We start from the raw sequence: 57,671 nt of genomic DNA, 5'->3' as shown, positions 1-57,671 counted from the left end.
AAAACGACCACCTGCCACTACGCATTTTCTCGGAAGATACTGACGACAATGAATATGCTACCAACATTCAGATTGCGGAATTGAATGCACTGAATGCTATTTTAGCTATCCTGAAATGGAAGAAGATTTCTGGGATTTACGTTGATTTGGAAAATGAGCATCACAGCTCATATTCAATAGGTGTATCTAAAATTTTCAATGAAGATGTTAAGGCATAAATTTATTGAGTTCATTCCAGAAAAAACAGAAGATGGTATTTTGTACATCTCAATGGAATATTGTACAGCCATACACAAATGCGTGTGTGGCTGTGGTAATAAAGTTGTGACACCTTTATCACCAACAGGTTGGAAACTAACTTTTAATGGTAAGACAGTTACCCTTGATCCTTCTATTGGCAACTGGAATTTTGAATGTCAGTCACATTATTGGATCAGAGATAACGAAGTTGAGTTTGCGAGCAGATGGACAGAAAAGGAAATCCGCTTAGGTAGAGAAAATGACTTAGAACGTAGAAAGAAATATTTTGGAGAACCGGATATTTCAAAAGAAGAATCTGCCATTCCGAAAAGTTCAAAGCCGACAATCTGGCAAAGAATATTTAGATTCTTTCTATTTTAATAAGAAAGCCGAAGTTAAACCTTCGGCTTTTTATTTATTGTATCAAGTTGTTGAGAGCTCGCTTCAGGGAGTTAAGTGGAAATAACAGGTTCAGGAACTCCGAAGGTCAAATCCAGATTTACTCAACAACATTTTCCCATCAGTTCTCTTGTTTAATTCTGCAAACCTTGTATTATTACCACTTGTAATGAAACCCGCTTGTTTTTATGAACATACGACCGGCTTTAGTGCTTTTGAAAGAAGGAAAAATCCTGACGATGCGTTATCGTTATGGCGAAAGAGACGTGTATAACCTGCCCGGAGGAAATGTTGATTTCGGGGAGGGGCTGAAAGATACTTTGATCAGAGAACTGGTGGAAGAGCTGAACCTCGAGGTGAGCGTCGGCGATTTGCTTTTTGTGGCCGAAGTGCATCTGAAAGAAAAGCAAACCCTGCATTGCGTTTTCAAAGGAGAGGTGCTTTCAGGAGAGCCGGTCCTTAACCCTGAACAGACGACGGCCCATGAAGTCTGTTGGCTGGAGCCTGAAAATCTCGTAGAAACCAACTTGTATCCCAGTGTTGGCGAGGCCCTCAAAAATGCCCTGGAAGGTGAGCAGATCAACTGGTTTCTGGGTAAGATAGATCAGAAGTGGTTTTGATATAAGAAAGGAAAAAGGAGGACGGAAAAAGGAGATCGGGAGGGCCTGACGAAAAATATAACTTAAAATAAAAACTGATGTCTGCGGAGAACTGGCAAATTGTTGTTTTCTTTTTTTTGATTGCGTCTCTTTACTCTTCGGTAGGTTTTGGGGGTGGATCGTCTTATATTTCTATCCTGGCGTTTTATGGCTTGCCTTTTACTTTTGTGAGGTCGGTGGCTTTGATTTGTAATATTGTGGTGGTTTCCAACTCCACAGTTCAATACTGGAGAAACGGTTTGCTGAACCTTAAGAAAATCATTCCGCTGGTGTTGCTGAGCGTTCCGCTGGCGTTTATCGGAGGGAAAATTCCGCTCAAGGAAAAGAGCTTTTTTATCTTATTGGGTGTTACACTCCTGATCGCGTCTTTACTGATGTGGTTTCAGCCGAAAACATCTTCAAACGGCGAGAAACGCAAGCTGTCAGATCAGAAACAATTTATATTTGATCTTCTCGTTGGAGGTTTTATAGGCTTTGTTTCAGGCATGGTGGGCATTGGTGGCGGCATCTTTCTTTCGCCATTGCTCTATATTCTGAAATGGGATGAGGCCAAGAAGATATCGGCAGTGTCGACAGTCTTTATTCTTGTAAATTCCGTTTCCGGGTTGATCGGGCAAAACAATTTGTCTATTTTTGAGACGAATAAGTACTTTGTACTGGCTTTGGTGCTGGCGGTTTTTGTGGGTGGGTTTTTAGGAAATTACCTGACGATCCTTAAGTTGAAACAGGATACCGTAAGAAAAGCCACGGCCTTGCTGATTGCCTATGTGAGCGTGAACCTGCTGATGAAGTACCTGGGTTAAAACAAAATGAGCATATGAATTTAAGACTGATATGTTACGGGATTACGAAAGATATCCTGGGTGGATTTGAGAAGCAAATAGAAGTAGAAGACGGGATGACCGTAGGGGACTTGAAAAAGGAACTAACCGGAAGATTTCCGGATTTTGAGAAGCTAAAGTCTCTCAGAATTGCCATCAATACCGAATATGCGGATGATCAGAGTATTTTAAGTACAAACGATGAAGTGGTTTTGATTCCACCGGTTTCCGGTGGATGAGATATTCAGAAGTAAAAATGGAAAATATAGAGATAGTATTGAGGGCAGAAACACTTCTGGAGCAAGAGGCCCTGGATTTTGTAAAGTCGGATGGTTCGGGAGGAGTGGTTTTGTTTACCGGAACTGTCAGAAACATGACGAAGGGGAAGAAGGTGATGCGTCTTGATTTTGAAGCGTATGAACCCATGGCGGTTTCAGAGATGAAAAAAATCGCCGTAGAAGCTGTTAGCAGGTTTGAACTAGACAAAATGGCTATTCATCACAGGGTTGGGATATTGGAAGTTGGAGAAATTCCGGTCTTGATCGCCTGTTCTTCTGCTCACCGGAAAGCGGCTTTTGAAGCCTGCGAATTTGCCATCGATACTTTGAAAGAGACAGTACCCATCTGGAAAAGGGAGATTTTTGAAGACGGAGAGGTCTGGGTTTCTGCCACACCTTGAACCGGCCAACACATTAGATTTTAATACATTCTGAAAACATGGAGAATAACAGAAGAGATTTTATAAAGAAAGGGTTCGGGATCATGGCTGCGGCAAGTATTCCGACATCATTCGTTTTTGCTGAAAAGCGACCTGAAGGCATCAAATCGCTTAGTTTTCCGGAGGACCTGCCTGCAGGAAAGCATAAGGAGCTGACGGTTCTGAGTGAAAAGCCATGGAATATTGAAACACCTGTCCATTTGCTTGACGATGAAGTTACCCCGGCCGACAAAATATTTATCCGTAACAACGGCCTGGCCCCTGAAAATATTGATGTAAATAACTGGACGCTCACGATAGAGGGTGAGTCTGTAAAAACGGCCAGGACTTTTTCGCTGAAGGATCTTAAGACCAAATACAAAGTTCATACCTACCAGCTGCAGCTGGAATGCGGCGGAAACAGCCGGAGCGGGTTTTCTCCCCAGACCTCAGGCAATCCATGGGGTGACGGGGCCATTTCCTGTGCTGAATGGACAGGAGTGAGGCTAAAGGATCTGCTTCAGGAGACAGGAATAAAAGACGATGCTGTCTACATAGGATATTACGGAAAGGATCTGCATCTGAGCGGAGACCCGAAGAAATCGTCGATTTCAAGAGGAGTGCCGATGAAAAAGGCCCTGGAAGATGAAACCCTGATAGCCTGGGCCATGAACGGACAGGATATTCCTTTGATGAACGGATACCCGCTGAGACTGGTGGTGGGTGGCTGGCCCGGGTCAACGTCCGGCAAATGGCTGGACAGGATCGTGGTCCGTAACAAGGTGCACGATGGTGAAAAAATGCAGGGGGATGACTACAAAGTGCCTGTATTCCCGATAGAACCGGGAGCGAAGGTAAAGCCGGAAGACATGAAGATCATTGAATCCATGCCGGTGAAGTCGCTGATTACTTATCCGAAGACCGGGGCGATGATCAGCTTTGGAAAGAAGCTTTCGTTGAGGGGCCATGCCTGGGCAGGAGACCACGAGGTGAAGGAGATGTTTGTTTCCATTGACTTTGGAACTACCTGGCAAAAATGTGAACTGGCTAAACCTAAAAACAGATTGGCCTGGCAGCATTGGAAAACTGAGATTGATTTTCCGCAGAAGGGATATTACGAGGTGTGGGCCAAAGCCACAGACGACCAGGGGAGGTCTCAGCCTATGGTGATGCCCGCCTGGAATCCGAAAGGGTATCTGAACAATTCCTGCCACAGAATCGCCGTCAAAATTGTTTAATGAAGGGTTATGAATAAAATTGTTTCGCTTTTGATATTTGTCTCTTTGGGTATTTTTGTTCTGAGTTTCTGGAAATCCATGGAGTCGCCGGGGCCGTCTCAAACGATGATGACAACGGATACTTTAAAGAAAGACCCCAATACAGGGTTTATCCTGGACCAGCATTATGAATTGCTGATCGCTCACTGCACGGCTTGTCATGAAGCCAAGGTGGTGACTAATTTCAAGGCTAGCCGTGAAGGATGGCTCGAGAAGATCAGGTGGATGCAGAAGACCCAGAAACTATGGGACCTGGGAGAAGCCGAGCCCAAAATATTGGATTACCTGGCCAAGAACTATGCTCCGAAACAAAGCTATGTCAGAAGAAGCCCGTTGAAAGATATCAAATGGTATCCTTTGGAAAATTAAGTCATTCCAACCAAACACCTGATTTTTAAGTCCATATAAAAAATAAATGCTGATACTATGAAAAAATTATTGCTCCTCACATTTTTGGCGGCGGCTGTTTTTATGAATGCCTGTCATGAAGAGATTCAGGCAGATACTGCCTTGTCCGGCGAATGGGCCTATGTGGGCAATTTTGATCACCGTACAGATGTGATCTGTATGGTTTGTCCCGGATTTAAATATGACTCAAGTTTATATAAGCTGACTTTCCATGCCGATAGAACCATAACCGGGAAAGTAAACCTGCTGAACATGGGAGGATACTATGTGACGTCTGAAATGGAGAAGGCAGGAAAGGAGTCAAAAGGAACCATTAAAATCTCGAAATTCAATGCGACAAACAAGCCTTATGAAACGGAAAAAGATATAAAATTTCAACAGGATTTCCGCTGGGCCATGAGCTATCATGTCTCTGTCGAGGCAACGGGACTGTATGATTTCCTGAGTGTTCAGTACAATGAAAACGAGTACCTGTTTTTTGTAAGGAAGAAGAAATAGCAAAGATTTATCACAATAAAAGCCCTCTGAAACACATGATTTCAGAGGGCTTTTTATTTTAAAACGTCAGATCATTCAAGCCAGATCAAAACGATCAAGGTTCATGACCTTATTCCAGGCGGCGATAAAGTCATTTACGAACTTCACTTCAGCATCAGAACTTCCGTAAACTTCGGCAACGGCTCTCAGTTCGGAGTTAGAACCAAAAACAAGATCGTTGCGGGTAGCTGTCCATTTCAGTTCTCCGGTTGCACGATTACGGCCCTCATACAATTCTTTGGTTTCAGAAGCGGCTTTCCATGCGGTGCTCATATCCAACAGGTTAACAAAGAAATCATTGGTAAGCACTCCCGGACGATGGGTGAAAACACCATGTTTGGAGCCATCATAGTTGGTATCCAATACACGCAGACCGCCAATCAGAACGGTCAGTTCAGGAGCGGTAAGAGTAAGTAACTGGGCTTTATCTACCAGCAACTCTTCTGTGGAGACCGTGAATTTGGTTTTCAGATAGTTACGGAAACCGTCAGCCACTGGTTCAAGGACAGAGAAAGACTCTACGTCGGTTTGCATTTGTGATGCGTCCATTCGGCCCGGAGTGAAAGGAACGGTCACGTGGTGACCGGCATTTTCTGCAGCTTTCTCAACGCCCGCGGCACCTGCCAGAACGATAAGGTCGGCTATAGACACCTTTTTGCCATCAGATTGGGCACTGTTAAATTCTTTCTGAATACTTTCAAGGGTATCCAGGACTTTGCTCAGTTGAGCAGGATTGTTAACAGCCCAGTATTTCTGAGGAGCTAAGCGGATACGTGATCCATTGGCACCGCCGCGTTTGTCGGAGCCACGGAAAGTGGAAGCCGAAGCCCATGCTGTGGATACCAGCTGAGATACTGACAATCCTGAATCCAATATTTTAGTTTTTAAGGCAGCGATGTCCTGCTCATTGATCAATGTATGGTCAACTGCCGGGATCGGATCCTGCCAGATCAGTTCTTCTTCCGGAACGTCTGGCCCCAGGTAACGCGGACGCGGGCCCATGTCACGGTGAGTTAACTTGAACCATGCCCTGGCGAAGGCATCAGCAAACTCGTCAGGGTTTTCAAAGAAACGTCTTGAGATTTTTTCGTAAGCAGGATCAAATCTCAAAGCAAGGTCAGTGGTAAGCATGGTCGGAGCATGGCTTTTGGACGGATCATGAGCGTCCGGAATAGTACCGGCTCCGCCTCCGTTCTTAGCGATCCACTGGTGTGCTCCTGCCGGACTCTTGGTTAGTTCCCATTCAAAGTTGAACAGGTTTGAGAAGAAACCATTGCTCCATTGCGTCGGGGTGGTGGTCCAGGTAACTTCCAGACCGCTGGTGATGGCATCACCACCAACACCTGAACCGAACTTGCTTGTCCAGCCCAAACCTTGTTCCTCAATACCTGCGGCTTCAGGTTCAGCACCTACCAATGCGGCGTCTCCGGCTCCGTGGGTTTTACCAAAAGTGTGCCCTCCTGCAATCAATGCCACCGTTTCCTCATCGTTCATGGCCATACGCTTAAAAGTCTCGCGGATGTCACGGGCAGAGGCAATCGGATCAGGGTTACCATCAGGGCCTTCCGGATTTACGTAGATAAGACCCATCTGTACTGCGGCAAGAGGGTTTTCCAGGTTACGGGAGTGAATGCCTCCGCCCGCACTGTCGTCAGCAGAGAGAACGCCGCCCGCTTTATTAACGCCATCGGAACCATGGGCATACCGGATATCTCCTCCCAGCCACTTGGTTTCCGAACCCCAGTAAACATCCTGCTCTGGTTCCCAAACATCCTCACGTCCTCCGGCAAAACCGAATGTTTTGAATCCCATGGATTCCAGGGCTATATTACCGGTCAGAATCATAAGATCTGCCCACGATATTTTTTTGCCATATTTTTGTTTGACAGGCCAAAGTAACCTGCGTGCCTTGTCAAGACTGGCGTTGTCAGGCCAGCTGTTGAGCGGGGCAAAACGCTGCTGCCCGGCCCCGGCCCCACCCCGGCCGTCGCCTGTACGGTATGTGCCGGCACTGTGCCAGGCCATACGGATAAACAATGGTCCGTAATGACCGAAATCTGCCGGCCACCAATCCTGCGAATCCGTCATTAAGTCATGAAGGTCTTTTTTCACAGCTTCTAGATCAAGACTCCTGAACGCGGAAGCGTAGTCAAAATCTTCTCCCATAGGATTTGACAAAGAAGAGTTTTGACGCAGGATGTTCAATTTTAACTGATTAGGCCACCAGTCGCGGTTGCTGGTTCCGCTGCCGCCAACATTGTGTTTTTGAGCTCCTCCATGAACTGGACATTTGCTGATATCACCAGAATAGTTCTCCATCGTCGATACGTTGTTGTTATATTAAAAAAAAGAATAATTTATAAGCTGGAACAGAGCCTCACGACCGGGGCTGTCATCTTCATCCATTACAGGTCGTTTCTGGTTACTGTTGTTTTCATTTTATCCAAAATTAAGCACTTAGGCCAAATAAGTCAAACTGATAGTTTTTATGATTCAATAGATTTTGTCTATATCTTTGTGCTGAGATAACACTTTGTCAAAACCAAGTACCGGAATATCTTAAAATAATACTAAAAGAGGATGAATATTCAACAACTGGAATATGTGATGGCCGTAAATACCCACAGGCATTTTGCCCGTGCGGCAGAGTCTTGCCATGTGACTCAACCGACCCTCAGTATGATGATTCACAAGCTGGAAGAAGAATGTGGGGTTAAAATATTCGACAGGAGCAAGCAGCCGGTGATCCCCACCCAGGCGGGTGAAAAACTGATAGAGCAGGCCAAGACAATCCTCAGGGAAATAAGCCGCTTTTCTGAGATTGTGAATTCTTCAAAAAATACCATTTCAGGAGAATTGAAAGTGGGGATCATTCCTACCATTGCTCCATATCTGCTGCCCTTATTTTTAATGAGTTTTAAAGAAAAATATCCTGACGTCAAATTAAGAATCTCAGAAACGATTACGGAAAATATTTTAGAGAAGCTTCAGAACGGAGAGCTGGATGCCGGGATACTGGTCAGCCCGGAAGACAACAGTAACTTTAATGAATATCCTTTATTGTTTGAGCCCTTTGTGGTGTACACCCCCCGGAAATTTGAAAAGGAGTACCTGCTGGCCGAAGACATAGATGTAAGTGATTTATTATTGCTGGAAGAGGGGCATTGTTTCAGATCACAGATCATGCGGTTCTGTGAGTTGAGAAAGCAACAGGAGAATTCGATAGAATACACCTCGGGGAGCCTGGAGACGTTAAAAAACCTGGCGGACCGTCAGCTGGGCATTACGATTTTGCCGGAACTGGCGACATTAAATTTTTCAGAGGAGGAGCATCTGCGTGTCAAGCGTTTTGCGGATCCGCAGCCCAACAGAAGGATCAGTATCCTGACCCACCGTAATTTTGTAAAACAAAGGCTGGTGGAGTTACTGAAAAGTGAGATCATTGAACACGTGCCTGAGGTGTATAAATCAGCCAGGGGTAATACGGTTGAATTTAAAAAATAACCGGACGCCTTCTTATTTGTCAATAGGGACATCCGGTTAGGGTTGATTACTTTTGCCCGGATTTTGCCGGACTCAGTGTCCGCATATATTTCACCAGGTCAAGAACTTCCTGCTCATGTAAATTATCAAAAAGCCCGACAGGCATCAGTGAACTCGGCATAACCTCCCGTGATTGTATCGAAGATTTATTGATCACCTGGTCGCTTTGCCCGACCACCCTTAAAGTAAGCTGGCGTTCATTTTCTGAAATGACATTGCCTGAATAAATACGGCCGTCGCGGGTCGTGACCACCACGAGTTTGTAATCATCCTGAATCTCTCCGCTTGGATTGAGCACATTGAACAACAGGTAATCCAGGTTGGCCCGGTTGGATCCGGTAAGGTCGGGTCCTATATTCCCTCCTTTCCCGAACATCTTATGACAACTTCCGCAGACACTCTGAAACACAGCCTCTCCTTTGGCCGGATTGGCAGTTTCCAGAGCTTTTTCAGTGATAAGTCTCTGGTATTTCGAATATGATTTTTCGAGAGAGGGTTCCTGTTCAATCGGCCCCCAGACTTCGATAAAGCCGCTACCCACTACCCTCAGCAACTGACGGGCAGAATAAGGAGGGACGTCTCTTTTCGGGACGACCTGGTTTTTGAGAGCCTGGGTCAGCAACCAGCCGTATTTCGGCCGGGATGATAAGGTTTGAATGGCCTGCTGTTTTTCCGCAGGACTGAAATCCTTGTACCTGGCAATGAGCAATTTACCCAAAGGCTCTCTGTCATATTCTGAAATGGCCCTGATGGCGTGGATTCTGAGTTGGGCGTCATTGAGCAATTCCGGCAACTCATCCGCCAGCTCTGCCCGTTTCCTGCTGGCCATCGATTCAAGGGCCTGCTGTTTCTGAATGGCGGTAGCCGTTTTACTTTTCAGGGTGAGCATTGATTTTTGTGTGGCCTCGGTGTCTCCGAACCTTTGTGATACCTGCAGGGCCAGCTGGGCAGCCTGACCTTTGGTTTGGGTAAGTTTGGTATAGACAGGTTTCCAGTTGGCTGGGGCCTTAAGGTCAAATCTTCCTTCCAGTCCGTCCCTTAGGCCTTCCAGCATGCTTACCTTATTTTTGGTGGTTTTCCCTATAGCGGCGATCAGTTTTTCAGTTTCGCTGGCGTCCACATTTCGGCGGGCTACGTAACGGGCCAGCATCGGGATGTTGGTTTGCGAAACCAAGGCCAGAGCCCTTGCCGGATTTTTGCTCACCAGGGGTTCCAGGCCAAACCAGATCATTTTGGGCAGGTTGTGGTCGTCTTTATCTTCTCCGTGGAGGGCCAGGTTTTCTGCTATTTTCCAGGCAGATTCCTGGTCAATCCTTTGCATGGCCGCAGCCAGGTAAAGCCTGACAACAGGAGATGGGTCGGATTTAGCCAGCCGGACAAACTCAGCCAGGGCTTCTGTAGACGGGGCCTTGTCTTCACATAATAACTGAATGGCCCATGACCGGACATAAGGATCGGAGTCACTGAGAAACGTCAGCAACTGAGCGGGAGTCAGTCCACCGGTTACATGTAATGTCCATAATGCTTTCAAACGCCAGTCGGGATTGCCGTTTTCTGCGATAATGGCCCGGATGTTTTCGTGGGTGCTCTGGGCAATTTGTCCTTTGGCGGCCCTGTTCTGTAAAATAACCCTTGCCCTTCTGCTGTGCCAGTCGCTCGGACTTTTTTGCAGGTCAACCAGTTGTTTGTCCGAAAGCAGGTTAAGATCTTCGTAACGTCCTTTCCAGTCTTTGGCGAGTGTTTCTTTGGGCATGATCCGGAAAACCCTCCCTGTTTCTCCGTTCAGCACTTCCTTTCCGCAGATGTCGGCATCGTGCCAGTCGAGTACATATAAACCACCATCGGGTCCGACTTCAGTGCTGAAGCCTACCCACTGGGCGTTGTTGGCCAGCATGAGTTCTTCGCCATGCCTGGCAGAAAAACCCGAGCCTTTTTTATCAAGGATATCCGAGAGGATGCCATGCTCATGGATATTGGCCATAAAAATCCGGCCTTTTTGTTCTTCTGGAAAAGCATCTGACTGATAGACCCGGGCCCCGCCATGAGCTGAGCGGTGGGAGTGGTCGGCAATGGTCCTGATGTCACTGTAGACATAAGGATTAAAATGTTGTCCGCCCTGGCGATGGTAAATGCCGCCGGGAATTACATGCCACATGTGAGGAATGACGCAGGCACTGATAAACAGCTGGCCTTTGGCATCATAGTCAATGCCCCATGGATTGGAAAACCCGTGGGCGACTACCTCAAAGATATCTTTGGTGGGATGATACCGCCAGACGCCTCCGTTGATGTCAACGCCTTCGCCTTTAAGTATATCATCCGGAAACGCGTCCTTGTGTTTATAGATTTTGCCTTTGCCTTCCGGCTTCCTTACTTTAGAAGGTGTGGCAAACCCCTGGCATCCATACAACCATCCGTCTGGCCCCCAGTGAAAACTGTTGAGGGTTTCGTGGCGGTCCCTGATGCCCCAGCCTGTCAACCGTACTTCAATATTTTCGGTATCGGCCACATCGTCATGGTTACGGTCGGGCACAAAGAGGAGGTTAGGCGGAGCTCCTAAAAACAAGCCGTCAAAACCCACTGCCATGGCTGACGGAAATGCGATGCCTTCAAGAAAGACCTTTTTGCTGTCTGCAATGCCGTCGTGGTCCGTGTCTTCCAGGATCAGAATACGGCTGTTTCCTGCATTGGAAAACCCATGCCCCCGTGATTCATAATCCCGGTTTTCAGCAATCCACAGACGACCTTTGTCATCCCAGCAAAACGCCATGGGCTGGGTCATCATGGGTTCTGAGGCCCAGGTATTTACTTTGAATCCCTCTTTCACGGTCATGGCTGCAATAGCCTCGTCCGGTGTCAGGAACTTGGCATCGAGACCCTCTTTCTGGGCAATTCCCCAGAGGGCGTAAGTCATGTCCTGTCCGCTGAATTTACTCCATGTATTGGTAAGTTGGACGTCATTAAGTATCCCTGTATAAACCACAAGTTGATGCCTGATAACTTCCACTTTCCCTTTTTTGATATACCAGTCCCCTGTCCGGGCAGGAGCGGGGCCTAAGCCAAACTGACCGTCGACTCTCCAGTATTGCGGGAAGCCGCGGTTTTCAGGGTGATCGAAAATGGCGATATGGGCCGGGTCGCTGCGGCCTTCAAGCTGGATACCGACATCTGCCCACATGGCACGCTGCCCTTCTGCTTTTCCGTTTTTCTGTCTGGCGGCATTGATGATTTCTGCTTTGTCGCCTTCTTTCCAGGGCATCCGGACAAACAGCCCGCCATAGTCATATTTTCCCATAGTGACATCGGTTTTGGCTTCTCCTGCCCACTCGAGATCGAGTAAGTAGGTGTTGTCCTGCTCCCGCATGGTCCAGGTCTGGGTTTCAGTCAGTACGGTCTCTCCTTTTTCATCGAGGAGGTCGTAGACGGTTTCCCATTTGACTTCCAGGCCCTTGCTTTTTATGATCCTGGAGGATACTTTTCGCCAGTAGTCGCCTTCCGGATGATGAAAATAATCGCGGCCGTTGACCCTCGTAAATCCCAAGTAAATTCCGGTCTGGTGTTTATGATGCCCCGGGCTGTATTGTGTCAGGATACCCTTGCCGTCCGGAGCCACCAAAGGGTGAATGTAAGGTCTGAAATCCGGTTTGACGGTTTGAGTCAGAATAGGTGTCTTTCCATTAAGTCTGAATACTGAAATGGTGGAGGCTTTTTCATTCTGAACAATGTAAAGGCTGGTTTTCTTTTCAGCTGGTGGAGGATCGGCGGGTTTTAATGCCAGCCATCCGAAACTAAAGACAAAGAGGGACAAATAAATGAAGAAACGTTTCATGAAGGTTAAGTCGGTATAAATGGTTGAATAATTGTCCCATGAAAATAGTCAAATTTCATGAAAGAATATAACATGATAAATAATATTGGATTAAATGTGATCGGAAGGTATCTTTTGCCGGGAGACCAGGCTGTCCGGACTCATATAAATGAGGGTTTAAAAACAGACTCCCGGGGATCTCTGTACCCGGGAGTCTGAAAAGAGGCTTAGTTTCCTATATTCGGATTAACGGTGATGTCTTTGTTCGGAACGGGCAGATAATAGATTTTCTTGCTCAGCACCGGAGCCGGTTTAAGGTCTCCCGGGTTTTTGCCGGTGTTGACCTGTTCGATCATTTCAAGACGCTGCAGGTCAAACCACCGGGTGTATTCTCCGGCAAATTCCCACGACTTTTCGTTGATCACCGCCTTGATAAATTCTTCGTTTGACAATCCGCTTAAGGCCGGTAGGCCTGCCCTTTTCCTGATGAGGTTCAGTCCTTCATAGGCCTGGGCATCGGGAGTGCCTGCTCTTGCTTTGGCTTCGGCATAAATGAGCAACAGGTGAGGGTAGCGAAGCAGGTTCAGGCTGGAGTTGGTCGACGAAGTATTCAGCCCGCCGGTATATCTGAACTTGGCGTAATAAGGGTGTTTGGTCTGCCCTTCCTGCCAGGAGATTTTTACGCCGCCGGCTTTGGTAAAAGTCGTATGGAAAGTAAGGTCTTTTCTGAGGCCTTCGGGAAAGCTGTTGTAAAAGTTAAGTTCCGGGAAATAATCATCCCACCCACCTTCGTCAGAGGGCATGGCCGAACTTCCATAAAGGGCATTGGCGGTAAACCACTGACAAGACCCGCAGAAGTGAAGGGTAAAGACTTCTTCAGAAGTAGCTACTCCGGCGACGGTGTTGTTATAGAAGGTTGCCAGGTCCGGAACGAGGTCAAATCCGAAAGTACTTTTCTGGTCGATCACCTCTTTGGCCAGTTTTGCAGCTTCTGCATATTTTGCGGTTTCTTTCAGAGGCCACCCCGCCATGGTAAGATAGACATCGGCCAGGAGGACCTTGGCTGCTCCCTTGTTGCTTCTTCCCACGTCCCTTTTCTTATCAGCCAGCATGGTGATGGCATTATTAAGGTCGCTTTCTATCTGGGTATAGATTTCCTTCACTTCTGCATTTTTGACACTCAGGAGTTCGGATGAAAAGTCGGCTGTCGTAATCAGCGGAACTTTGCCCCAAAGCCTGGTAAGCCAGTAATAATCGAAAGCCCTCAGGAAATAAGCCTCTCCCGCAATCTGTTTGATTTTGGAAGCGTCACCTGCAGTGTTTTTATAATTATTGATGATGTTGTTGGCTCCCTGGATCGACTTATAGCAACCACTCCAGATGGGAGTTATCCGGCCGTTAAGCCCTGTAACCTGCAGCTGGTCAAATTCTCTGAAATCCTGTTTATTGCTTCCGGAATGGGTGGTCAGATCATCGGAACCCATTAAAACGGCGACCGTGGCTGCGGTAGCAAAGCCGGTTCCCCAGGTAATGGTCAATGGTTTGTAAGCCCCTGTCAGAGCGGCTTCGAGTCCCTCTACGCTATTGAGGGCGGTGGTTCCGGTCAATGCTCCCCTTGGGTCTTCGGAAAGGATATCCTCACAGCCTGTGGCCAGGAGAAGGAAAGATAATGCGATAATTTTATGTATATTTTTCATTTCAAAAGATCGTTTCGGTTTAAAATTTAAAGGTTACGCCAGCGGTATAAATTTTGGCATTGGGATAGGTTCCCAGGTCTATGCTCTGGTTAACATCCGTGCTGGAAGTGATGTTGGTGGCCTCCGGGTCAATGCCCCTGTATCTCGTGAAAGTCAGGAGGTTGGTTCCGCTCACGAAAATCTTGATGTCAGCAAATTTGCTCTTTGTTTTAGGCAGGGCGTAGCTCAGGCTGATGTTTTTCAGTCTTATAAAATCTCCTTTTTCAAGGAACCGGGTAGACTGCACAAAGTTCTTGTTGCTTTTGCTGAAACCCGGCACGTCGGTGTTCTCATTGCCCGGCCGGTAGTAATTCCGGATGTCTGCCAAGGTGGCTTCACGGGCATTGGCATTGGCACTGATCGAAACGGCATAGGTGTAATTGAGCTTATCGAAGCCGAGGAGTCCCTGGGTAAACAAATTCAATGATAAGCTTTTGTACGTAAAAGTGTTGTTCCATCCGAGGGAAACTTTCGGAAGACCGGTACCTATAATGTGGTAGTCTTTTGGGTTGATGATACCGTTGTTATCCAGGTCAAGATACCGGGCGTCGCCGGGAACCGAGCCGTATCTGGCGGCTTCATCTGCCTGGTTAGCCTGCCATACGCCCAGGTAGGTCAATCCCCAGTAAGAGCCCATGGGTTGTCCTTTTACCAGTACAAATTCGGATTGGGTAGCTAGTCCTCCACCGACATTTGACCCGGTGAATAAAGTATCAATTTTACCCAGGTCAACTACTTTGTTGCTCAGGAATGAGATGTTGAACCCCGAGTCCCAGTGAAAATCGTTTCTTTGTACTGGCGTAGCATTGATGTACAATTCAACGCCTTTGTTTTGGACCTGACCTACGTTACGGGTGATCACCCCGCCGCCGACGTAGTCAGGGAGTTTATCGTTCAGCAACAGGTCTTTGGTGTTTTTGATGTAATAATCAAATCCGATTTCTATGTTTCCTTTGTTGAGAGACAGATCGGCACCGAGATCCAGCTGGCTGGTGGTTTCCCATTTGAGGGCCAGGTTGGCGGGGTTTCCGAGTATAATGCCGGGCGTCAGGGTGCTGTTGCTGAAAGGAGCTGTGGCATTGTAGGCATCAGAAAGATAGGTGGAAAGCGTGGCATATGAACCAATGGCCTGACTACCCGTCACACCATAGCTTCCTCTTATTTTGAAAGACTGCATCCAGGTCAGGTCTTTCATGAATGACTCCTCAGAAATCTTCCAGCCAAAACCCAGGGAAGGGAAAACGCTGTATTTGTTATCCCCCTGGAACTTGGAAGAACCATCTCTTCTCAATGAGGCGGTCAGCAGGTATTTTTCTTTGAAAGCATAATTTACCCTTCCCAGGAATGAAATGAGCCCGTTATTGGAGTAACCGGCACTTGTCGACACGGTATTGGCGAGAGAGAGGTTGTCATACCCCAGGCCGGGAAAAATCAGGCCGGAAGCTCCTGCATAAAAACCGGTGCTTTTGTAAGCGATGGTCTCGTAAACCGCCGTGGCTGTCAGGGAATGAAGCCCTCCGAAAACCTTCCGGTAGGTCAGGTTATTGGTGTTCTGAAGACTGAATCCTTCAGAAAAATTCCGCTCTGCACTGGCTGAAGTGCCGTTGATCGTCACACCTCTGAGACCCCTGAATTGTGAACTTGTATAATTGGCAGCAACCCCGACATCAAAAGTAAGCCCCTCCAGGATTTTGAAATTGATGCCACCTGTTGCATTACCGATCGTATTAAAATAATGTTCTTTCAGGTCAAGAGCCAGGGCAACGGGGTTGACAGAAATGGAACTGGTCGGGTCATTTTTGATGAAATTCCCGTTGGCATCCCGGATCGGCGTGGTCGGGGCCCACATGAGGGCCTGTCCCAGCGGAGCTGATTTATTGTCGCTGGCATTCAGGCTGTTGCGTCTTGTGGCTGACACGTTCATTCTCAGGTCAATGCGTTTGTTGATCTGCGAATTGATGTTGGCCCTGAGGTTATAACGTTTCAGACTTGAGCCCAGTACGATGCCTTCCTGGTCGAGGTGGTTAAAGGAAACCATGTAAGTCGTTTTTCCGCCACCGCCTGACATGCCGATCTGGTAATCTTTCATAGGGGCTGTTCTCAGCACTTCGTCGAGCCATTTTGTGCCGCCGGTACGTCTGAATTCATCGATCTGAGTCTGCGAAAACGCCGGGGTCGCCCCGATGGCTATTGAACGTTTGTTGGCGATTTCAGCAAATTCTGCAGCACTCAGCACGTCCCAGTCTTTGATCATGTCCTGCATGGAGTAATTCACCCCGACGGTCAGAACAGACTTGTTGAGCGATCCTTTTTTAGTAGTGACCAACACCACGCCGTTGGCTCCCCTGCTTCCGTAAACGGCAGTTGCAGAGGCATCTTTCAACACCTGGATGCTTTCGATATCGTCCGGGTTGAGGTCAAACAAATCACCGCCCACGTAACCGTCTATGACATACAAAGGATTGTTATCGCCTTGAATCGAGTTGGCTCCGCGTATCCTGATCTTTACATTGCCGCCAGGTCCGCCGACACCGTTGATCACCTGGACACCCGGGGCACGGCCCTGCAGGATCTGGTCCATCCTGATAATGGGCTGTTCTTCATAGTCTTTGGGAGAAATGGAACTGATGGCCCCGGTCAGGTCGCTTTTTTTCTGGGTACCATACCCTACCACCACGACTTCACTAAGCGATTTTTCATCCTGGCTCAGCACGATATCAAGGGTGGCAGCCCCGCCGGCACTTTTTTCGGTGGTGGCATAGCCTACATAGCTGAATACCAGGATGGTATTGTCATCAGGAACATTTAAAGAGTAAGAGCCGTCTGCACTGGTGGTAGTACCCTTGATGGTGTTTTTGATGACGATACTGACGCCGGGCAACGGGTCTCCGTTCTGATCCATGACCTTTCCTTTGACGACTTTATCGAATGCGTTCAGAATAGGACTGGCGGGTGGTTTTATCAGGTTCATCAGCCTGAACTTGTTTTTGGTCAGGATGATCTTGTTATCGTAGATTTTATAAAGGATGTTCCGGGATTTAAAAATCTCGTCCAGAATCTGGGACAGCCTCAGGTTTCTGGCTGAAATGCTCACTTTTTGTTCAGCACCGATAGAGGCTGAGCTGTAAACGAAATTGACATCTGTCATGTCCTCGATGTTCTTCAGGAGCTTCCTGATCTCAACATTGTGTTGTTCAAGGGTAATTCTTTTGTCCAGGATTTCCTGAGAATACCCGTCTTTGGCCATGGTGATGGTCGAGAAGGAGGCTATCCACAACAAATGAACAAAGGAGAGTTTCATAATTCGAATCAGGGGATTTTTGAATTGTCGAATTCTTTTCATAGTTTTAAGAGTTTTGTTTTTATAATGAGCAAAATGATTCCATGATCAGGCTTGTTTAGCGACGGAGCTGATCAGGAGAAAACAGAGGCTATTGATGTTCGAGCATCAGTAGCCTTTTATTAATTCAGGGCGGGCTTACTGGCAGCCGTTGCCGTTGATTAATATTTTGGTGCCTCTTACTTCAAAAGAAAGGTGAAGGGAAGCACAGATGATATCGAGCCTTGGGAAAAGGTCCAGTTTTCGCAGGTCTCCGGTAAAAGGACAATTTCCTACATTTTCATTTTCCAGGATAATTTCCAGGCCATAGGCATTTTCAATCTTTTTGAATACTTCAGTCAATGGTGTGTCATAGAATTTCATTTCCGTATCAAAACCGTCAGCCACTTTTTCGGCAATAGGCTTGGGCTGGGGGATCAGATCAGTGGTAAACAGCATGTTTTCAATGTGGTAAGTCGCTTTCTGGTTGGCAGTGATAATCACCCCGTCTTTGATTTTCGGATCATTTGAGTCGGCATTTCCTTCTTTCTTGAACACGGTGACTTTTCCCGTAATGACAGAAACTTCAATGTTCATTTTCGGATCATTTTTTATCCAGAAGCTTGTGCCTAGCACTTTGGTGACCACGTCCCCCGTATAGACTTTGAATGGTTTTTGAGGATCAGGCGTCACTTCAAAAAAGGCATTTCCGCTGAGGTAAACATTGCGTTCATGAGCGTCGAATTTTTCAGGATACCTGATTTCAGAGCCCGGTTCCAGCAGTATGCCCGACTTATCCGGCAAAACGACTTTCAGGTTCCGGCTTTTATCATTGTTTTTTCTGACGATCAGGTTTTTCTCAGAAAGCACCTCTTTCTGAAGGAAAGCTGGAGTTGAAGAGCGGTTCAGAAAAATGTACAGGCCGGACACCAGAAAAACTGCTACGGAAGCAGCGATGGTCCAGATGTAGACCTTGCCGGAAATCCTGACCGGCGGAGCTACCGTCCTTGCTTTTATTTTGCCCCAGAGTTCGGCTTCGAGGAGGTTCAGGTTTTCTTCCGAATAATTGTTAAACCTTTCGGGATTGTCAAGCAGCTGGTACCATTGCTCTACAATCCTTTTTTCTTTATCCGAACACTCTCCGCTGAGGTATTTCCGGAGCGTTTCTCTGAAATGAATTTTGCTCATGAATGAAAAGACAGGCTTATGTTGCTGACCTGTAAAAGATAAGTCGGGGAGGAAGGTGTTTCCCGCAAGAATTTATGAAAATTATTGGAATCCTTATATGAAATGAAGAAGAACACCTGAAACTACTTTAAAAAGTACAAGGGCAGCAGGAGGGTATAATTGAGATATTTTTTCAGTTTTTCCTGGAGTTGCCTCACGCCTGTGGTGATGTGGTGTTCTACCGTACGCTGGGGGATGTCCAGTTCTTTTGAGATTTCCTTCGGACTTTTCCCTTCTATTTTATTCAGAATGATGATCTGACGGGTTTTTTCGGGGAGGTCGTTGATTTTGGCATTGATGATGCTTTCGGTTTCATCGACCCACTGAAAATGAGAACCGCCGGTATCTTCCGGGTCACGGCTGTCGAGGGTTTCGAATTTCCGTTGCCGGAACGAATCAATGATCTTGTTTCTCAATGCCCTCATGAGGTAATGCTCCAGGTTGATGATCATGGATTCATGCCTTTTTTCCCAAAGCGAGATGAAAATTTCCTGGACGATTTCCTTGGCGAGCTCCTCGTTGTTGGTCTTGCTGATCACGATCGCGAAAAGCCGTCTCCAGTATTTTCTGTAGATGGCCTCAAAGCCGGAAGCTTTATCTTCCCGCATATCCTGCAACAGCCTGATGTCATCCTTTTGATCTTCCAACATGAGAAATTGTTTTTCCGGCCCAAATTTATTGAAATATATCAATTTATTCTTTAAAAAGTGTAAAAATAACACCATTTGGCTAAAGTTGTTGTTTATCAGGGGTTTAAATGATAAGGACAGGCATTAAGTGAGTTGAGCCCCTGCGGTTTTTTCAGGCAAAACGGAACGGGTAAAAAATCCGGTTTAAGGTAACCGGCACTCTGAGTTGTCATGTGTATAACAATCAGAAATCTTAATCATCATGATGTATACCACTTCCATCTTCGTCGCTTTTTTTCTGGCCTTGATTATCCTCACCAAAAAAGGGAGGAACCTTGCAGATACTTTCCTGGGAATCTGGATGATCGTTATCGGGATACACCTTTTTGCTTATTACAGTTTTGTTTCCGGTATTATTTTCCGGTATCCGGGCATCATGTGGTTCAATCTCCCGTATGCTTTTCTGCATGGGCCCCTGCTTTATCTTTATACAGAGGCCCTGACGAATCCGGAAAATTTCAGGACTAAAAGATGGCTGCTGCATTTTGTGCTTCCGGTCCTGATCCTGTTTTCAGACCTGCCCGTTATGCTGCTTTCCGAAAACGAAAGAATCATACTCTACAAAAACGATTGGGCTGGTTTTGAAACACTGACGTTTGTCCAGGATGTTCTATTAAGTACTTCGGGAATTGTTTACATCGTCATCACCAACATTTTGCTTTTCAAACACAAGAGGCGTATCCTCGGTCAATTTTCAAACCAGGGAAAGATCAATCTCAATTGGCTGAGGTTCCTGTTTTATGGGATGGGAGCCCTCTGGACCGTCATTATTTTTACAGGAAACGATGAGTGGATATTTTCAATGGCCTCTGTTTTCATCGTGTTCATAGGCTATTTCGGTATAAAACAAGCCGGAATATTTACCAACAGATTTCCTGAAATCACCGAAGATGATCCCATCCGGGAATTGGTTATTGAAAGTGCCGTTTATGACTCAGGCATAGTCAAAAAGAAATATGCAAAATCGGGCCTCAACGAAGATGCGGCCAAAGACCTGCACCTGCAATTGCAGCACGTGATGTATACCGGGAAACTATTTACAGAACCCGAACTGACCCTGACCGACCTGGCCGGCCGCCTGTCTGTTCATCCCAACTATTTATCACAGGTCATCAATGAAACAGAGGGTGTCAATTTTTATGATTATGTCAATGCTTTAAGGGTAGAAGAATTTAAGAGATTGGTTTCAATTCCCGGAAACCAGAAATACACCCTGCTGGCTCTGGCTTATGATTGCGGATTCAATTCAAAGTCTGCCTTCAACCGTTTCTTTAAAAAATCAACCAGCCTTTCGCCGTCAGAATACCTGAAGAGTATTGCCTGACTATCCCGTATTTGAGGAAATACAGAAGTGCCGTTTCACAAGAAAAGGCACTTTTTTTATTTGATAATCAGTGATTTATAATCGACCAGGTTTCATCTTACAAGCTGGGGCGATTGGTGTGCCGGATTGCCGGAAGTTTGTGGCTCAAATCAAAAATTAAATTTTATGAAAAAAGCCAGACTCCTTGGTAAGATGCTGATCCTTTTCGTCTTACTCGATCACTCCCGGTCCTATGCCCAGCTGAGGCCGGAAACACTCCGCTTCTCTGTCGCCAACGAAACGACAAGTTTACCCTCCTTCAGGTTACTGAAACTTCCTGTTCACCCTGCCTTCAATGTGGGGGCCGATTTCAGAGTAAAAAGCGGTAAACACTGGCAAAAGTCTCTGGGTGCCGATGTTTATTATTATTACCATCGCCTGGCTGAACACGCGATCATGCTGGATGCCTCCTACCGCCTCGGTTACAGGTTTAATTTTGGCTTGCAGATCAATCTGCTGACGGCATTGGGCTACAAACACACGATTCTTCCGGGAGACAAGTACGAACTAAAAGACGGCGAATACCAAAAAGCCCGGCACTTCGGAAAACCCATGGCCAACGTCAAAGTGGGTCTCGGGCTTGAGTATCCGCTATCAGAAAAATACAGTGTCACCACCGATTATAAAGTGATGCTGGCCGCTCCGTCCGGCAACATCTACATTCCTTTTGCCCTTAATAACTTCTTTGGGGCGGGCCTGAAAATCAAATTAGAAAACAATTAAGAGAAAACAAAAATGAAAAAAGCAATTCAATTACTCCTACTGGCCCCTGCATTACTGCTGGGGTCTTGCGAAAAAGAACCGGAAGCCACACCTGCTCAAGGCAATTGTGACCTGGGAATTAAGAATCACCCGAATGCTGCCAAATACCAGAAAATCATTGACAAATTTATGCGAGCCGGGGCGGCAGGCGTGAGCATTACCATAAAATCGCCGGAAGGGGTATGGACTGCTGCCTCCGGCAAAGCCGACTTGCCCGGCAATGTGAACCTGAGCCCTTGTCATACGCTCAGGATCGGGAGCATCTCGAAGACTTTCACCTCAGCTGTGATACTGAAACTACAGGAAGAAGGAAAGTTGAACATCAATGATTTAGCCGGTAAATACCTGCCTGAAGAATACACAAGGAACATCAGGAACCTCGAGAAAGCAACGATCAGAGACCTGTTGCAGCATACATCGGGAGTCCATGAATACCTGGGAATCGGCGGTCTGCTGGACATCCTGAACCTGTCTGTAAGAAGACAGTCTGCTGAAGAAAACCTCCGGTCCATTTTCGGCAAAAAAGCACGTTTTGAAGTGGGTAAAGCGGCTCAATATACCAATTCAAACTACCTGATACTGGCCCTTGTCATTAAAAATGTGACCAAGAAGACAGCCTATGAAGCTGTCACCGACATGATCATCAAACCATTAGGGCTTAAAAACACGTATGCTTCAACTTCATATCCCGCCTCTTTATCCAGGGGTTACTTTGATGTTTACAACAACGGCCTGATGAAAGACCTGACAGAAATTGACCATAATGCAGTCGGCGGGCAGGACATGCTTGACGGCGGATTGATTTCCAATTCCTATGACCTGGCCATTTTTATGGAAGCCCTCAAAACAGGTAAAATACTTTCTGCAAAATCACTTTCGGAAATGGAATCTCCGGGTGCTATCAAGGCGGAAGTTCCTGAAGACCTGACTTATATCAAAGACTATGGCCTGGGGCTTTTTCTGCTGGATGTAGATGGCAAAAAGGCCATCGGTCATGGGGGCAATGTGCAATGTTTTAATGGTATTGCCTATTATTTTCCGGAGCAAAAAATAAGCGTTTCTGTTCTTTTGAACAGTTACTCCAAAAAATTACAAACGGCATTGTACGATAAAGAGGTCCTGGAATTATTGTTCTGAGAGGTTCTCACCTGATCAGCAGAAACCGGTCTGTCAAGGCCGGTTTCTGTGTTTTTTGAATGTTAAAATCTCCCGTTTATCAAAAAAATATTGCAAAACACCCGTATTTTATACTCATTTGTGGTTTATTCCTAAATTTCTGCCTGAAAATGAATCACTTTTACGAGAAATTTTTCGATTATGTAGCCGAAATACTGATCATGCCCGAAGCAGATAAAGAGCTTTGCCGGCAGTTGTTCAAGCCCGTTGTTGTGCCCAAAGATACGATCATCGAAACGGCTGGGACGGTTCATAAGCACCACACCTTCATCGTTTCGGGTTTTATGCGAAACTACCATATTGACAATGACGGCAATGAAATCATCAATGACCTGAATGACGGTTCCAGGTTTTTTACCTCCTATTTTCATTTTATGAACCGCACGGTTTCCAATGAAAACATTCAGTGTATCTCCGATTGCGAGTTGCTGCAGATAACCCGTGACGACGTGGACATTGCGGCCAGCCAGGGTATTACACAGAAAGACTATACCGTGCAGATTTTGAATAAAAGGATAGAGGTCAATAAGCAGCGTGCCTTTGATATGGCAAACCTGACCGCAGAAAAAAGGTATGAGAAATTCGTAAAAGAAAATCCCAACATCATTCAGAATGTACCCTTAAGTTATATAGCTTCCTTTTTGGGCATCACCCGCAGGCACCTGAGCAGATTGAGGAAAGAAATCTGACATTAACGGCCACATAGAAATATAACCACTCATCCTAATGGGACATTTGTCTAACAGTCAGGGAAATAGCTTGAGTAATTTTGGTGAAATCAAAAAGCTATTTTTATGGAAACAAATGTACTTACGTCGGACAAGTCCCTTACTTACAGCCCTAAGCTGTTAGATTTTACAGCCAGGTTCTGGTTCATTACCGCCACCATCGGCCAGTGGATTTTCGGGGGCTATATTATTGCGGTCTATTATACGTCTACTTTTACCGGAGATTTTGCCAGGTGGAATAAGGTGCTTCCCAAGGGCTATGTGGAGGGTGACTGGAAAGGAAATTTAATGGTGGGAGTCCATGTGATTCTGGCGGCTATTATTGTCATTGGCGGGCCTTTGCAGCTGATACCCCGGATCCGTGATCGATTCCGCACCTTTCACCGGTGGCTGGGCAGAACGTATCTTGTTACGGCGGTGATCGTGAGTCTGGTGGGTTTTGTGATGGTCTGGACCCGGGGCACGGTCGGAGATACCTTTATGTACATAAGCAACAGTGTGCAGGCAATTTATATCTTAGTTTTTGCGGTGCTGGCCATCAGATATGCCCAGAAACGTCAATTCGACAAGCACCGCCGCTGGACCTTACGCCTTTTTATGGTAGCCAATGGTGTCTGGTTTTTCAGGGTGGGGCTCATGGCCTGGCTGGTAGTCAACCAGGCTCCGGTGGGTTTTGATCCGGAGACATTCACCGGACCTTTTCTAACGGTTTTGTCCCTCTTCAGCTATGGCCTTCCGCTTTCTGTGATTTTGCTGGAGATGTATTTTTACGCACAAAAGATTCAGAATCAAACCTTTACTTATATGACCTCGGCCGTTATTTTGTTATTTACACTGATCATGGCCCTCGGCATTTTTGGGGCTACGATGGGCATGTGGTTGCCAAGAATGTAAATTTCAGGAATCAGTAAAATACTTTTTATGAATAACAACCCATTTTTAAAGGTCCGGATTTATATCACGCTTGTGGTTTCTGCGGGCGTCTGGGGCTTATTGGCCTGGAGTCATTTTCACGGCGGGGTACCCGTTCATCATTTCCTGGCCCGGGAAGATTTGCCCGGAATCTCAAACTGGTGGGGAGGCCTGATACTTCCATTGCTCACCTGGCTGGCAGGCTATCGTATTCAGGAAAGAGAAAACCTGAAGCATGTGAGTTTTTCGGATTTCCCTGTGAAGATTATCTATGGCTTTGCCGGAGCGGTGTTTTTCGGGATTATCCTTTCCATTCTGTTTACATTGAAATACAATGGCCTTTCTGCCTATTTATTGCAGGCGATACTGGTTATTTCCTTGTTTTGTCCTGTTTACAAGGCGGAGTGTCTGCTTGGTTTTGTGCTCACCATGACATTCACCTTCGGAGCGGTATTACCCACCGTCATCGGCAGTGTCCTGGCCATTATTGGTTTTGTGATGTATAAAGGAATCAGGCCGGCGATCCTTTATGTGGTAAAACCCCTGTTCCGGTAAAGATTAAGGAACAGGCACCTCATTCATTTTTCCGGTCCATTCAATGGCCGCCAGGATGTGGTTCATGGCATTCGGATCGGTATAGGTTTCCGGGTGGTGGCCCAGGGCGGTATAAAACATCCTGCCTTGTCCGGTTTTATGGATCCAGGATATGGGATGATCTCCTCCCATGCCGTTGGTTTCGCCTGTGTCATAAGTTTTTTCATCCACTGAAACGAGCACTTTAAAGTTGACTGATTTTCGCACACTTTTATTAAAATTATACCATTCTTCTTTTCTCTTCCATTTTGCAGGCAGGTGTTGGGTAGTCGGATGATCTGTAACTTCTGTCGTTAGTTCTCCTTCCGGTGTATGGGGAAATATACTGTGATTTTTGAAGTGGGTGCCGAGTAAGTTATCATACCATTTCCAGTCGTATTCAGTATCGGCTGCGGAGTGGATACCTACATAGCCGCCACCGTTTACGGCGTATTTTTCAAACGCTTTTTCCTGCTCTGGAGTCAGCACATCGCTGGTAGTGGAAAGGAAAACCACCGTTTTGAATCTGCTCAGATAATCATCATTAAAGAAAGCCCCGTTTTCGGTGCTGACCACATGCCAGCCTCTGGCGGTTCCGGCTTTTTTAATTTCTTCTATGCCTTTTTCGATGGATTCATGTCTGAAGCCATTGGTTTTGGAAAAGATCAACACCCCTTTCTCTCCTATTGCTCCGGGGTCGGCAGGAACAACGGTGTCGAAAACCGGATGTTGCCATGGGAGTTTACGGGTAAGGTACAAGCCATATCCATACAAAGCACCAAAGGACACAAACATACCCATAAAAAGAAAGAAAAGGAGCCGGAATAGTTTTTTCATATTGAGGTTGATTTTGAAAAGATAAAATTATGAAAACTTTTTCGTTTGCGGGGGATTGGGATCAATCTAATCCCGGACTTCTGCAGAAACGGGAGGTCATTCTTAATTTAGCGAAAAAGCAGCCTGCGATTTAGTAATATTTTATCATAAAAAAAGCCCTTTACTTATGTTTAAAAGGGCTTTTTATTGGGTGATCACATCCTTAATGAAAACCGGATGTAGTAATATTAAACGTGTCAGATCCTGAGGGAGCCGCGGAATCCCCTGGCGGCATAGTAAGAGTCAGCCCCGTTATGATAAATAAAAACAGTTCCATAACGGTAGTCGCCAAAAAGGGCACCACCATGTTTCCTGATATCCGGAGGGGTGATGATCCAGCTGGAAGTCTTGGTATCGAAATTCCCGAATTGCTGCAACTCCCTGTATTGTTCTTCCGTTAAAAGCTCAATGCCCATATCAGCTGCCGCATCCAGTACATTATTTTTCGGTTTATGTTCTTTTCTGGCATCTAGGGCTTTCCGGTCGTAGCAAAAACTTCTGCGTCCCTTAGGGCTTTCGGCCGAGCAGTCATAAAAAATATACTCGCCTGTTTTTTTATCATATCCCACCACATCCGGCTCTCCTTCAGTCAGTTCCATTTCATCAAGTGACCAGAGTTTTCCGGGGTTGGCTTCAAGCCTGGTTTGTACGTCGGCCCATTCCAGGCCTTCGTGACGTTTCATGTTTTTCTGAAAACGGGCCTTCAATACTTTGAATAATTCTTCGCGTTGTTCAGAGGACAACTCTCTTTTATTACTATTCATGAGGTGTATATTTTATGGTGTCTGTTTAACAGGTACTCACTGAAAATACCAAGATACTAAAATCAGGGCCAGAATCCCAAAAGGGAAGCCGGTTCAGTCATCCAGTCCTTTTCCTTCAAAAATCTTCGGTATGTATTTCTCTACCCGTGACTCACGGGTTTTGGCTTGTTTAGGTTGTGAAAAGTGAAAAATATACGCCCTCTGCCGCCCCGGTGTCAGTGCTTCGAAAGCTGCCTTCAGACCAGGCACTTCGTCCAGTTTTGTCTGAAACTCTTCAGGAATATTAAAGTCGGCTGTTTTTTTCAGTACGACTTTTAACCCGGCTTTTTCCACTTCAATGGCTTCGAAAATATAGGCTTTCAGTACCGCTCTGTTTTCAACAATCTCACTGACATTCGTAAACCTGATCTGGCGTGCTGCCTGTACATTTTCGGTCTGCTGTATGAGCAGGCCTTTTTCGTTGTGTAACAAAGCCCCTTTAAAAAACAGGAGGGCACAGTATTCCTTAAATAGGTGGATCAGAACGATGTTGCTTTTCTGATAGGTATAAGAAGGAACACCCCACTTCAGCTCCTCGGTCAGCCCGCATTCCAGAACGATCGTCCTTAACTGCTCCAGCTCTTCCTGCCATTTTGTGGCTTTGTTGAAATAAAAATCAACTTTCGGATTCATTTTATGACGGATTAACGGTAACAAGTTTTCTGTCCACAGGCCTGAAATACCAGGAAACCGCAGTCAGTACCAGCAGCAATGCAGGTCCGAAATACTCCTTTGCCTCATCACCGACAGCCAGATGGGTAAATACAGCCCCTGACATGGCAAAAAAGAAACCGGCATAAGCCCACTCCTTGACAAGCGGAAACCTTGGAATAAGTATGGCTATCACCCCCAGGATTTTCCAGACACCTAAAATGGTCAGAAAATAGCCCGGATAACCCAACTGCGTCATTTTATCCACTTCTTCTTTCATTCGGATCATCTGCACGATACCGGTTGACACCATGCCTAAAGACAGCCATAATGTGGCCACCCAATAGATAATTTTGTTTCTCTTTGTCATAATATTGTTATTTTAACTGGTTTACGATTTCCTGTAAGCGGTTATGGGCCATGTTGATACCCTTCGCAAATGGCATTTGCAGTATCTGGTCTCTGTACGCGGCTGATTTGTATATGATGTGCATGGTGAGTTTGCTGGTATCGTCTGTGAGTTTTTCAAATTCCAGGAACTCCAGCTGTATAGGAAATGGCGTATTTTCCATTTCGAACGTCCGGGTGATTTTCTGGTTCGGAGTAAACTCATGGATGGTGCCGTTGGACCGGAACACCACGTTTCCGTTGGGATCACTGGTTTCAAACTGGTAACTGCCGTGCTTTTTATTTTCAAGCTTCAGCACTTTTGTTCCCATCCATTGTTCGACAATGCCGGGCTCCTCATAGGCCCTGAAAAGCAACTCCACAGGCAAATCGAACTCCCTTGTAATGACTAAATCCTGTTTGCCGTCTTCGGCATCTATTCTGGTTTTTTGTCCCATGTTATTATGATTTGTATTGTTTCATGATGTCTTCCAGTTTATTAAACCTGTCATCCCACATGCGGCGGAACGGCTCAATGAAGTCGGCTACCTCTTTCATTTTTTTTGCATTGATGTAATAGTTGATTTCCCTGCCGTTTTGTTTTTGTTCAAGTAATTCACACTCGGTGAGTATCTGCAGGTGTTTTGAAACGGTCGGTCTGGCCGTGTCAAAGTTGGCAGCTATCGCACCGGCAGTCATCGATTGTGAAGCAACCAGCAGAAGGATGGCCCTTCTGGTCGGGTCAGAGATGGCTTGAAATACGTCTCGTCTTAAATTCATTCTGTAGCTATTTGACTACAAATTTAAATGTAGTTATTTGGCTACGCAAATTTTTGAAGGATTTTTTTTTAACCAGACAGGTGAGAAGGTTTTTTTACCAGGAAGGCTTTATTGTGCAATATTTTGATAATCAGGATATTCAATCATTTTCCAATACCTTTATTGCAGCATTCCTCCCCGGAATACCACTTACAGCACCGCCCCTCAGGGCAGCTGAGCCACAAATATAGATTTTGTCGAAGGCCGTTTCTACGCCCCATGTTCCTTTGGTTTCGGGAGTTTCGGCAAAGAACCAGCTCAGCCCTTTGTGAAAAATGTTTCCCCGGGGCATATTCAAAGCCGTTTCAATATCCAGGGCACTTTTGGCTTCAATGCACAGGCTTCCGTCTTTTGATCTGGCTATACAGCTTTCGAGCGGTTCTTCAAGAAACTCATTGATGCCTTCAAAGAACTTCCGGAGTACTATTTCCTTTATGTTTTCATTGTCCTTTTCAAAGAGCTCGTATGCCATGTCCAGTCCGAAGGCCGTGAAAGTATGAAAGCCCTTTTGCTGAAGTTCGCCTGATAATATAGAAGGATCTGTCAGGGTGTGACAATAAATCTCAAAAGGAAATACTTCCGGAATCCTCTTCTGAAAAGCCGCCTCTTCAAACGACTTCTGAAGTTGTCCGTAATCTTGATTCACGTGAAACGTTCCGGCAAAAGCATCTTCTGGACTCAGGCTTTTGTCTTTGAGTGCCGGCAATTTTGTGAGCAGCACATTGATCTTGAAGGCAGTCCCTTCATTGACCCGGTCATAAGGTTTTGCGGCAATGGGCTCATCCATAAAATCATGAATGGAGATGCCGTGGTTGAGGAGAACGTATGTGGCAGCTACCGTTTTTGATTCCTGATTTTCGGTATAGTGGACATGGTATTTGCCGGTGATTTTATGAACAGTTGCATGGGTTTTGATCTCAACACCAAGGCCGAGGGCTTTGTCTTTTAATTGCGTGGCAAGGCTTCCCATGCCGCCTTCCGGTACCCGCCACTCGCCGGTTTTGTTGCCGATCACATGGTAAATGAACGTCCGGTTTTGTAACAGACTCTCATCATGGGCGGAGGTAAAAGAACCGATTTTAGCATCCGTCAATAAAACACCCCTCATTACATCGCTCTTGACGTGTTTTTCGATCAATTCACCAACAGGTCGTTCTATGAATTCCTCCCAAAGCTCAGCTTGTCCGGCTTCTGCAAAAACAGCCTTCCATTCTTCTCCGGACTTCAGCGGCTCCAGGAATGAATCCCACACCAGGGCTGCAAAATCTGCCTGCTTTTTTAGCAGAAGCTGATAGCCGTCCCATTCCGCTTCCCCATAACCGAGCTCCAGGACAGAGGCTTTGGAAATGGCTTCGCTTTCATTACTTAGCCACAAACTTTTCACCGTGTCGTTTTCGTGATAAGGGGTGTAAGAGGCTGTTTTTCTTCTTTTCAGGTTCAGATTTAAACCGAGTTCATCTATGATTTTTTTCGGGAACAGGCTCACCAGGTAAGAATATCTCGACAAATGAGCGTCATAATCTTTGAAGACCTGCTGTGAAGTGGTGGCCCCGCCTATATAATCGTTACGTTCGAGCATCAGCACTTTTTTGCCGGCTCCGGCCAGATAGCAGGCGGCCACCAGGCCGTTATGTCCTGCCCCGGCAATGACAACGTCGTATGTTTTTATTGGTTCTGACATGATTATTTTTTGCCCATTCCTGGTTGTGTCATTTGAAAGTTTTCTTCCTCTTTGGCCTTTTTTACCATGATCTTTACATCTTCCAGTAGCTTTTTGGCTTCATAAACGATACCGTCTTTAACGGTGTATTTCACGCCGCCGATTCTGACCACCTCATTGTTTTCGGTAACGCTGATGGCTCCTGTGCCATACAGGGTTTTGAAATTTGACAAGGGGTTTTCTTCCGTGATCACAAAATCTGCCAGCTTACCGATTTCAACAGAACCGATTTCTTTGTCTAATCCCAGGGCCTCAGCTCCTTTGATGGTGGCAGAGCGGATGACTTCCAGCGGATGAAACCCTGCTTCACGCAGCAGTTCCAGTTCCCGGATGTAGGCAAATCCATAAAGCTGGTAAATAAACCCGGAGTCGGAACCTGTGGTTACCCTGCCTCCTTTGTTTTTATATTCGTTTACAAAACGCATCCATATCCTGTAATTTTCTTTCCATTGGATTTCCTGTTCTGTCCCCCAGTTGAGCCAGTACGATCCGTGTGAAATCCGGCTCGGGCCATAGAATCTCCAGAGTGATGGCAGGGTGTATTCATCGTGCCATTCAGCCCTGCGGGTCATCATCAGATCGCGGTTGGCTTCATAGATATTGAAAGTCGGGTCAAGGGTAAAATCAAGCTTCAGGAGTTCGTCCATGACCTGGTACCATTTGGCAGAGCCCGGCTCAGCAGCTTGTTTCCAGAGTTTTCCGGCTTCTTCAAACCGGTGCTGTTCGTTGTTGTAATTATAATCGGCCGGAAAATTTTGCAGGGTTCTGTCATCAAACAGTGCTTCGGGCAGTCCGTACCAGTGTTCCATAGAAGTCAGCCCGGCTTTGGCCGTGGCCAGCACATTCATCCTGGCTACTTCCAGCTGGGCATGGTGACAGGCAGATCGTAGACCCAGTTTTTTATTTTCTTCAAGAGCAGCTCTGAAAACCTCCGGTTCTGCTCCGAAAAACTTGATGCCGTCTGCTCCTTTTTTAGCATTGTTTCTCACCCATTCACGGGCTTGTTCGGGGGTGGTAATGGCCTGATCCGAGCCCATACCAAAAGCCGTATAGGCCATGATCCTCGGAGCTGTGATTTCATTCAGACTGCTTTTTTTCTTATGTTCCAGCGTCCAGTCGAGGCCGTTCATAGATGACGGCTCGCGGATGGTGGTGATCCCATGAGCCATCCATAGCTTATACACATATTCTGCCGGAGTGCCTTGTGCCCGCCCGCCTGTGTGGCCGTGCATATCAATAAACCCCGGCATCAGGTACATGCCTGTGCAGTCCAGTTCTTTATCTCCGGCCTCGGCTTTGGGTCTTCTTTTTGGGTCAACCGGCACACCCGGGTTGCCTACCTGCCTGATTTCTTTGATGCGGTTTTTCTCCACCACGATGTCAATAGGGCCGATGGGCGGAGCCCCGGTGCTGTTGACCAGTGTCACGCCACGGATAATGAGTTTGTTATAGGGGCCGTCGCCCTCTGCCCGTTTGGGAGCTTTGGGAACCTGGCCAAAAGAAGAGACGCTGATGAATAATAAGAGCGTAAAGATTTTGTTCATGAAGCAGGTATTGAATTGATTGATCAAAAATAAGGGAATTATTGAATTCTGGAAACAGGAGGAGGATAATCTGCCTTAAAAAGCAAAAGCCTCCGCCGGATTACACCGGGGAGGCTTTTACAGGAGAATTCTTTTTATCAGATGTACTGATTCAGAATCTGCTCATATCTTTCCTGTTTACCACTGATCTGGGCAGGTTCGCCGGTTGCATGGGCGATTTTAACCAGGTCTTCAAGGCTTAGTTCGCCTTTGGTGTATTTCAGTCCGTCTCCGCTGTCAAAAGAAGCGTAGCGGTCGGAACGCATCTTTTTGTACGGTGATTTCTCAAGAATGTCATAAGCCACAAGCAGGGCTCTGGCAAATACGTCCATACCGCCGATGTGAGCAATAAATATATCTTCAAGATCTGTCGAGTTACGACGGGTCTTTGCGTCAAAGTTAACACCACCGGTTTTGAATCCGCCGGCCTCAATGATCACAAGCAATGCTTCGGTCAGTTCATACAGGTCAACAGGGAACTGGTCGGTATCCCATCCGTTCTGGTAATCTCCGCGGTTGGCATCGATAGACCCCAACATACCTGCATCAGCAGCCATCTGAAGCTCGTGAGCAAAAGTATGACCGGCCAGCGTGGCGTGGTTTACCTCTACGTTCATAGAGAAATCTTTCTCCAGACCGTGCTGGTTAAGGAACCCGATCACCGTCTGAACGTCAAAGTCATACTGGTGTTTAGACGGCTCGGCCGGCTTAGGCTCAATGTAGAAGCTGCCTTTGAAACCGTTTTTACGGCCATAATCCTTAGCGATATTAAGGAATTTACCCAGGTTGTCCAGTTCTCTTTTGGTATTGGTGTTCAGAAGGCTCATATACCCTTCGCGACCACCCCAGAAAGTATAACCTTCACCTCCCAGCTCGATGGTAGCGTCAATACAGTTTTTAACCTGTAAACCCGCATGTGCCACCACCTGGAAATTAGGGTTGGTAGAAGCACCGTTCATATATCTTGGGTTAGAGAACAAATTGGCTGTTCCCCAAAGTAATTTTACACCTGAAGCATTTTGTTTGGCTTTGGCATAATCTACCATTTTCCTCAGGTTGCTTTCATATTCAGACAGGGAGTTTCCTTCAGGAGACATGTCCACATCATGGAAACACCAGTAATCGGCATCAATTTTTGTAAAAAACTCAAATGCAGCATCCATTTTATCGTGAGCAGCCTGCAAAGGGTTTTTGTTGGCATCCCAGGGGAAAGCCTTCGTTCCCGGACCAAAAGGATCGCCACCTGTTCCGCAGAAGGTATGCCAGTAAGCAATGGCAAAACGAAGATGGTCTCTCATGCTTTTTCCACCTACCAGTCTGTTGGCATCGTAAAATTTAAAAGCAAGAGGATTGTCTGACTCGCGTCCTTCAAAAGCTACAGGGCCTTTTATGAACGGGAAATACTCTTTTTCACCTAGGGTGACGGTTAATTTGCTCATAGGAGTTTAGTTTTTTTTATTTTTAGAATATGCTGTTTGTCAGTTAAACTTGAACATTTCGAATTATAAGTGTCAAATGTACACCTATAAAAAGTATTCTGCAAATATTTTTAAAATTAATTAAGAAAGGATCAGAAGAAAAGCGTTCCGATCACTCCGCCTATGATGGGACCCGCCACCGGAATCCAAGAATAAGCCCAGTCATTTCCTCCTTTTCCGGCGATGGGTAAAATGGCATGAGCCAGCCTTGGTCCCAGGTCTCTGGCCGGATTGATGGCATAACCGGTAGTTCCTCCCAGGGAAAGCCCGATGACCCACACCAGCACACCTACCAGGTAGGGAGCAAGCCCCGAGCCTGTTTCTCCGTAAATAGAAGATACCCCGACAAATAAAACGATGGTTCCGATGATTTCACCGAAGAGGTTGGAAGGAATATGTCTGATGGCCGGAGCAGTACAGAATACACCCAGTTTCAGCCCTTTGTCTTCTGTTACCTGCCAGTGCGGGAAATAGAAAAGCCAGACGATGGTTGCTCCGAGAAATGCCCCGGTCATCTGGGCAGAAATAAACGGAAAGACATTGGACCAGTCTCCCGATTGAAAAGCAAAGGCAATGGTCAGGGCGGGGTTGAGATGTGCGGCCTCGCTTCCGAATTTTTGGGCCACAAACACCCCCATGGCAACGGCAAAAGCCCAGGCGGTGGTGATGGCGATAAGTCCTCCGTTGTGTCCTTTAGTTCCTTTTAATAAGACGTTGGCAACGACACCGTCGCCAAGAAGAATAAGTACGAGCGTCCCCATAAGTTCGCCCATAAATGTCGAAGTTTGCATAATTGTATTTACGTAATAAGGTTGATTGTAAAAGCAATTTACTAATTTTGCGATTTAATAAACAAATTATGTCTCTTAATTCTCTAAATGCCGTCTCTCCGATAGATGGCCGCTATCGTCGCCAGGTTGAAAACCTTGCCCCGTACTTTTCTGAGTTTGGTTTGATACATTACCGTGTGCGGATCGAAATAGAATATTTCATAGCTTTATGTGAAATGCCGCTTCCGCAGCTTTCGGACTTCGATAGCTCGCTGTTTCCGGAATTAAGAAAAATATACACCGAGTTTTCTGAAGATAACGCCCTGGAAATCAAGGAAATTGAGAAAACGACCAACCACGATGTCAAAGCGGTGGAGTATTTCATCAAGAAGAGATTTGAGGATCTGGGCATCGGAGGATTTTCAGAATTCATCCACTTTGGACTGACGTCTCAGGACATTAATAATACATCCATTCCCTTGTCTTTGAAAGAAGCCATGGAGGCGGAGGTTTTGCCGGTTCTTTTGGGAGTGGTGGCAAGACTCGGAGAGCTGGCCACAGACTGGGCAGCCATACCGATGCTGGCCAAAACACACGGACAGCCTGCTTCCCCGACAAGACTCGGGAAAGAAATAGAGGTCTTCACAGAAAGACTTTCTGCTCAGCTTGACCTGCTGAAAACGATTCCTTTTTCTGCCAAATTCGGTGGAGCTACGGGTAATTTTAACGCTCACTATGTGGCCTATCCGCAATACAACTGGCAGGATTTCGGCAATAAATTTGTCAATGAAACACTGGGTCTGAACAGAAGTCAGAAAACAACACAGATAGAACATTACGATAATTTAGGAGCTTATTCTGACAACGTAAAAAGGATCAATACCATCCTGATAGACCTCGCAAGAGATGTCTGGCAGTATGTTTCCATGAATTATTTCAAACAGAAAATCAAGGAAGGAGAAATCGGTTCTTCTGCCATGCCTCACAAAGTCAATCCCATCGATTTTGAAAATGCGGAAGGAAACCTTGGTGTTGCCAACGCTCTTTTCGAACACTTTGCGGCCAAATTACCTATTTCAAGGCTTCAACGGGACCTGACCGACTCTACTGTACTTCGTAATCTCGGAGTCCCTTTTGCTCATACAGTGATTGCCCTTAAGTCTTTATTGAAAGGCTTAAACAAGCTGGAGTTGAACCAGGATGCCATCCTGGCTGATCTTGATGAGAACTGGGCCGTGGTGGCTGAGGCGATCCAGACCATACTGAGACGCGAGGCTTATCCGAAACCTTACGAGGCCCTGAAAGCCCTGACCCGTAAAAACGAAAAGATCACTGAAAAAACCATCAGGGACTTTATCGAAACCCTGGACGTTTCAGAAGCGATCAAAGCCGAACTGAGGGTAATCTCGCCGTTTAATTACGTAGGTATCTGATCTACTGCAGATAATATTCAAATCCCAGCGGATCAGGATATTTGAATTTGTATTGGGTAGCCTCCAGAAATTTAGCGGAACTGATGATTTTAAATGGTTCCGGTTTTGTGCTTTTTATGAATTCCGGTGCCGTATATAAGGTCTTGTCTGAGCAGTCCGTCATCACGTCTTTTCTGACCGGATGCCCCGGAGCAACCAGGTTAAAGCGGTCATTCCAGACATTTTTGATGATTACCGTCAGGATGGCATTAACGACATCGTCCTGGTGAATATAATTGACGGGAGTCTGCCCGTTGGTGAGGTCTTTCTTTCCTGAATAATACTTGCATGGAATCCGGTCATAACCCATCAGCCCACCACACCTAAGGATGGTGATTCTCCTGTCTGAGCCTGTCGCAAAGTCCCATAATTTATTTTCTGCTTTGATGATCACATGATCGGGGTCTGCGTCTTCTTCGGTCATTTCCCTGTTCAGATCCTGGTAAACGGAAGTTGAGCTGATAAAAATAATGTCCCTGACCGGGCTTTTTTCTATTTCGCGGATAAGAGCATCAATTTGCTGTAAATGGAAATCTTCGCTGTGTTGCCGGAGTCGCGGAGGAAAATTGATCAGTAAAACAGAGGAATCAAAAAAGCCGGCACCTTCACCCGGCATCAGATCAGGATTAAAAGTAATCTGAAAAGGCTCGATCTTGTTTTCAAGAAGTTCGGGTATTTTTTCTGCTCTGGTGGTTGAGCCTTTGACAGACCATCCTGCCCTGGCGAGTGAGCTTGCCAGGGGAAGACCCAGCCATCCACACCCTAATATTGAAATTGTTTTCATTTTATGTTTAGAGAAACTAAAGTATCTTGTAATTTAGTACCAATATCTAAACGTCAAACCAAATGAAAAAGTTAGTCCTCCTGGCTTTGTTTTTTACTGCCACTTATTCCCAGAGCCTTTTCGGGCAATCTGCCAAAGATAAAATCACCCTTGTTATCCACGGCGGAGCCGGTACAATCACCCGTAAAAACATGAGCCCTGAGAAGGAAAAAGCCTACAGGGAAAAACTGGAAGAATCATTGAGAACCGGTTACGCAGTGCTGCAAAAAGGAGGCACAAGTTTAGATGCCGTAGAAGCGGCCATCCATGTGATGGAAGACTCTCCGCTCTTTAATGCGGGCAAAGGAGCGGTGTTTACCCACGACGGGAAAAACGAAATGGACGCCTCGATCATGGACGGTGCCACCCTCAAAGCCGGGGCTATTGCCGGAGTAACAACCATCAGGAACCCGATTTCTACCGCCAGGAAGGTGATGGACAAATCAGTCCACGTGATGCTCATTGGAAAAGGAGCCGAAGAATTTGCCAAACTGCAGGGAGAAACCATCGTTGACCCGAGTTATTTTTATACCGAAACCCGTTGGAAGGCCCTTCAGAATGCATTGAAGGAAGAAAAAGTGGAGCTTGATCATACCGAAAAAAAGAAAGAAGAAAAGACAAAGGAAGTTCCTAAAAAAGTAGGGAAGATATCGAAAGAAGAAAAAAATATGTTTGTGGAAGGCAAGAAATTCGGCACCGTAGGCTGTGTGGCCCTGGACCAGTTCGGGAACCTTGCTGCCGGAACATCTACCGGGGGAATGACCAATAAAAAATGGAACCGTGTGGGGGATGCTCCGATCATCGGGGCCGGTACCTACGCCAACAATGCCACCTGTGCCATTTCGGCCACCGGGCACGGCGAGTTTTTTATCCGGGCTGTTGTGGGGCATGATGTATCTGCCTTAATGGAATACAAAGGCCTGTCTGTAAAAGAGGCAGCTAATGAAGTAGTGATGAACAAGCTTGTTAAAATGGGTGGAGAAGGCGGCCTGATCGCATTGGACAGAAACGGAAATGTGGCGATGCCGTTCAATTCGGAAGGTATGTACAGAGGCTACATCAAAACGGACGGAACCGTGGTGATTGAAATTTATAAGGATTGAAACTATTTACCTGAACAATTAGCAGATTAGCCGGGCCATTTATTAATTTTGCAAAAGATTAGCAGATTTATAAGTGTTTTTGGTATAAAAAACCATCCTAAATGACTGAAACCAAACAGCCGTATATCATAGGTATAACCGGGGGAAGTGCTTCCGGAAAAACTTTTTTTTTGAACAGTCTTTTAAGTCATTTCACCATTGATGAGGTTTGTTTAATTTCCCAGGACAATTACTACAAAATCCTTTCCGAGGTTCCGAAAGACCAGAACGGCGTTGAAAATTTTGACCTGCCTGATGCCATTGATTTCGTCGAATTTGCACAGCACATCCGTGACCTGAAAGAGGGGAGAGTCGTGCATAAGAAAGAATATACCTTCAATAACCCCTCGGCTGTTCCTCATATCCTTGAGTTCCTGCCTGCCCCGGTGATTGTGGTAGAAGGTATTTTTGTTTTCCACTCTTACGAAGTTTCCAAGCTGCTTGATCTGAAAGTATTTATCGATGCCAAAGAGCACATCAAAATAAAAAGGAGGATCATCCGGGATAATAACGAAAGAGGCTATGACCTCGATGACGTTTTGTACCGCTGGGAAAATCATGTGGCCCCTACCTACGAGAAATTTATCGGGCCCACCAAACACGAAGCCGACATTATCATCAATAATAACCAGCATTTTGAGAACGGACTGAAGATCCTGACTTCTTACATCAATCTCGTTCTAAACAAAAAAGAGGCTTGAAAAAGCCTCTTTTTTTATATCGCAAATGTCCTTTTTCTGTCATTAAAAATCCTCATCCAAAGAGAACGACATCTTTTCCCTATCTGAGGTAACACCCGCTTTCTGATACTCTCCTACGCGTTTTTCGAAGAAATTGGTTTTCCCCTGAAGAGAGATCATGTCCATGAAATCAAACGGGTTGGTTGCATTGTAAACCTTTTTCAGCTGCAGCGATTCCAGCAGGTGATCCGCTACGAATTCAATGTACTGACACATCTGCAAGGCGTTCATTCCGATCAGTGAAACGGGAAGGGCGTCGGTCACAAATTCTTTTTCGATTTCTACCGCATCTTTGATGATCTGGTAGACGTCGTTTTCAGGAAGTTTGTTTTTGATGTGGTCTGTATACAGCAGACAGGCGAAGTCTCTGTGAAGTCCCTCATCCCTCGAGATCAGCTCGTTTGAGAAAGTAAGACCCGGCATTAAGCCTCTTTTCTTTAACCAGAAAATAGAGCAGAATGAGCCGGAAAAGAAAATACCTTCAACAGCGGCAAAAGCAATCAGACGTTCGATAAAATTACCGTTTTCTATCCAGCGGATAGCCCAGTCTGCCTTTTTCTTTACACATGGAATGTGGTCAATGGCGTTAAGCATTTTACCTCTTTCGGTAGTGTCTTTGATATAAGTATCTATCAGTAAAGAATAAGTTTCAGCGTGAATGTTCTCAATCATGATCTGAAAACCATAGAAACATTTGGCTTCAGCATATTGAACATTAGAAAGAAACCCCACGGCAAGGTTTTCATTGACGATACCGTCAGAAGCCGCAAAAAACGCAAGGACATGAGAAATAAAGTGTCTTTCCCCTGAATTTAAGCTGTCCCAGTCTTTGGTATCTTGTGATAAATCTAATTCCTCAGCAGTCCAGAACGAAGCTTCCGCCTTTTTGTAATACTCCCAGATGTCCGGATGTTTGATGGGAAAAATCACAAACCTGGAGGGATCATCGATTAATAGAGGTTCGCTGTCTTTTAACTCTGCGTCAGTCATAATAATAATAAAGTTATAGATTTCTAAATGTTATTTTGAATAAGTCTAAACAAGTAAACGCAGATCAAAAATAGCGGAAATTAATTCAATCCACAAGCAGAATTTTTGAAAATAGAAGTATTCGGTTTACATGGCGGCTTACGTGCAGGGTAACACCAAAACGGTCATGATTGATTCCCGGAAAGGGCATTAAAATTAAAAAAACTTCTGCCAAAAGAGACACACGACTCACTTACAGCCTGCTTATTTTTTCCGGATTTGCAGGTACGGATTTCGTATGTTTCTGATCCGTCGGGTTTATTTTTTTAATAAGCATTTTCCTGCTATTTTGCATATAAATTATTCAACATTAAAATTGTATAGCTAGCATGAAAAATATCTTTCTGGTCTTACTGCTGTTCGTGGCAGCTTGTTCACCCATCAAAAAATACAAGGAGACTTACCATGACATGGCCGTTTCGTGGGAGCCTGAAATTCAGAAACTGGAACAAAAAGACAAAGAAGAAAAAGACCCTGAAAATGCCATTTTATATATCGGAAGCTCCAGCATCAGGCTCTGGAAAAATATTGATAAAGACATGGCTCCTTATCCGGCTATCCAGAGGGGATACGGCGGGGCAAGGTTCACTGACCTGATCTATTACACCGACAGGATCGTCTACCCGCATAAATTCAGGGCACTGGTGGTTTTTGTGGCCAATGATATCACAGGAAGCGACCAGGACAGAACGCCGCAGCAGATATTGGACCTTTACAAAGGGGTGGTTCAGATTGTTCGTAAAAAATTTAAGAAAGAGCCGATCTACTTCGTTGGCATTACGCCCGTGAACAGCCGCTGGGCCCACTGGCCGAAAGCAAAAGAGGCTAACCGACTGGTAAGAGATTGGTCAGAAAGTAAACCCAACCAGTTTTACATTGACACAGAAGCAGCCTATCTGAATGCAGAAGGAAAACCGAGGGCTGAGCTGTTCATCGGCGATCAGCTACATCAGAATCAGAAAGGATATGACCTGTGGGCTTCTATTATTAAAAAAAGACTGGACGAGACTCTAAAGTAAACCGATATGAAAAAATACTCTGTATTAGCGATGGCCGCCATCCTGTTATTCAGCGGCTGCACAAATTCGAAAACAAAAATGCAATCACCGTATAAATTCCTGGTGGGGACCTACACTAAAAAAGGAAGCAAAGGTATTTATGCCTACGGATTTGATCCGAAAACCCTGGAAGTAACGCTGCTTTCAACGGCCCCGAAAATTGATGATCCCTCATACCTGGTGATTTCTGCAGACAACAAACACGTTTATTCGGTAAGTGAAACTGAAGGTGGAAGTGTGGTCGCTCTTGATTTTGATCCGGAAAGCGGACAGTTCAAAACACTTAAAACCGTCGGCTCCGGCGGAGCACACCCTTGTTACATTATGCTTGACAAAACCGGCAAGTGGGTTTTGGTAGGAAACTATACCGGTGGTAATCTTTCGGTCATTCCGGTTCAGCCTGACGGCAATATCGGAGACGCTGTCCAGACCATTCAACATACCGGAAAAGGACCTAATGCCCAGCGTCAGGAGAAACCCCATGTGCACTCTGTCAATATTGCTCCAAATAATAAGGACGTGTATGTGGCAGATCTGGGAACAGACAAGCTGATGGCTTATCGTCTGGATGAAAAGACCGGAAAGCTGACTGAAGGGAACTCTGTATCGGTATCAGCCGGATCAGGCCCGAGACATATGGCTTTTCACCCGAAAGAACCTTTTGCTTATGTTATCCAGGAACTGACCGGAAAAATCACAGCCTTTAAATATACAGACAACAAGCTGGAGACGATCGAAGAGGTATCTACCTTACCGGCCGGTTTTACAGGGAATAACTCTTGTGCCGACATCCATATATCAGACGACGGCAGGTTTTTATATGGCTCCAACCGTTTTCATGACACCATTGTGATCTTTGAGATAGATTCCAAAACCGGGAAACTTACTTTGGTAGGCCACGAGCCGGTATTGGGCAAGACCCCGAGAAATTTTGCGATTGACCCAACCGGGAAATTCGTCTTCGTAGCCAACCAGGATACAGACAATATCGTGATTTTCAGAAGAGACGCAAAAACCGGGAAACTGACCCCAACAGGCAAGGAAATTAGTGTTTCGATGCCGATTTGTGTGAAGTTTTTGAACTGATCCGGTTTTATATTTTAAAGCCACGGAAGAATGCCTCTTCCGTGGCTTTTTATTTTTTCTTACCGGAGAATAAATTTTAAGAGGCTATTTCATAAATAAGGATGACATATTTAGATTAAAGCTCTATTTTTGACGTTTATAGTTTACCATATAAGTAAGATAAATGACCAAATCAGTATATATATTTTTCTCCGCCATTTTTTTACAATCCTGTTTTTTGTTTGATCAGCCGGAACCTGTTGATAAGGACACCCTAGCTTCCTTTGATGCCAATCCGGGCATCTTTCCGATCGCCCCCGGGAATGTTGACGAGGCCTCAGGGATTGTCGATTCAAGAAACATTGACCATACGCTTTGGGTGGCTGAAGACAGTGATAATAAGGCCGGGCTGGATCTGATTACTCACTCGGGGCAATATATCAGGAAAGTGACTTTTAACGGGACAAACCGCGACTGGGAGGATATAGCCATTGGGCCGGGACCTGTTGCCAATAAAAGTTATCTGTATGTAGGGGATATAGGAGATAACAACGCTGTTTACCCGGAGTATTATATCTATCGTTTTCCTGAGCCGGTGGCAGGTCAGACGAGTGTGGATACTTACGATAAAATCACATTTACGTATTCAGATAAAAACAGCTATGACAGTGAAACCTTACTGCTGGACCCGCTGACAAAAGACCTTTATATCCTGACCAAAAGACAATTATTCGTGAATCTTTTCAAATTGCCTTACCCTCAGGCCACAGACAAACCGATGGTGGCTGAATTTGTCAAGGCCGTTCCTTATTCTTTACTTACAGGTGGGGATATCTCATCAGATGGTCAGGAAATACTCCTCAGAAATTATAATGCCATTTATTATATCAAACGCAGGGCATCAGAAAGTATGGTGGACGCTTTGTCAAGGAATCATGATCTTGTGGCTCCTTATGTGGAAGAGCCGCAGGGAGAAGGGGTTTGCTTTGACAAAGAAAACAAAGGATACTTTACGATCAGCGAAAGAGCCCAGGCTTCTTCAGTGAATCTGTACTACTTTAAAAAGAAATAAGAGCCAGCTGTTTCAGGAAAGGACCTTTCTGAATCTTCTGGTTTGCCGGGGAACACATGCTTTCGAAATGTTGATTTCAGCAACAAAAGTTGAAATCTCCGGCAGAATTAACGATATACGAATACCGTTTTTTAACCCATTTCGACAGGGAAAACACCCGATTTGCAGGGTACAAGTGTTTATTTATTAGATGTTTATGGTTAATTTTAAATGAGCGTAGAAACACCTTATGATCAAAAGGTGAGTATTTTCTATAGCTTTATCAAAAATTTAACACCTTTAAAACCGACTCATCATGAAAAAAACGCTTATTATCTCCAACCTTTTTTGGGTTCTCCTGTTTTCTGCTCTGCTCTTTAAAAACTGCACACCTAAAAAACCTGCTCCTGAAAAATGCGAAGACTTAGCCAAAAGTTATGAGAAAGACCCTTTTGTAGGGTTTCCGAGCGAGACGGCCAAAGTGATGTCTCAATTGTACGTGAAAAAACACTATGCGGCGATTAACCGGATGATGAAAATGGAAGATGCCAGGGCCGTGTGGTTTAGCCTGGATTCTCTCAAAAAGTACATCTGGCATATCGAAAAAGCTTCGTGCGAAACGGGCTCTGCCAAATTAGCGGATCTGGGCATCAGGATATATTTTGCAGAATACCCGGATGCCGAAACGATGAAAACACTTCCCGGACTTGAAGATGCTGACCCTAGACTGGCGGGTAAACACAGTGTTTTCCTGGTGCCGACGGTTAAGAAAGAAGGGGCAGACAAAGACTTTGATCCGATTGTAGAATGGAAAAAACAAAAAGATTCAGGTAAGAAGTTTTTAGTACAGCCTGATTATTCCTCATCCGTCATGAACCACGCGTCTCTTTGTCCGGTTGCCTGTGGCACCTCGGATTTATCATATTAATTTACATATCAAATGGGCCAGTTGTTTTTTCTTAAGTTGTTGAACGTGGTTATCCTGCTGTCAGGAGTAGCGGGCTTTGTCAGGTGGAAAGAGATAAAAGATTCTTACTGGAAATGGTTTCCGGTGTATCTTATTATCCTTGGCTTGCTCAACCTGCTGGCTTTTTACATGATTGATACCAAAAACATTAAATCCAATCAATGGCTTGTGATCTATCTGATTATCCCGTTTGAATTTCTGTTCGCCTTCTGGCTTTTTCTGAAGAAAGCAGAGACAAGACCTCAAAAGACCCTCATTCTGACCGGAATGGGGGTTTATCTTCTTTCTTTTTTCATTGAAATCCTGTTGAAAGAAGAAATGAAAGAGCTTTATTTTCTTTCGTTCTCTTATACGATGGGCAATATCTTTATGCTCATTTTTATCCTTTTATATTTCTGGAAACTTTCTGTTTCAGAAAAAATCCTGTTCTTTTATAGGGAGAGAATGTTCTGGGTCTGTGTGGGAATGCTATTTTTCTGGCTGGGGTCGTTGCCCTATTACGGCCTTTTTAATTACATGGTTAAAAACTTCATGAACATACTGCCGGCTTATGCGTGGTTGATGCTGTCTCTTAATTATCTGATGTACACCTTATTTGCCGTGAGCTTTATATGGGGGAAAGAGAACTGATCATATTTATATTTCTCATTAACATCATCCTCCTCATTTTCATAGTCGGGGTGGTGGCGTTTATATTTCAGTACAGAAAACGCAAAATAGAGCATGATAAACAACTTATCAAAATCAATGAGCAGCATGTCAAAGACCTTTTGTCTTCACAGATAGAAGTTCAGCAGCAGACCATGATTGATATCGGCAAAGAGATTCATGATAACTTAGGACAAAAACTTACGCTGGCATCCATATATTTGCAACAGATTCCGTACAAAAAAGAAGGGGGGAGCCTGATCCACCAGACCGAAGAGGTGAACGGGCTGCTGAACGAGATTTTAAGGGATTTAAGGCAGCTTTCCCAGACGTTGGTCAACCCTGAATTTTATGAGTCCGATCTTCTGGTACTTCTGAAAAAAGAAGTAGAAAGGGTAAACGGCATGACTCCCGTGCAGATTATTATGCAAACCACGGAAGCGAGCCTTAACCTGAATATGGTGCAAAGAAATGCTATTTTCAGGATCATTCAGGAGTTTGTGCAAAACTGTCTGAAACACAGCCAGTGTAACAAAATAGACCTGAACATCACCAAAAATGAAAAGACACTCAGGTTTGAGGTGAGCGACAACGGCATAGGATTTGAACAGGAGAAGAGTTTGCCGGGGATTGGCCTGACCAACATGAAACGCAGGGCCATAGAACTCGGAGCGAGTTATGAGATGGAATCACAACCCGGGCAGGGCACTAAAATTATATTACAACTTGAAACGGATTAAATATGAAATACTCGGTTGTTATCGTCGATGATCACTTGCTGATAGCCAAGGCCATCAGTTCTATTGTCGATGGCTTCGAAAATTATAACGTTTTATATGAAGTAGAAAACGGGAGTATCCTCAATAAGAAATTCAAGATCAGGGAAAACATCCCCGACATCATATTGCTTGACATCTCCATGCCCATCATGGATGGTTTCGAAACCGCCCTGTGGTTAAAAGAGAATTATCCTGAAATACTGGTGATGGCCCTTTCGGTACAGGACAATGATGAATCTTTATTGAAAATGGTCAAAAACGGGGCGAAAGGATATCTCCATAAGAATGTCCATCCCGAAGAACTCAAAATGGCCCTGGACAAGCTCACCACCAAAGGTATTTATTTTCCCGACTGGGCTACCAGTAAGTTCCTGCTAAACCTGACGGGTGAAAGTAAACTGCTTAAGAAGAACATGTTGTTTCAGATCAGCGACCGCGAAAGGGAGTTCCTGAGTTATGTATGCACTGAAATGACGTACAAAGAGATCGCAGAAAAAATGATCTGCAGCCCGAGGACGATCGAAGGCTACAGAGATGCCCTGTTTGAAAAACTGGACGTGCACACCCGGGTAGGTCTGGCGTTGTTTGCTATCAAAAACAACATTTACAAGATTACTTAATGGCGTGGTCGGCGTCGAGGTCTTCACCGTTCCATACCTTCTTTGAGGTCCAGGATTGGGGAGGTGCAGCCCAGAATTCATTTTCAGGAGCCAGTCCCAACGGCAGAAGGATGACAGAGCACAGGTACAAACTGCCGGTAGAAATATACCCTTCAGATAGCCTGGGCTGATGTCCGTTCAGGCCAATTCTCAGCCAGCCTTTTGTGTCGTAATTTTCCGGACTTTCATTGGTTTTTCTGATGACTGCCGTCAGGGCTTCCCTCACCTGGGCAGGGTTTATTTCCTTAGGCAATTTTTGTAGTAAAGCGATATTGGCCAGGTTTTGAAATGCTCCGCCACGATACACGATGGAACGTCCGATGACCGGAAAAGAGCCATCGGTGGCGACAAATCTTTCCTGAACAGCCGCGTACCGGACAGCCCTGGTCATAGCGGTTTCGAGCGTCTGGGCGTAAGACTTATCCTTTAAGGCCACAATGTTCAGTATATCTGTCAGAAAAGGCTGGATGACAAAGCTGTTGTAATAATCCCAGTGGAAATCTGGGCCGTCACCATAAATACCGTCTCCTTTATACCATTGGTCGTGCTGGGAAATGGCATAATCTACCCTCATTTTATCATATTCAAAACCATATTTCAGAAAAAACGCCTCGATCATTCCGCTGAACAAAAGCCAGTTACTTCTGCCGGGCTTGATGTTCCGGGTCAATAAAAAGGCATTGTAAACCTGCTTCTGAACGTCTTTGTTGAGAGCATTCCATAGTTTCGGGCTGCGGATGAGTCCGTTGGCGAGAAAAGCGGCATCAACGAGTGGTTGCCCGCCTTCCGTGAAATTCATATAGTCCTTTGAGGAAGGATTGACGGCGTTTTGTAAGGCCTTGACGGTTAAGCTGAAATATTTACTTCTCAGCTCATTTTCTTTTTTATCTGTGCCGTCTTCGAGGTTAAGCCACGAAGCAATACCGGCCAGCAAACGGCCAAAGGCTTCAAGATGGGAATAGAACTCCCGGTTTTTTCCGGTAGATTCGACCGGCATCCGCACTTTTAGCTGGTCTTCGGCTAGGGAAGTCAATACGGGGGAGGCGATTTTCTCCAGTATACTCAGCCAATATTGCCGGGTAGTCATTTCTGCAGGAGCAGCACTGACTTTGAGATTAAATACATTGGCCAGACCCAGGAGTCCGGCCGATTTGAAAAAATGCCTTCTGAGCATAGCGGTGTTGTTTATCAGCCAAACATCTTGCTTCTGCTGCCCGGCTGCATTTTGTTCATTTTCTTCATCATCTTTCTCATCTGGTCAAATTGCTTGAGCAGATTGTTGACTTCCTGAATACTGGTGCCGCTACCTGAGGCAATCCGCTTTCTTCTGCTGCCGTCTATGATGTCCGGGTTTTCACGTTCCTTTTTGGTCATGGAGTGAATCACCGCCTCGATAGGCTTGAAGGAGTTATTGTCAAGGTCAATATCTTTTACGGCAGAGCCCACACCCGGGATCATCCCCATGATGTCTTTGATATTACCCATTTTTTTGATCTGCTGAAGTTGCGTAAGAAAGTCATCAAGGTCAAACTTGTTCTCACGCATTTTTTTATTGAGCTTCTTGGCTTCGTCTTCGTCAAAAGCCTGCTGGGCCCTTTCTACCAGGGAGATCACGTCACCCATGCCCAGGATCCTGCTGGCCATACGATCAGGGTGGAAGATGTCAAGGTCTTCCATTTTCTCACCCGTCGACATGAACTTGATCGGTTTCTCCACTACGGCTTTGATGGAGATTGCCGCACCACCTCTTGAATCACCGTCCAGTTTGGTCAGTACAACACCATCAAAATCAAGTCTTTCGTTAAAGGTTTTGGCCGTGTTGACCGCATCCTGACCTGTCATCGAGTCAACAACGAAGAGGATTTCAGTAGGCGAAACTGCTTTTTTAACATTTTCAACCTCGGTCATCATCACTTCATCCACCGCCAGACGACCGGCGGTATCTATAATCACGACACTTTTACCTCTCTTTTTAGCTTCTGCTACGGCATTGGTAGCGATGGAAACCGCATCTTTATTGTCAGGTTCTGCATATACCTCCACACCAATCTGCTCGCCAAGGACCTGTAGCTGGGTAATCGCCGCCGGACGGTAAATATCACAGGCAACCAAAAGAACCTGGCGGCCTTGTTTTTTCAGGTAATTGGCAAACTTTCCTGAGAAAGTCGTTTTACCTGAACCTTGCAAACCGGCAATCAGTACTACAGCCGGAGAGCCTTTGATGTTGACAGTCTGTGCCTGTCCGCCCATCAGTTCGGTCAGTTCTTCCTGAACAATCTTAACAAAAAGCTGACCCGGTTCCACGGCAATCATGACCTTGCGGTCCAGGGCTTCCTGCTTAACTCTATCGGTTACTTCTTTAGCTACTTTATAGTTAACATCGGCATCCATCAGGGCCTTGCGGATTTCCTTGACGGTGCTGGCAATATTCACATCGGTGATCCTGCCTTGTCCTTTCAGGGTTTTAAAAGCCCCGTTTAATTTATCCTGTAAGTTCTCAAACATGATCTAAATTCTTCTTTAAGCATTTTTCGGAACGCAAATTTAGGAATTTGCCGGCCGCTAAGGAAATAGAAGCCGCATTTATTTTTTGTAGGTGGCTGGGGGAGAGGTATTTTCGGGTTTACCTCACCATGAAGACCAGTCTCTGTTTTGTTCAGGAGCTCGTGCTAACGAGTGCCTTTTGTCAGGAATTTGTTCCAGGTCAGTAACAGAAGCATAAATGTAACGAAACAAACCAGGGCGGCGATATTAGTCTGGATGATAAATGCATGAATACTGGCAGCTACTACGATGGATTTGGTCCGTAAAGAGGCAAAAGTCAGGATAAAAGAAAACACGATGCAGAAAGCAAAGAAAATCCAGAAACCGCCATACTGGTCGAAGTTTTTGAAGACCAGGAGATGCCAGCAACACCAGAATATACCTGAAATGATGCTTTTCAGCACAAAAGATACTTTATCAAGGCTTTCAATTAAGTAAGCTCTCCAGGCGTACTCTTCCATCAGATTGTATATAAAAGCAAAGGAGCAGAAAACAAGAGCCCACAGATGTTTATTGACTCCGTGGTCGTTGTTTATTCCATACACAGAATAACACACAAATAATACAGCAGGAAATAAGAGACTCTTGATTTTGCTGTTTCCCAGCAGAGTGATTTCCTGGTTTATGCCGCTGAATTTATAAAAAATCAGGGATACTACTAAAGTAACGAAACCATGATTGTAGTTGAACGAAAAAGGAATGTCTGTTACTTTGGTTAAGAGTATATTCAAGAGGTTGGGCAATTTCCTGGCGAAATAGGTTCCGATCAGTATAATGCCATAGAACAACAGGATTCTTAACCAGTTGACTTCTTTAGTTTGCCTTATAAAGCTCATGCGGTACAGTTAAAGGATGAGTATTGATGAATAAACAGAATCAGGGGGGCAAAAGTACGAAAGAGGTCAAAAGTATGCAAGTACAGGTTATTTTACCATTGCTGAATGACGATTCCCAGCTGCGAATCCGTAACGGCAAACTCTCTCGCTCCCCACGGCCGGAGTGTGATTTTACTGAGGTTGGGATGCAGGAATTCCGGATGGGAAGAGCTTATTTTCTGATAAACTTCTTCAATATTATTTGTGACAAGCCTGAATTCAGGGTTATGCTCTTTTGCCAGGGCGGCATTTTCAAAAAGATTGATACGTAAACCATCTTTCTCTACAACGCAAAATGGCTGATAAGACTTCAGCTCATCATGTCCGATATTAAATTCAAGACAATCGACAAACAACTTCAGGGCTTCTTTAATGTCTGTATAGAATACATTCGGGACCAGTTTAGTAAAATTCATACATTAACAGGGTTTTGATATAGTTCAGACACGAAAGTTAAAAAAAATTCGAAGAAGTATAACTGGAAATATTGAGTAAAACAAGGAAAATATAAAATACACGGCACCGATGCAACACATTGATGAGTAGTGTGTCTATTGTTTCAAACCCTTAATCAGTAATGAAGTTATTAAGACGCTCTCTGGCAATACTGGCTGCTTTTTGTTTTCTGCATGAAGGCCGGGCCCAAGCCCCTCAGTCTTTGCCGTTTAATCAACCCATAACCGTGTCGCTGAAAGCCGGCCAGGTTTTATCGTATTCCATCCCCCTGAAAAAAGGGCAGTTTGCGGCTGTTAAAGTAGAACAAAAAAGTGTGGGGATTGCCTATGCACTTTATGCTCCCGGAGATAGCCTGCTCATAAATGAAGACCTGAATGCTCTTTATCAAACTGAGGTGATTCCTGTTGCTGCTACGAAATCGGGCAACTACCGGATAGATATCTTCTGGGATTACGGCCGTCCGCAGCAGGGAGACGTTACCATTTTATGGCATCTTCTGGAACCTGGCGGGAAGACCATTCCACGTTTGGCGGAACAGTATATGAAAGGCTGGTACCCTGATAATGAACCCGGAGCGGCTGTGCTGGTCCTGAAAGACAACAAGGTTGTTTTTAAAAGTACCCGTGGCCTGGCGAATATGGATTACCGGATACCGGTTACCGACAGTTCGGCTTTTGAACTGGCCTCCTGCTCCAAGCAGTTCACCGGTTTCGCCATAGCCATGCTGATTGATCAGGGTGTGCTGTCGTTACAGGATGATGTCAGGAAGTATTTGCCTGAACTACCTGATTTTGGTCAGAAGATTACCATTGAACACCTGCTTTATCACACCAGCGGTTTGCGGAACTGGGATTCGATGAGCAATTCGATGGGTTTTGAGACAGACGATGCTCTGACAATGGATTTAATCTACAAAATGATCTGCAGTACATCCACCCTCAATTTCAATCCCGGAGAGAGATTTTCTTATACCAACACCGGCTATAACCTGCTGGTTCTGATAGCAGAAAGGGCGACGCACCAGAAATTTGATCAGTGGATGGCATCGAATATCTTCCAGCCCCTGGGAATGAAAAACAGCCTGGTCCGGACGGATCTGAAAAAGGTGATTCCCAATAAGGTTTCGAGTTATCAGAAAGGCCTGGAGGGGTTTAATGCAAGAGCCGACAATATCTCGGCCCCGGGGTCTACCTCCGTCGTATCAACCATTGATGACCTCGCGAAGTGGCTTGTTAATTATGAAACGGGAACGGCGGGGGGTAGAAATGTACAGAAGCTCTTAAATCAGAAAACCAGACTGACAAACGGCGATACTTTAACCTATTATGCCTTCGGCAATGGTTTTGGCAGCAGGAAGGGCGTTTCTTCCGTAGAACATCTCGGGCTGGTTTCTGGATTCAGGACCATCATCAGCAGGTATCCATCGCAGAACCTGGCCGTCGTTTTTTTAAGCTGTGATAACAATGATGCGACTTATAATCGTTGCTGGACACTCACCGATCTGTTTCTCAGCAATAAGAAGGAGCAGGCCCTTCCGCCCGTAAAGTTTCCTGATTTATCAGAGTCGCTCGCCAAAACAATGAGTGATCAGGGTATTCAATACCCTGTTGATCCAAAGGAATACGAAGGGTTGTATTATGCGGAGGAGCTGAATATGCATTACAAATTGGTCATCAGGGAAGGTGTATTGACTGCCATCAGTGCTAAACTGGGCAACATACCACTGACCTGGCAGAAAGCGGATTATTTCTCTGGGGTTTTTCAGACAACAGAACGAAGGTTTTTGTTCGGGAGAGATGAATCCAAAGCTGTTTATGCCTTTAGGTTGACGGGAGGAGATAAGCCTGTTTTGTTTCGGAAAATGGTGGAGTCCCCTAAACTGTAGTGTTGTCCTTCGTCTCCGACATACCGGACGGTGTCCTGCGGTCTCTGGCCACTATTGAAAAGAAGTGGATTAATGAATGTTCTTTCCGGTCACAGACCGGGTCTCACCCTCCGTACATCTTCAGGCGTTGGAGAACCCCAAAAACAAAACACCACAACCCGTCGGGATTGTGGTGCTTTTACAAAGGCTTTTGCGGAGAGTTTTATGAGTAATAAAGATTACTGTAACTCTGCGATATTATTTCGGTGTAGCAGTACGCTTTACTTCAGTTGAGATAGCGAATGGCTTCTCGATAGTTTCGTTACCGTTAGCTACGATAAATGAGTAGTTACCATCAGGTAAGCTCGACAAGTCATATACTTTAGAGAATACTTCTGATTTACCTGCGTATTCGCTGTAAACAGTTTCTCCGTCAGCATTTTTGATTACGATATATGATTTGTTCTGTAGTTTTTCGATTGTCAGTCTGAATTTCAAGCCATCAAGAGCTTTAACGTTCAGGTCACCGGCTGTGTTAGCTGCAAGATCTACAATTTTAAGACCGTTGTTAGCAACACTTACATTAGCAGCTGATACTCCCATCAATACTGCGATGAATAAAATTGATTTTTTCATGATTTTCTTTGTTTTGTTTTCTTTTGGAAAAGTTAGATAACTTAATGTCAATTCTTGGTTTATTACCATCTGAATTATGCTCCTCTGAAAACCTTTGTTGATGCAAATTTACATAACATATTGAATACGTGTCAACTATAAATTTAACATTTTTGAAAGTTCATACCACGATCCTATGATAATCTTGGTAAAATACCACACTTATTTGAAAAGTACAAGAAGTCGTTTAAAATATGCAATAGTATTTTTCCAAGATCACATTTTCCGAATAGTACCCTGTTTAGAAATTTACAGGACTCAGAAGGACGAATCGTCAATTTGATCTTGAAATAATGATACCGGCTTTTTTCAGATCAGTGGATTTAAGCCATAAAACAGGAGAAATCAGAATCTCGGAGGAAAATGGGATTGTATATTTCCAATAATAAAGCGGGCTTAAGATTGCCTGCCGGACAGATAAGAAGTCTTTATTCATTGTAAATAAAAAAGCACCCTGTAAGAATCTCAGGGTGCTTTTGAAACACATTGATGATCAAGGTTTATTTTATCGTATCTGCAATGATTACTTTGATGGTTCCTTTCATCATACTCCAGTGACCCGGGAAGGTACACACAAAAGTAAATTCGCCGGGTTCTTTAGGGGTCGTAAAGCTGATTCTTCTGCTCTCGCCCGGATTGAGCAGAGGTGTTGAATACAGGACCTCAGGAATAGAAGGCACAAAATTTCTTTCAAAACCGTCTTTTTCGATGGCCATCGCATCGGCAGCCTTTCCTACTTTCTCCAGGGTACCTTCTTTGATGATCACCAGGTTATGGGGCATTTCATCAGGATTGTTGAATACAATGGTTACAGGTCTTCCGGCCGGCAGGGTCACTACTTCTTTGTCGAAGAGCATCTTGGAAGGTAATGCTTCAATAACAACTTCATAAGTACCTGTACTTTCAAGAATGAAAATAGACTTGTCGCCCAATTCTTTAGGCAATTGCTTTGCTACAGTTTTTCCTAATTTGATCAGGGGTTCAAACCAAGGTTCCGCTCTCATCTTGTCATTGGCTTTTCTGGCGATGGCCAGGATGGCGTCATTGACATCAGCAGCTGAGGTCGTGAAGGCCTTCGGATCAAGAGCCGACAATGTCTCTATGGCCTGTGGCAAATATGGATTGCCGGACCTGATAAACTGGCTGATAAATTTGATATTGTCCTGATCGGTAGGTTTGATCGTACCCAGAGCTCTGATTCCTGCTGCCTTAACAGCGTCATCGGTTTTCTTTTCGGAAACCAATGCTTTCACCTGGTCGTATTTGGCCAGTTTTTGAGCCATATCGGGTAGCAAGGCCGTGCTGTTCACAAAAGCCTCGGTTTCCCTGGTATCTGAAGAGGCAAGGGCCCAGGCCGATTTGTCGCTTCCTTCGGCGGTCATCAGGGCCGCGTAGCCAATGCCTTTCAGGTCCATCTGGCTGGATTTAACCAGGGAGGCAATGATTTTATCGACGCCTGACTTCAATTCGGCTTTGTTCCAGTTGAGCAGCAAATTCACCAGTTCTTTTCCGCCTTTTGATTTTTTGTCGACAGAGGGCTGGGCGATGGCATCAACCAGGACCGTCAGGGGAGTAGTTTTGCTGCGGGAGGCCTGGGCCTGGATGGCAGCAAGACGCTCGGCACTGCTGGCATCGGCGTGTTTAAGGATGGCGTTCAGAACGGCCTCGCCTTTCGGCAGGGCCTGCAGTTCTTTTACAGTGGTCAGGTTCAGCAGATAGCTTGTCCAGGCCGGATGATCCGCCAGGTAATTCATGTCTTGTGCAAACCCTTTCATCCAGAGTGGTTTCAGGTGTTTGATGGTCTCTTTTATCGCATAATCCAGGTAATAGTCTGTCGGATGGTTCAGTGCCTCCAGGGCAATTTCCGCAGCCTTATCAGAATTGGAATAACTCAGGGCCATGACGGCTTCGATCCTTACCCGCGGGGCTTCATCGTTGACCTGCACCTTGAGCAATTCCGGGGCTTCTTTTATCCTGTCCTGCCAGTAAATCAAAATGCGGGTAGCTGCAGCCCTGGCCTGGTAGTCACCGGCTCTCAGCAGCCTGTTGAGGAGGTCTTTCTGAATAATATCAAAATCCTGGTAAATCCACAGGGCTTCGAGCAGCTGGTGTTCGTAGTCGGGTGATTTTTTGTCAAGACTGATGATCCATTTACCAAGGTGAGGGAAAACCTCGTCCGGGGTTTTGCCCCTGAGCTCCTTGCGGGTCTGGTATCTGACACGGTCTTCATATATCTTCAGGTTTTCGAGCAATTCCGGAACGGTTTGTTCGGCAAACTTCGGTGACTTCAATAGTGGTCTGCCTTTGTAGGTGATTCTCCAGATCCTGCCGTGTTCCTTGTCTCTTCTTTCATCCCGGATGGAGTGCTGCATGTGACCGATCAGCGGGTTGAACCAGTCAACCAGGTACAAGGCTCCGTCCGGGCCGAATTTCAGATCGACGGGCCTGAAGTTGGGATCAGTCGACTGAAGTAAGGGTTCCACTTCCTCGGCAGTAAAACCTGACCCTTTTTTGATGATCCTGTGCTGTTTGATGCCCTGGAAACCGATGGTGTTGTTCACCAGGAAATTGCCCTGAACATCGTCGGGAAACTGCCTGCTTGAAATGATTTCTATGCCGGCCGTAGGTCTTACCCTGGTGGTCGTAAACATTTCAATAGAGGGGTGCTGGATCGGATAATCGATTTTCCCCATCATCGGAGTAGCGTAATAGTTCTTTCCGTCTGAGGCATCACCTATATAATGTACTCCCCATTTGTCAAAGACATTGCCCCATGGGTTGTTATAGCGATAAGAAATGTAGTTACTGAGCTTGCCTGTGCGGGGTTCATAACGGTAGCTGGCACCGTCCTGTCCTCTGACCGGGCCATATGGGGTTTCAGACTGGGTGTGTAAAAATACCCCTTCATGCCAGTAAAGGGCACCATCCTGTCCATAAGTAAAAGCGTGCAGGGCGTGGTGGCTGTCTTCTGTTCCGAAACCATGCAGGATGATCTCCTGGAAATCGGCTTTGTCATCGCCATCGGTATCTTTAAGAAAGATGAGGTTGGGTTCTGCCGAAACCAGTAAGCCGCCGTTCCAGAATTCAAAACTCAAAGGAAGGTAAAGCTTGTCTGCAAAAACGGTGTGTTTATCAGCCCTGCCGTCGCCGTTGGTATCTTCGAGGATAACGATGCGGTCGTTCGGTTTTTGTCCGGGGAAATAATGCGGATAACTCGGGATCAATGCTACCCATAAGCGGCCTTTGCTGTCGAAGGTCATGTTTACCGGTTTTTCCAAAGGGAAATCCTGCTCAGAAGCAAACAGGTTGATTTCATAACCACTCGGAATCACAAACTGGTCGATAGTAGCCGGATAGGCTTTTTTCTCTGTAGTAGCAGGCATCTGGTGATGGCCGTGCTCAGGAGCTTCCTCCGGTTTTTTAGAACCCTCGTCGGTGATGCTTACCGCTTTTTCATACCCTTTGGTGTTCGGGTTGTTGGTCATTTCCCAGATGATCTTGTCAAGCTCGCCTACCATCCAGTCGAGTTTTTCCATCTCTTCCGGATAGTTTTTCACCCCGAAAGGTTTTTTTCTGCGGCCGTAGATGTATTCTCCGTTTACGGCCCTCCAGCGGTAGAAGAACTGCAGGTTTTTCTGGTCGATCACATATTGCCAGTTTTTGTTTTTTTCAAGAGAAGATATTTTCAGGCCCAGGCCTTTGGCCATCCATTCTGCGGCTTGTTTGTAGCCGTCGTCTGTCAGGTGTATCCCGTTAATGGTCAGGTTGGCTTTTTTGGCCGACTTCATGGCTACCATCGAAGGGGTGTACAAATCCAGGAATTTAACAGCCATTTTAGTGGCCACTTTTTTCATGGTAGCGGTATAAAGCAACAGGTTCTCGTTTTGCAGATCCGGCTTCGGATAATACCCTCCGATGTCTTCATGGGCTATAGGAGAGATCAGCACCAGTTGCGGAGCGGAGACCTTGTTGTATTTGTGTTTCCTGAGGTCGGTAATGAAGGCCGTCAGTTCTTTTTCAAACTGGGCCACACCGGCTTTCCCTTTGAATGACTCACTCATCCCGAAGCTCATCATGATGATGTCGGCTTTTTGGGTAGCCAGGTGGGTATGAATGTCTCCGAAATTCAACGGGCGGGGTTGCAGGGCCGGTTCGTCGGCACTCCAGCCCAGGTTTCTGATCACGAGCTGATGGTTCGGGTAGTTTTTGTACAACAATCCTTCAAAATGATTGTAATACTGCATCCTGTCAATAAAGGTGTTGCCGATCAGGGCAATGCGGGCTCCTTTTTTGGGTAGAAATGCCTGGGAGAATCCTGTCAGGGAGTTCAGAGAGAACAATCCTGTTAAGAGTAAAATGAAACGTAATGACCGCATAAGGTGAATAAAGTTTATTGTCTGTAAGGTACGTTGATATCTATTTTGCCTTTCCATTTTTTAGGGACTTTCAAGCCCAGTTCCCAGTGGATGGCGTTGATGACCAGTCTCTGGAAAGATTCGATCTGAAAGTCTTCCGGATGGCCCAGGGTGGTCATAAAGACTTTGCCGCCGAATGAGTTTTTGCCGGTCCATGCAACAGGATTATCATAAGCTTTTGTGGTGTTTGGATTAACGGGCTTGCCCATCAGCAACCATGTCGAGCCTTTTACAGGGTAGGAAGGCTGCACCTGGTACAACCAGGATTTGGCGTGAAAAGCAGGAGCCACACCCGTAAGGATCGGGTTTTTAGCTGCTTCCGGAATGATGGTCACGTCCGTGCTGCTTTCATGGCCATAATGGGTATGGTTAGCTTTACCACCCCAGCCGGGAGGGGCATTAAGGGCAAATTCTCCGAAAGCATTCCAGCTTTCCGATTCGTGGCCTTTCGGAAAATTGAAGGCATGTGTGGTGGTTCTGAAGCCCATCACCGGCTTGCCTGATTTCAGATATTTTTCGATCTGGTCCAGCTGGTCTTTCGGCAACTGACGCCACCTCAGATAAAACACAGCAAGGTCTGCTTCCTGCAGAGCCTCCAGGCCTGGAATGTTTTTTTCGGCATTGTGGTCAGGGTAGGCCTTTAAGACTTTGGTTCTGAAACCGTAGTTTTTTTCCAGCTCGGCAGCAATGAGCGGGAGGGTTTGTTCGCCGCTGTACTCATGGTCACCGGTGACAAAAACAACAAGGGGACGTTTTTGTGCAGAGGAATCAAAAGACAGGAGAGCAGCGAAAAACAGACAAAAAAGTGGAAACAATGTCCTGTTCATAAACAGAATTTTCTTTTAATGGTTGAATAATTGGTCAGGAAAAGACAGATATTGGAAAGGGGTTACCTGTAAAACGGCAAACACTTCATATCTTATCTGGTGGTGAAGTTAGAAAGTTTCAGGGAATATAGCAAAAACAAGCCGTCCTTTGGGCGACTTGTTTACAGTTAATGTCTTATAATGAGATGATTGCAGGGTCGGACTTCAATATAATATCATTTTCAGGCGGAATTTTACAGAAAAGAAAATGATGGAAACTTAAGGGATTTGTTTTTTGATCACTTTCATGATCTTTTCGTAGATCTCTGTATTTTCGTAAATGCCACGGAAACTAAGCGAATGAGGACCGTAAGCAAATACCGGAACCATGATGCCGGTGTGGTCAGTGGTACTGAAATTTCCGTCCACATACCCTGCCTTGATGTTGCCGTCCAGGAGTGTCAGGCCGCCGGTTTCGTGGTCGGCTGTGACAATGACGAGTGTCTCGCCGTTGCTGTCTGCGAATTTTAGAGCTTCACCGACCAGCCTGTCGAAATCCAGCATTTCTGTAACGACATAAGGCATAATGTTGGCATGCCCGCCGTAATCAATCTGGGCACCTTCGGCCATGATAAAGAAGCC

53 protein-coding genes (2 of these 53 only partly in view) are annotated in these 57,671 nt (G+C 45.6%); 27 read left to right on the top strand and 26 right to left on the bottom strand.

The window, feature by feature from the left end; genetic code table 11:
* From GVN16_RS16605 to GVN16_RS16565, 9 genes are all read left to right on the top strand, one after another.
* Nucleotides 1-218: the 3' end of a ThiF family adenylyltransferase gene (locus GVN16_RS16605; RefSeq protein ID WP_166565038.1), read on the top strand. 961 nt of this gene lie to the left of the window's left edge; only the last 218 of its 1,179 coding nucleotides appear in the window; the start codon falls outside the window, past its left edge; the stop codon is at nucleotides 216-218.
* Nucleotides 205-621, top strand: coding sequence for a DUF6527 family protein (locus GVN16_RS16600; protein WP_205748889.1), 417 nt, complete (start codon nucleotides 205-207; stop codon nucleotides 619-621). The genes GVN16_RS16605 and GVN16_RS16600 overlap by 14 nt, the downstream gene beginning before the upstream one ends.
* 206 nt (nucleotides 622-827) lie before the next feature.
* Nucleotides 828-1,259 carry an NUDIX domain-containing protein gene (locus GVN16_RS16595; RefSeq protein ID WP_166565036.1) on the top strand — a complete coding sequence of 144 codons (432 nt, stop codon included), beginning with the start codon at nucleotides 828-830 and terminating at the stop codon, nucleotides 1,257-1,259.
* A gap of 77 nt (nucleotides 1,260-1,336) precedes the next feature.
* Nucleotides 1,337-2,101, top strand: a complete 765-nt coding sequence (locus GVN16_RS16590; RefSeq protein WP_166565035.1) for a sulfite exporter TauE/SafE family protein — start codon at nucleotides 1,337-1,339, stop codon at nucleotides 2,099-2,101.
* 14 nt (nucleotides 2,102-2,115) lie between these two features.
* Nucleotides 2,116-2,358: a MoaD/ThiS family protein gene (locus tag GVN16_RS16585; protein ID WP_166565034.1), complete on the top strand. Its 243-nt coding sequence runs from the start codon at nucleotides 2,116-2,118 to the stop codon at nucleotides 2,356-2,358.
* 17 nt (nucleotides 2,359-2,375) lie between these two features.
* The gene (locus GVN16_RS16580) at nucleotides 2,376-2,798 is read left to right on the top strand and encodes a molybdenum cofactor biosynthesis protein MoaE (RefSeq protein ID WP_166565033.1); all 423 of its coding nucleotides are present in this window, start codon (nucleotides 2,376-2,378) and stop codon (nucleotides 2,796-2,798) included.
* Between the two features lie 38 nt (nucleotides 2,799-2,836).
* Nucleotides 2,837-4,054: a sulfite oxidase gene (locus tag GVN16_RS16575; RefSeq protein WP_166565032.1), complete on the top strand. Its 1,218-nt coding sequence runs from the start codon at nucleotides 2,837-2,839 to the stop codon at nucleotides 4,052-4,054.
* A 9-nt stretch (nucleotides 4,055-4,063) separates the two neighbouring features.
* Nucleotides 4,064-4,462, top strand: a complete 399-nt coding sequence (locus tag GVN16_RS16570) for a hypothetical protein (RefSeq protein ID WP_166565031.1) — start codon at nucleotides 4,064-4,066, stop codon at nucleotides 4,460-4,462.
* Nucleotides 4,463-4,519: 57 nt separating this feature from the next.
* Nucleotides 4,520-4,999, top strand: a complete 480-nt coding sequence (locus GVN16_RS16565) for a hypothetical protein (RefSeq protein WP_166565030.1) — start codon at nucleotides 4,520-4,522, stop codon at nucleotides 4,997-4,999.
* 75 nt (nucleotides 5,000-5,074) lie between these two features.
* Here GVN16_RS16565 and katG read toward each other — a convergent pair whose 3' ends face one another.
* Nucleotides 5,075-7,357 (bottom strand): catalase/peroxidase HPI, encoded by a 2,283-nt coding sequence (gene katG / locus GVN16_RS16560; protein ID WP_166565029.1) that lies wholly within the window; start codon nucleotides 7,355-7,357, stop codon nucleotides 5,075-5,077.
* Nucleotides 7,358-7,618: 261 nt separating this feature from the next.
* Here katG and GVN16_RS16555 point away from each other — a divergent pair, with 261 nt between their 5' ends.
* Nucleotides 7,619-8,542, top strand: coding sequence for a LysR substrate-binding domain-containing protein (locus tag GVN16_RS16555; RefSeq protein ID WP_166565028.1), 924 nt, complete (start codon nucleotides 7,619-7,621; stop codon nucleotides 8,540-8,542).
* A gap of 46 nt (nucleotides 8,543-8,588) precedes the next feature.
* Here GVN16_RS16555 and GVN16_RS16550 read toward each other — a convergent pair whose 3' ends face one another.
* The 5 genes from GVN16_RS16550 to GVN16_RS16530 form a co-directional block, all read right to left on the bottom strand.
* Entirely contained in the window at nucleotides 8,589-12,410 is a 3,822-nt protein-coding gene (locus GVN16_RS16550) for a PVC-type heme-binding CxxCH protein (protein WP_166565027.1), read from the bottom strand.
* Nucleotides 12,411-12,616: 206 nt separating this feature from the next.
* Complete coding sequence (locus GVN16_RS16545; protein WP_166565026.1) at nucleotides 12,617-14,086, bottom strand: RagB/SusD family nutrient uptake outer membrane protein; 1,470 nt, start codon at nucleotides 14,084-14,086, stop codon at nucleotides 12,617-12,619.
* A gap of 19 nt (nucleotides 14,087-14,105) precedes the next feature.
* Complete coding sequence (locus GVN16_RS16540) at nucleotides 14,106-17,426, bottom strand: TonB-dependent receptor (RefSeq protein ID WP_166565025.1); 3,321 nt, start codon at nucleotides 17,424-17,426, stop codon at nucleotides 14,106-14,108.
* 177 nt (nucleotides 17,427-17,603) lie between these two features.
* Nucleotides 17,604-18,632, bottom strand: coding sequence for a FecR family protein (locus GVN16_RS16535; protein ID WP_166565024.1), 1,029 nt, complete (start codon nucleotides 18,630-18,632; stop codon nucleotides 17,604-17,606).
* 122 nt (nucleotides 18,633-18,754) lie between these two features.
* Complete coding sequence (locus GVN16_RS16530) at nucleotides 18,755-19,321, bottom strand: RNA polymerase sigma factor (RefSeq protein ID WP_166565023.1); 567 nt, start codon at nucleotides 19,319-19,321, stop codon at nucleotides 18,755-18,757.
* Nucleotides 19,322-19,562: 241 nt separating this feature from the next.
* On the opposite strand from GVN16_RS16530, the gene GVN16_RS16525 reads away from it, so the two are divergent.
* The 6 genes from GVN16_RS16525 to GVN16_RS16500 all read left to right on the top strand — a co-directional run bounded on the left by GVN16_RS16525 (nucleotide 19,563) and on the right by GVN16_RS16500 (nucleotide 24,856).
* Nucleotides 19,563-20,684 carry an AraC family transcriptional regulator gene (locus GVN16_RS16525; RefSeq protein WP_166565022.1) on the top strand — a complete coding sequence of 374 codons (1,122 nt, stop codon included), beginning with the start codon at nucleotides 19,563-19,565 and terminating at the stop codon, nucleotides 20,682-20,684.
* A gap of 165 nt (nucleotides 20,685-20,849) precedes the next feature.
* Nucleotides 20,850-21,446 (top strand): porin family protein, encoded by a 597-nt coding sequence (locus GVN16_RS16520; protein ID WP_166565021.1) that lies wholly within the window; start codon nucleotides 20,850-20,852, stop codon nucleotides 21,444-21,446.
* Between the two features lie 12 nt (nucleotides 21,447-21,458).
* Entirely contained in the window at nucleotides 21,459-22,622 is a 1,164-nt protein-coding gene (locus GVN16_RS16515; protein ID WP_166565020.1) for a serine hydrolase, read from the top strand.
* Between the two features lie 149 nt (nucleotides 22,623-22,771).
* Nucleotides 22,772-23,350, top strand: coding sequence for a Crp/Fnr family transcriptional regulator (locus GVN16_RS16510; protein WP_166565019.1), 579 nt, complete (start codon nucleotides 22,772-22,774; stop codon nucleotides 23,348-23,350).
* Between the two features lie 105 nt (nucleotides 23,351-23,455).
* On the top strand, nucleotides 23,456-24,283 hold the full coding sequence (locus GVN16_RS16505; protein ID WP_166565018.1) for a DUF2306 domain-containing protein: 828 nt from the start codon (nucleotides 23,456-23,458) through the stop codon (nucleotides 24,281-24,283).
* Nucleotides 24,284-24,310: 27 nt separating this feature from the next.
* Nucleotides 24,311-24,856: a hypothetical protein gene (locus GVN16_RS16500; protein WP_166565017.1), complete on the top strand. Its 546-nt coding sequence runs from the start codon at nucleotides 24,311-24,313 to the stop codon at nucleotides 24,854-24,856.
* Nucleotides 24,857-24,859: 3 nt separating this feature from the next.
* On the opposite strand, the gene GVN16_RS16495 is transcribed toward GVN16_RS16500, so the two are convergent.
* The 10 genes from GVN16_RS16495 to GVN16_RS16450 form a co-directional block, all read right to left on the bottom strand.
* Nucleotides 24,860-25,711 carry a ThuA domain-containing protein gene (locus GVN16_RS16495; protein WP_205748888.1) on the bottom strand — a complete coding sequence of 284 codons (852 nt, stop codon included), beginning with the start codon at nucleotides 25,709-25,711 and terminating at the stop codon, nucleotides 24,860-24,862.
* A gap of 236 nt (nucleotides 25,712-25,947) precedes the next feature.
* Nucleotides 25,948-26,514, bottom strand: a complete 567-nt coding sequence (locus tag GVN16_RS16490; RefSeq protein ID WP_166565016.1) for a DUF4256 domain-containing protein — start codon at nucleotides 26,512-26,514, stop codon at nucleotides 25,948-25,950.
* 93 nt (nucleotides 26,515-26,607) lie between these two features.
* A complete protein-coding gene (locus GVN16_RS16485) occupies nucleotides 26,608-27,186 on the bottom strand; it encodes a YdeI family protein (protein ID WP_166565015.1) in 579 nt (192 codons plus the stop codon).
* 1 nt (nucleotide 27,187) lies between these two features.
* On the bottom strand, nucleotides 27,188-27,574 hold the full coding sequence (locus GVN16_RS16480) for a DoxX family protein (protein WP_166565014.1): 387 nt from the start codon (nucleotides 27,572-27,574) through the stop codon (nucleotides 27,188-27,190).
* Between the two features lie 7 nt (nucleotides 27,575-27,581).
* Entirely contained in the window at nucleotides 27,582-28,049 is a 468-nt protein-coding gene (locus tag GVN16_RS16475) for an SRPBCC domain-containing protein (RefSeq protein WP_166565013.1), read from the bottom strand.
* A gap of 4 nt (nucleotides 28,050-28,053) precedes the next feature.
* Nucleotides 28,054-28,371, bottom strand: a complete 318-nt coding sequence (locus GVN16_RS16470; RefSeq protein ID WP_166565012.1) for a helix-turn-helix transcriptional regulator — start codon at nucleotides 28,369-28,371, stop codon at nucleotides 28,054-28,056.
* A gap of 139 nt (nucleotides 28,372-28,510) precedes the next feature.
* Nucleotides 28,511-30,091, bottom strand: coding sequence for an NAD(P)/FAD-dependent oxidoreductase (locus tag GVN16_RS16465; protein ID WP_166565011.1), 1,581 nt, complete (start codon nucleotides 30,089-30,091; stop codon nucleotides 28,511-28,513).
* A 2-nt stretch (nucleotides 30,092-30,093) separates the two neighbouring features.
* Nucleotides 30,094-31,674, bottom strand: a complete 1,581-nt coding sequence (locus GVN16_RS16460; protein ID WP_166565010.1) for an amidohydrolase family protein — start codon at nucleotides 31,672-31,674, stop codon at nucleotides 30,094-30,096.
* 137 nt (nucleotides 31,675-31,811) lie between these two features.
* Nucleotides 31,812-33,152, bottom strand: a complete 1,341-nt coding sequence (gene xylA, locus GVN16_RS16455) for a xylose isomerase (protein WP_166565009.1) — start codon at nucleotides 33,150-33,152, stop codon at nucleotides 31,812-31,814.
* Nucleotides 33,153-33,283: 131 nt separating this feature from the next.
* Entirely contained in the window at nucleotides 33,284-33,982 is a 699-nt protein-coding gene (locus tag GVN16_RS16450; protein WP_166565008.1) for an MIP/aquaporin family protein, read from the bottom strand.
* 68 nt (nucleotides 33,983-34,050) lie between these two features.
* On the opposite strand from GVN16_RS16450, the gene purB reads away from it, so the two are divergent.
* Nucleotides 34,051-35,394: an adenylosuccinate lyase gene (gene purB, locus GVN16_RS16445; RefSeq protein ID WP_166565007.1), complete on the top strand. Its 1,344-nt coding sequence runs from the start codon at nucleotides 34,051-34,053 to the stop codon at nucleotides 35,392-35,394.
* A gap of 1 nt (nucleotide 35,395) precedes the next feature.
* Here the strand turns inward: purB and GVN16_RS16440 are convergent, their stop codons facing one another.
* Complete coding sequence (locus GVN16_RS16440; protein ID WP_166565006.1) at nucleotides 35,396-36,217, bottom strand: SDR family NAD(P)-dependent oxidoreductase; 822 nt, start codon at nucleotides 36,215-36,217, stop codon at nucleotides 35,396-35,398.
* Between the two features lie 62 nt (nucleotides 36,218-36,279).
* Between GVN16_RS16440 and GVN16_RS16435 the strand changes: the two genes are divergently transcribed.
* Nucleotides 36,280-37,359 (top strand): isoaspartyl peptidase/L-asparaginase family protein, encoded by a 1,080-nt coding sequence (locus tag GVN16_RS16435; protein ID WP_166565005.1) that lies wholly within the window; start codon nucleotides 36,280-36,282, stop codon nucleotides 37,357-37,359.
* A gap of 101 nt (nucleotides 37,360-37,460) precedes the next feature.
* Nucleotides 37,461-38,099 (top strand): uridine kinase, encoded by a 639-nt coding sequence (gene udk / locus GVN16_RS16430; protein WP_166565004.1) that lies wholly within the window; start codon nucleotides 37,461-37,463, stop codon nucleotides 38,097-38,099.
* A gap of 42 nt (nucleotides 38,100-38,141) precedes the next feature.
* Here udk and GVN16_RS16425 read toward each other — a convergent pair whose 3' ends face one another.
* Entirely contained in the window at nucleotides 38,142-39,128 is a 987-nt protein-coding gene (locus GVN16_RS16425; protein ID WP_166565003.1) for a ribonucleotide-diphosphate reductase subunit beta, read from the bottom strand.
* 368 nt (nucleotides 39,129-39,496) lie between these two features.
* Here GVN16_RS16425 and GVN16_RS16420 point away from each other — a divergent pair, with 368 nt between their 5' ends.
* From GVN16_RS16420 to GVN16_RS16390, 7 genes are all read left to right on the top strand, one after another.
* On the top strand, nucleotides 39,497-40,186 hold the full coding sequence (locus tag GVN16_RS16420) for a GDSL-type esterase/lipase family protein (protein ID WP_166565002.1): 690 nt from the start codon (nucleotides 39,497-39,499) through the stop codon (nucleotides 40,184-40,186).
* Between the two features lie 6 nt (nucleotides 40,187-40,192).
* Nucleotides 40,193-41,311: a lactonase family protein gene (locus GVN16_RS16415; protein WP_166565001.1), complete on the top strand. Its 1,119-nt coding sequence runs from the start codon at nucleotides 40,193-40,195 to the stop codon at nucleotides 41,309-41,311.
* Nucleotides 41,312-41,474: 163 nt separating this feature from the next.
* Nucleotides 41,475-42,362: a PE-PGRS family protein gene (locus GVN16_RS16410; RefSeq protein WP_166565000.1), complete on the top strand. Its 888-nt coding sequence runs from the start codon at nucleotides 41,475-41,477 to the stop codon at nucleotides 42,360-42,362.
* A 295-nt stretch (nucleotides 42,363-42,657) separates the two neighbouring features.
* Nucleotides 42,658-43,269: a hypothetical protein gene (locus GVN16_RS16405; protein WP_166564999.1), complete on the top strand. Its 612-nt coding sequence runs from the start codon at nucleotides 42,658-42,660 to the stop codon at nucleotides 43,267-43,269.
* Nucleotides 43,270-43,281: 12 nt separating this feature from the next.
* The gene (locus GVN16_RS16400) at nucleotides 43,282-43,938 is read left to right on the top strand and encodes a hypothetical protein (RefSeq protein ID WP_166564998.1); all 657 of its coding nucleotides are present in this window, start codon (nucleotides 43,282-43,284) and stop codon (nucleotides 43,936-43,938) included.
* Nucleotides 43,920-44,696, top strand: coding sequence for a sensor histidine kinase (locus GVN16_RS16395; protein WP_166564997.1), 777 nt, complete (start codon nucleotides 43,920-43,922; stop codon nucleotides 44,694-44,696). Before GVN16_RS16400 ends, GVN16_RS16395 begins: the two co-directional genes overlap by 19 nt.
* A gap of 2 nt (nucleotides 44,697-44,698) precedes the next feature.
* Nucleotides 44,699-45,355, top strand: a complete 657-nt coding sequence (locus tag GVN16_RS16390) for a response regulator transcription factor (RefSeq protein ID WP_166564996.1) — start codon at nucleotides 44,699-44,701, stop codon at nucleotides 45,353-45,355.
* Here GVN16_RS16390 and GVN16_RS16385 read toward each other — a convergent pair.
* The 4 genes from GVN16_RS16385 to GVN16_RS16370 form a co-directional block, all read right to left on the bottom strand.
* Nucleotides 45,348-46,568, bottom strand: a complete 1,221-nt coding sequence (locus GVN16_RS16385) for a DUF2264 domain-containing protein (protein WP_166564995.1) — start codon at nucleotides 46,566-46,568, stop codon at nucleotides 45,348-45,350. The genes GVN16_RS16390 and GVN16_RS16385 overlap by 8 nt on opposite strands.
* A 14-nt stretch (nucleotides 46,569-46,582) precedes the next feature.
* Complete coding sequence (gene ffh, locus GVN16_RS16380) at nucleotides 46,583-47,899, bottom strand: signal recognition particle protein (RefSeq protein ID WP_166564994.1); 1,317 nt, start codon at nucleotides 47,897-47,899, stop codon at nucleotides 46,583-46,585.
* Nucleotides 47,900-48,063: 164 nt separating this feature from the next.
* Entirely contained in the window at nucleotides 48,064-48,774 is a 711-nt protein-coding gene (locus GVN16_RS16375; protein ID WP_205748887.1) for a CPBP family intramembrane glutamic endopeptidase, read from the bottom strand.
* A gap of 92 nt (nucleotides 48,775-48,866) precedes the next feature.
* Nucleotides 48,867-49,229: a hypothetical protein gene (locus GVN16_RS16370; RefSeq protein WP_166564993.1), complete on the bottom strand. Its 363-nt coding sequence runs from the start codon at nucleotides 49,227-49,229 to the stop codon at nucleotides 48,867-48,869.
* 161 nt (nucleotides 49,230-49,390) lie between these two features.
* Here GVN16_RS16370 and GVN16_RS16365 point away from each other — a divergent pair, with 161 nt between their 5' ends.
* On the top strand, nucleotides 49,391-51,154 hold the full coding sequence (locus tag GVN16_RS16365; protein WP_166564992.1) for a serine hydrolase: 1,764 nt from the start codon (nucleotides 49,391-49,393) through the stop codon (nucleotides 51,152-51,154).
* A 237-nt stretch (nucleotides 51,155-51,391) separates the two neighbouring features.
* Here GVN16_RS16365 and GVN16_RS16360 read toward each other — a convergent pair whose 3' ends face one another.
* From GVN16_RS16360 to GVN16_RS16345, 4 genes are all read right to left on the bottom strand, one after another.
* Complete coding sequence (locus GVN16_RS16360; protein ID WP_229244204.1) at nucleotides 51,392-51,736, bottom strand: hypothetical protein; 345 nt, start codon at nucleotides 51,734-51,736, stop codon at nucleotides 51,392-51,394.
* Between the two features lie 572 nt (nucleotides 51,737-52,308).
* Complete coding sequence (locus GVN16_RS16355) at nucleotides 52,309-56,184, bottom strand: PVC-type heme-binding CxxCH protein (RefSeq protein WP_166564990.1); 3,876 nt, start codon at nucleotides 56,182-56,184, stop codon at nucleotides 52,309-52,311.
* Nucleotides 56,185-56,198: 14 nt separating this feature from the next.
* Nucleotides 56,199-57,050 carry a ThuA domain-containing protein gene (locus GVN16_RS16350; RefSeq protein WP_166564989.1) on the bottom strand — a complete coding sequence of 284 codons (852 nt, stop codon included), beginning with the start codon at nucleotides 57,048-57,050 and terminating at the stop codon, nucleotides 56,199-56,201.
* A gap of 258 nt (nucleotides 57,051-57,308) precedes the next feature.
* Nucleotides 57,309-57,671, bottom strand: partial view of an alkaline phosphatase gene (locus GVN16_RS16345; RefSeq protein ID WP_166564988.1) — the end only. Its footprint extends 1,461 nt past the window's final position; 363 of the gene's 1,824 nt are visible here — the last part of the coding sequence; its start codon lies off the right edge, out of view; the stop codon is at nucleotides 57,309-57,311.

The sequence above is a fragment of the Emticicia sp. CRIBPO genome (assembly GCF_009905725.1).
In the GTDB taxonomy this organism is placed as follows: Bacteria; Bacteroidota; Bacteroidia; order Cytophagales; family Spirosomataceae; genus Leadbetterella.
The sequence above is the reverse complement of the archived record's forward strand: the minus strand, read 5'-3'. Positions and strand labels throughout refer to the sequence as shown.

What these genes read in the sequence shown, in the direction of transcription:
- GVN16_RS16595 (WP_166565036.1), top strand. Translation starts at nt 828, where the DNA reads ATGAACATACGACCGGCTTTAGTGCTTTTGAAAGAAGGAAAAATCCTG.
- GVN16_RS16360 (WP_229244204.1), bottom strand. Translation starts at nt 51,736, where the DNA reads ATGGGAGTATCAGCTGCTAATGTAAGTGTTGCTAACAACGGTCTTAAA.
- udk (WP_166565004.1), top strand. Translation starts at nt 37,461, where the DNA reads ATGACTGAAACCAAACAGCCGTATATCATAGGTATAACCGGGGGAAGT.
- GVN16_RS16505 (WP_166565018.1), top strand. Translation starts at nt 23,456, where the DNA reads ATGGAAACAAATGTACTTACGTCGGACAAGTCCCTTACTTACAGCCCT.
- GVN16_RS16390 (WP_166564996.1), top strand. Translation starts at nt 44,699, where the DNA reads ATGAAATACTCGGTTGTTATCGTCGATGATCACTTGCTGATAGCCAAG.
- GVN16_RS16395 (WP_166564997.1), top strand. Translation starts at nt 43,920, where the DNA reads ATGGGGGAAAGAGAACTGATCATATTTATATTTCTCATTAACATCATC.
- GVN16_RS16475 (WP_166565013.1), bottom strand. Translation starts at nt 28,049, where the DNA reads ATGGGACAAAAAACCAGAATAGATGCCGAAGACGGCAAACAGGATTTA.
- GVN16_RS16565 (WP_166565030.1), top strand. Translation starts at nt 4,520, where the DNA reads ATGAAAAAATTATTGCTCCTCACATTTTTGGCGGCGGCTGTTTTTATG.
- GVN16_RS16450 (WP_166565008.1), bottom strand. Translation starts at nt 33,982, where the DNA reads ATGCAAACTTCGACATTTATGGGCGAACTTATGGGGACGCTCGTACTT.
- GVN16_RS16400 (WP_166564998.1), top strand. Translation starts at nt 43,282, where the DNA reads ATGGGCCAGTTGTTTTTTCTTAAGTTGTTGAACGTGGTTATCCTGCTG.
- GVN16_RS16350 (WP_166564989.1), bottom strand. Translation starts at nt 57,050, where the DNA reads ATGAACAGGACATTGTTTCCACTTTTTTGTCTGTTTTTCGCTGCTCTC.
- GVN16_RS16465 (WP_166565011.1), bottom strand. Translation starts at nt 30,091, where the DNA reads ATGTCAGAACCAATAAAAACATACGACGTTGTCATTGCCGGGGCAGGA.
- GVN16_RS16440 (WP_166565006.1), bottom strand. Translation starts at nt 36,217, where the DNA reads ATGAAAACAATTTCAATATTAGGGTGTGGATGGCTGGGTCTTCCCCTG.
- GVN16_RS16405 (WP_166564999.1), top strand. Translation starts at nt 42,658, where the DNA reads ATGAAAAAAACGCTTATTATCTCCAACCTTTTTTGGGTTCTCCTGTTT.
- GVN16_RS16480 (WP_166565014.1), bottom strand. Translation starts at nt 27,574, where the DNA reads ATGACAAAGAGAAACAAAATTATCTATTGGGTGGCCACATTATGGCTG.
- GVN16_RS16515 (WP_166565020.1), top strand. Translation starts at nt 21,459, where the DNA reads ATGAAAAAAGCAATTCAATTACTCCTACTGGCCCCTGCATTACTGCTG.
- GVN16_RS16420 (WP_166565002.1), top strand. Translation starts at nt 39,497, where the DNA reads ATGAAAAATATCTTTCTGGTCTTACTGCTGTTCGTGGCAGCTTGTTCA.
- GVN16_RS16590 (WP_166565035.1), top strand. Translation starts at nt 1,337, where the DNA reads ATGTCTGCGGAGAACTGGCAAATTGTTGTTTTCTTTTTTTTGATTGCG.
- GVN16_RS16495 (WP_205748888.1), bottom strand. Translation starts at nt 25,711, where the DNA reads ATGAAAAAACTATTCCGGCTCCTTTTCTTTCTTTTTATGGGTATGTTT.
- GVN16_RS16355 (WP_166564990.1), bottom strand. Translation starts at nt 56,184, where the DNA reads ATGCGGTCATTACGTTTCATTTTACTCTTAACAGGATTGTTCTCTCTG.
- GVN16_RS16490 (WP_166565016.1), bottom strand. Translation starts at nt 26,514, where the DNA reads ATGAATAGTAATAAAAGAGAGTTGTCCTCTGAACAACGCGAAGAATTA.
- GVN16_RS16540 (WP_166565025.1), bottom strand. Translation starts at nt 17,426, where the DNA reads ATGAAACTCTCCTTTGTTCATTTGTTGTGGATAGCCTCCTTCTCGACC.
- GVN16_RS16525 (WP_166565022.1), top strand. Translation starts at nt 19,563, where the DNA reads ATGATGTATACCACTTCCATCTTCGTCGCTTTTTTTCTGGCCTTGATT.
- GVN16_RS16585 (WP_166565034.1), top strand. Translation starts at nt 2,116, where the DNA reads ATGAATTTAAGACTGATATGTTACGGGATTACGAAAGATATCCTGGGT.
- GVN16_RS16415 (WP_166565001.1), top strand. Translation starts at nt 40,193, where the DNA reads ATGAAAAAATACTCTGTATTAGCGATGGCCGCCATCCTGTTATTCAGC.
- GVN16_RS16555 (WP_166565028.1), top strand. Translation starts at nt 7,619, where the DNA reads ATGAATATTCAACAACTGGAATATGTGATGGCCGTAAATACCCACAGG.
- GVN16_RS16510 (WP_166565019.1), top strand. Translation starts at nt 22,772, where the DNA reads ATGAATCACTTTTACGAGAAATTTTTCGATTATGTAGCCGAAATACTG.
- GVN16_RS16535 (WP_166565024.1), bottom strand. Translation starts at nt 18,632, where the DNA reads ATGAGCAAAATTCATTTCAGAGAAACGCTCCGGAAATACCTCAGCGGA.
- xylA (WP_166565009.1), bottom strand. Translation starts at nt 33,152, where the DNA reads ATGAGCAAATTAACCGTCACCCTAGGTGAAAAAGAGTATTTCCCGTTC.
- GVN16_RS16520 (WP_166565021.1), top strand. Translation starts at nt 20,850, where the DNA reads ATGAAAAAAGCCAGACTCCTTGGTAAGATGCTGATCCTTTTCGTCTTA.
- GVN16_RS16385 (WP_166564995.1), bottom strand. Translation starts at nt 46,568, where the DNA reads ATGCTCAGAAGGCATTTTTTCAAATCGGCCGGACTCCTGGGTCTGGCC.
- GVN16_RS16370 (WP_166564993.1), bottom strand. Translation starts at nt 49,229, where the DNA reads ATGAATTTTACTAAACTGGTCCCGAATGTATTCTATACAGACATTAAA.
- GVN16_RS16425 (WP_166565003.1), bottom strand. Translation starts at nt 39,128, where the DNA reads ATGACTGACGCAGAGTTAAAAGACAGCGAACCTCTATTAATCGATGAT.
- GVN16_RS16410 (WP_166565000.1), top strand. Translation starts at nt 41,475, where the DNA reads ATGACCAAATCAGTATATATATTTTTCTCCGCCATTTTTTTACAATCC.
- GVN16_RS16460 (WP_166565010.1), bottom strand. Translation starts at nt 31,674, where the DNA reads ATGAACAAAATCTTTACGCTCTTATTATTCATCAGCGTCTCTTCTTTT.
- ffh (WP_166564994.1), bottom strand. Translation starts at nt 47,899, where the DNA reads ATGTTTGAGAACTTACAGGATAAATTAAACGGGGCTTTTAAAACCCTG.
- GVN16_RS16545 (WP_166565026.1), bottom strand. Translation starts at nt 14,086, where the DNA reads ATGAAAAATATACATAAAATTATCGCATTATCTTTCCTTCTCCTGGCC.
- GVN16_RS16550 (WP_166565027.1), bottom strand. Translation starts at nt 12,410, where the DNA reads ATGAAACGTTTCTTCATTTATTTGTCCCTCTTTGTCTTTAGTTTCGGA.
- GVN16_RS16470 (WP_166565012.1), bottom strand. Translation starts at nt 28,371, where the DNA reads ATGAATTTAAGACGAGACGTATTTCAAGCCATCTCTGACCCGACCAGA.
- GVN16_RS16485 (WP_166565015.1), bottom strand. Translation starts at nt 27,186, where the DNA reads ATGAATCCGAAAGTTGATTTTTATTTCAACAAAGCCACAAAATGGCAG.
- GVN16_RS16500 (WP_166565017.1), top strand. Translation starts at nt 24,311, where the DNA reads ATGAATAACAACCCATTTTTAAAGGTCCGGATTTATATCACGCTTGTG.
- GVN16_RS16580 (WP_166565033.1), top strand. Translation starts at nt 2,376, where the DNA reads ATGGAAAATATAGAGATAGTATTGAGGGCAGAAACACTTCTGGAGCAA.
- GVN16_RS16435 (WP_166565005.1), top strand. Translation starts at nt 36,280, where the DNA reads ATGAAAAAGTTAGTCCTCCTGGCTTTGTTTTTTACTGCCACTTATTCC.
- GVN16_RS16575 (WP_166565032.1), top strand. Translation starts at nt 2,837, where the DNA reads ATGGAGAATAACAGAAGAGATTTTATAAAGAAAGGGTTCGGGATCATG.
- GVN16_RS16365 (WP_166564992.1), top strand. Translation starts at nt 49,391, where the DNA reads ATGAAGTTATTAAGACGCTCTCTGGCAATACTGGCTGCTTTTTGTTTT.
- GVN16_RS16570 (WP_166565031.1), top strand. Translation starts at nt 4,064, where the DNA reads ATGAATAAAATTGTTTCGCTTTTGATATTTGTCTCTTTGGGTATTTTT.
- purB (WP_166565007.1), top strand. Translation starts at nt 34,051, where the DNA reads ATGTCTCTTAATTCTCTAAATGCCGTCTCTCCGATAGATGGCCGCTAT.
- GVN16_RS16600 (WP_205748889.1), top strand. Translation starts at nt 205, where the DNA reads ATGTTAAGGCATAAATTTATTGAGTTCATTCCAGAAAAAACAGAAGAT.
- GVN16_RS16530 (WP_166565023.1), bottom strand. Translation starts at nt 19,321, where the DNA reads ATGTTGGAAGATCAAAAGGATGACATCAGGCTGTTGCAGGATATGCGG.
- GVN16_RS16375 (WP_205748887.1), bottom strand. Translation starts at nt 48,774, where the DNA reads ATGAGCTTTATAAGGCAAACTAAAGAAGTCAACTGGTTAAGAATCCTG.
- katG (WP_166565029.1), bottom strand. Translation starts at nt 7,357, where the DNA reads ATGGAGAACTATTCTGGTGATATCAGCAAATGTCCAGTTCATGGAGGA.